Origin of the sequence: Halochromatium roseum, from assembly GCF_016653315.1 — a bacterium.
GTDB classification, from domain to species: Bacteria; Pseudomonadota; Gammaproteobacteria; order Chromatiales; family Chromatiaceae; genus Lamprobacter; species Lamprobacter roseus.
The window spans coordinates 68,472-124,326 of the sequence record NZ_NHSH01000070.1 but is presented as its reverse complement, the minus strand read 5'-3'; the positions used below and the strand labels follow the sequence as shown (position 1 = coordinate 124,326).

Here is a 55,855-nt window from a genome sequence, read left to right as displayed (position 1 = left end):
CCGATACGACCTCCTTCAGCAGGCTCAGCAGTTGCCGTTGGCGCCAGAGTCGACGCCAACGCGGAAGCGGCCATTCGATGATCTGATCGAGGTCAGGGTGATGCGCCAACAGCGAGGCACACTCCGGCTGCACCAGCCAGGCCATCCGCGCCGCCGGATAGGCGCGTCGCAGACTGGCGATCAGTGGCGAGGCAAAGACGATGTCGCCGATCGCACTCAAGCGTACGAGCAAGATGCGCCGCGGCGAGATCTGCCCGCTTGAACTGCGAGTCGCCATTAGCCGCCGGTGTCTCTCATACCATGATCCCGCATGCTGCCGTCTCTGATGCCGTCATCGCTGATGCCATTGCCACTCACAGGCTCAACCTCTCACTCCCTCACCCGTCATGCCGTCGCGCCGGTAAAGCGACATGCTCAACGCAGCGCCGGCGAGCAATGCCCAGTAGCCGCGGAAGTCCTGATGCACCATGCGGAAGTTGAACAGGCTCCAGACCGCCAAATAAACCAACGAGAGAACCAGAAACAGACCCAAATCCCGACTCAGCCTTCCACCCCGAACCCCGTCATAGACCGTCCAAACCATCAGCATGGCGATCAGCATCCAGAGCCCAAAGCCGACCAGACCCAATTGCGTTAGTAGCTCCAAGTAGCTGTTGTGGAGATGCTTGAGCACACCATCCTCGAAATGCCAAATGCCTTCCGCGGCGGCCGCCAGCCTCTCGTCGACAGCAGTCTGCATGCCACCACGAATGGCCTCCATGAGTTCGCCCTCAGCCAATGCCGCCGCATAGAATCCATCCGTTTCGTTCTCAACAGCCCTCGCTGCCACACTGGCGAGCATCAGCGGATAGCTGGTACCAGCCCCCCAGCCGAACCAGGGCCGTTCACGCCAAAGCTCTAGGCCAAAACGCTGGGCATGCCAACGCAATGTCAACGAGGTGATCTGATCAGCGGGAGTCTCGCCCCGCAGCAGTTGCTCGGCAACCGCCTGCTCCTCATGCAGACGCTCGCCGATCTTGCTCGCGTTCAATCCAATCAGCAACAGGATCGCAGCCGCCACGACCAGCAAGTGCATAGGTGGAATCCGACCGTCATAGCGCCATGGCCCGCGCAGCCATAACCCCAGCCCGAGCAACGCCACCAGGATCAATCCAAGCCAGCTACCACGGGCTTGTGTCAGTACCACGGCTTCAGCCAGCATGACCAGGGCCATGAACCATAACGCCAAGGCCCACCAACGTCGCCGGCCATCAGTGCGATACCAGCAGCGCCGGCGCAGCACCAACAGCCCGATCAAGGCCGTTCCTGCGTAGAGGGCATAAGCGAGCGCCGGAAAACCGAAGCCTGGTCGCGAATCGAAGAAGGCCTCGGCATCGCCGAGAAACAGCGCCCAATCGAGTCGCCATAGCGTGCCGAGCACCAGCCCGATCAGGGCCAGCAACAACAAACGCAGCACGAGCTGCTCATCGCCGCGCAGTGCATAGGCGATCGGCACCACAACAACGAGCTGTGACCAACTAAACGCCGCCGCCCAACCTGAAGCGAGGTCAGCACTCGCAACGCGCGGTAAAAGCGGCTGCAGCAGAGGCTGCAGCAGCACATAAAGCGCAAACGCGAGCATCAGCCAAACCAGTAAATGGCGCGGCAGCAGGGGCTGAGGGCGATGCAGCAGCAGCACCAGGAACCAAACCCAGATCAGTAACAGCCCAGCCGAGACGCCCGCCGGCACCATAAAGAGGCTCAGGGAGAGTCCATAGAGGCTAAATAAGCGCAGGCCCTCTAGCCAGCTGTTCCAGGACGAGGCATTCGCAGTGATCACTTGGACAAACAACAGCGGCTGAAAGGTTCAACACTGTACTATAACCGACCTGCAGCACTGACCATCTCTTCAGGAAGATGCGTCCAAGCCCGGAAAGAAACGCAGGATTCCAGGCAGCTCGCGCCTCCCTTTGAAGGAGGATATTTCTCGTGCAAGACTGAAAAAGGCACAGAGCATGACCGATAACAGGGCATTCCCGTCTCCGAGTGCGAGCGCAAGCGAACCTCGACCGCGACTGGCCATGATTGGTTTCCTCAAGGGAAGTGGCGGTATCGGACGCGTGATGACAACGCTGATGGAGGCGCTGCTCGAGCGGGGCATCGAGATCGACCTGTTGCTACCGAGTCCCAGGCATCCAGACCTGAGCGAGCTTAGAGGTGAGGTCGAGTGTTTTACCATCGATCTCGAGCAACTCAAGCAGGCCGAGGTCCAGCTGCTCGACTATCTGCACCAGCGCCAGCCAGACGCCATCCTCAGCAATCGCGACCGAAGTCATCGCCTCCTGATGCAACCCAAGCTGACCGGAGAGCGACCCTTCACTGCTTTTCGCATCGGTACCAATGTTCCGGAACGGCTCAAGCGCAACAGTCCCTGGACAGCGGCCTGGAATGGCTGGCGACTCACCCGGCTCTATCGCCAAGCCGATCTGCTGATCGGCAACTCTTCCGGGGTCAGTGCCGCCTTGCACCGCATGCTAAGCCGGGGGTCGATACAGCACCACCCATCGCCGCGCATCGAAACCATCCTGAATCCGGTCGACACCGAGACGATCGACCGCCTGGCCAGCGAGCCGATTTTGCACCCTTGGCTCAAACAAAAGCCCGGGCCGATCATCGTCAGTGTCGGGCGCCTAGTGCGAGCCAAGCATTTCGGCCTCTTGCTGCGCGCCTTCGCGTTACTACCGACGGCACTCGATGCACGCCTGATGATCTGCGGTCAGGGCGGCCAGCATGACCGGCTGCAGGCGCTGGCAACACGGCTCGGGATTGCGGATCGGATCGAATTGCTGGGTTATCAGCCAAACCCGTTTCGCTATGTTGCCGCTGCCGATCTGTTCGTCTGCTCATCGCTGTTCGAGGGCTCCAGCAACGCCCTAATCGAGGCCCTCGCACTCGGCACGCCCTGTGTTTCGACCGACTGCCCAAGCGGCGCGCGCGATATTCTCGACGATGGCCGGCTCGGCCCCTTGGTGCCGGTTGATGATCCGGTTGCCCTGGCTGAAGCGATGCGTTCGGTGCTCGAGAAGCCGCTACCGGCAGAGCTGCTGCGCGCCGGTGCCGGGCGCTTCGACCCGAAACGGAGCGCCGCGCGTTATGCGCAGGTGCTCGGGCTCAGCGATCCAAGGCCGGAGATGAGCGCTCCCGAGTTAGGGATCGGCGAGCCTGGGACGGCGAACTAAGGACGATGTGCGGCATCGCCGGATTGATCCTGAAAGACGGCCGCAAGCCAGAACGAGCGCTGCTCGACGCCATGGCCGCGCAGTTGGCGCATCGCGGTCCGGATGACCAGGGCGTGCATATCCAGGGCGCCGTCGGGCTGGCGCAGACGCGACTGTCCATCATCGGGCTCAGCAGTGGACATCAGCCAATGGTCTCCAGCGACGGCCGGCTCAGCCTTGCGGCCAATGGCGAGATCTACAACTACCTCGAGCTGAACGATGCGTTGCGACGGCTCGGTCACCATCCCTCCTCGAGTTCAGACTCCGAATCCATCCTGCTCGCCTACGCGGCATACGGCGACGGCTACCTCGAGCGCCTGCGCGGCATGTATGCCTTTGCCCTGTACGACGACGCCCAGCGGCGCCTGCTGCTGGTGCGCGACCGCTTGGGCATCAAGCCCCTGTTCTACCTGCAACTCCCTGATCGCATCGCCTTTGCCTCCGAGATCAAGGCGCTGTTGCCACTGCTTGGCCACCAACCCCAGGTCCAGCCTCAGGCGCTCGCACAATTTCTCTTGCAGCAGTTCAGCAGTGGCGAGGAGACCCTTGTCGCTGGGATTCGCCGCGTGCTGCCCGGCGAGATGCTGGTGATCGACGCCGATCTGGGGATTCGCCGGCATCGGTATTGGTCGCCGTTGCAGATCGCCCCAAGCAGCCTGAACGAAGACGAGGCCCTGCAACAGCTGGACGGTCTCCTCACCGAAGGGATGCGAGAGCACATGCGCGCCGATGTGCCCTTCGGACTCTTTCTCTCCGGGGGGCTCGACTCGGCGGTGCTCGCCTGTCAGCTGCAGGCGCTTGGGGCCGGACGCATCCAGAGCTTTTCGGTCGGTTATCGCGGCACGGCGATGGCGCACGAGCTCGACGAGGCGCAACGGGTTGCCGACTGGTTCGGCTTCGAGCACAGCGCCCTCGAGCTGGAGCTGGATCAGGTGTTTGCCCGCATCCCCCACAGTGTCTGGGCGGCAGACGAGTTGATGCGTGACTACGCCTGTCTGCCCACATCGATCCTGGCCGAGACGGCCGCACAGGATCTCAAGGTGGTGTTCTCCGGCGAGGGCGGCGATGAGGCCTTCGCCGGCTACCGTCGCTACCGCCCAACGCGGCTGGAGCGCTGGGGGAAATCCCTGCTCCACCCCGGCAGCGGCGGCTTTCGCAGCCGCCCGCAATGGTCGCGGACCTGGATGCAACGCCTGTTCGGGCCGAGGCTGAGCCATGCCGCAGCACGCGCCCGCCAGCCGTTCATCGATGCCTGGCAGTCGACCCCGCGGAACTGGTCCGACCTACAACGTCGACAACAGACCGACCTGGTGACCGCGCTGCCGGACAACCTACTGGTGAAGACCGATCGCATGCTGATGGCCTTTGGGGTTGAGGGGCGCGTGCCCTTCCTCGACCATCGCCTGGTCGAGTTTGGGCTAGCATTGCCAGATCATCTCAAGGTGCTCGGGCGAACCGGCAAAGTGCTGCTGCGCCAATGGGCTGAGCCCCGTTTGCCACCGGGTCATCTCGAGCGGCCGAAACGCGGCTTCCATGTCCCGGTTGGCGACTGGCTCAGTGGCCCGATGGCGGCGCGCATTGGTGACCTGCTGATGCGCAACCAGGGCGTTCGTGAGTGGTTTCGGAGCGAAACCATCCCGGATCTGGTGGCGGCGCGACAAGCCCATCGTGGCGGCAGTCGGGAGCTGTTCGGCCTGCTGCAGTTCGCGATCTGGCACCGACTGTTCATCGACCAGCCGGGCCAAGTTCCGCAGCCCAATGAAGACCCGTTGGACTGGATCGCCTCTGATGGCTGAGCCTCGCGTTGCCTTCTTTTTGTCCACCTCCGGCCACAGCGGCGTCGACCGGGTGGCCAAGAACCTGCTGCCGGCGATCGCCCGACGCGGCTATCCGGTCGATCTGCTCAAGGTGCGTGGGCACGGGCCAGAACTGAACACGGCTGATCCTGGAACAGCCGCCCCCGGTATCCGCATCCTCGATCTCGGTCATCGGCAAACCTACGCCTGCCTGCCAAGTCTGGTGCGCTACCTGCGTCGCGAGCGACCTGCCGCGCTCTTATCGGACAAGGACCGTGTCAACCGAACCGCCTTACTGGCGCGTGCCCTGGCCGGCGTCGAGACCCGTTTGTTGCTGCGCTTGGGGACTACGCTTTCGGTTGATCTTGCCAGTCGTGGTTGGTGGGAACGCTGGTTGCAGCGGACCTCGATCGGCAAGCTGTACCCCTTTGCTGACCAAGTCATCACTCCTAGTCAGGGTGCCGCGGACGATATCGCGCGTTACACCGGCCTGGCACGATCGCTGATCCAGGTGGCGCCTTCGCCGGTGGTGCCAGCGTTGCTGTTCGACACCAAACTGCCCGCGCCGACGCATCCCTGGTTCCAGGATGCGGACTGGCCCCTGATCCTCGGCGCCGGCGAACTCTGCGGGCGCAAAGACTTCGAGACGCTGTTGCGGGGCTTTGCCCTGCTGCGCGCCCAACGTCAATGCCGACTGATGATCATTGGCCGCGGCCGTCGTCGTGAGCGCCTGCTCAGGCTCGCACGGGAGCTGGGTGTTGCCGAGGATGTCACCCTGCCGGGCTTCATCCCTGAGCCCTATGCCTACCTGGCTAACGCGGATCTCTTTGCCTTTACATCGCGCTGGGAGGGGTTGGGCTTTGTGCTCATCGAGGCGCTCGCGCTTGGCACGCCCGTGGTGTCGACGGACTGTCCGAGCGGTCCGAGCGAGATCCTGCAAGCAGGTCGCTATGGGCCGCTGGTTCCAGTTGGGGACCACCAAGCCTTGGCCGCGGCCATGGCAAGCACCCTCGCTGCACCCTTACCCGCCGCGACACTCCAACAAGCAGCCCGCGGTTACGGCATCGAAGCCGCCACTGATGCCTACTTGTCCGCCATGAGGCTACCGCTCTGCCGAGCTGGCCTCGGCAAGCTCGGCTAGCGCCCCGGCCTCGAGACAGCGCTCGATCGCCGCACACAACAGCTGATGGCCACGCGGGGTGTAGTGCACGCTGTCTCGAACCAGGAACAGCGCCTCCAGGTCTGGCTGGCGGGCGAAGTCATCGTATGGATCGCAGTAGTCCAGGTCGCGGGCCTCGAGCAGGGCTCGCACCTGCTGACGCGGGCCATCGAAGGTCTCGGGATCGCTGAGCGCATTCAACTCGGGGAACAGAACGATGCCGAGCGGCAGACCACGCTGTTCGATGAGGTCGGTGAATTGATCCAGACGGGTCGCGAAACGCTCGCGGTTCTCGTCCTGCCGCCAGGCCTCGACCACGGTGCGCATCCAGGTGGTGTGATAGGCCTCGCGCTCATCGGCACTAAGCAACGCATAGCGAAGTCGGGTATCGAGTTCGTCGAGGAAACGCGCCGCATAGGTGCGGCCAATGCGCGCTTGGATGCGCGCGATCCACTCCGGCTTATGCCAACCTTCGACCTGCCGGCGAGCGCGTCGCGCTGGGCCGACGCTCTGCATCGGCGCGAAGTCGTTGAGCGTGATCCCAAGCAGCACCGCATCGGGCTCGGCACCGAGGAAATCCAGCTCGGCGAGCTTGACGTAATGGCCGAAGCTGTACGCATGCACGCCGAGATTGAGCACCCGCCAGTCCTGTGATTGCACTGAAGAGGCCGCTGGCTGCCCGGCAGGGGCTGCTCGCGCGATCGCCGGCTTATCGAGGCAGCTCGTGAAACGCTCCTCGGCCTCGACACCAGGGCCGAGTACCACGGAATCCCCAAGCACGGCGACCCGCAGGCCCTCGCCCGACCGCGGTGCGAAATCGGCGTCGCGAAAGCCCTGAGGATTGGTCTCGATCAGGATGTGGTGATAGGCCGTGCCCTTGAAATGCGCGGAGAAATTGGGCTGATAATGGTAGCCGAGTTCAGCATGCGGCTGCTCGAGCCCGGTTGGATAGCCATAGCCGCTGATCGGCCGGCTGACCACGAACTGATAGAACACAAAGCCGGCCAGCTGCAAAAGCAGAAAGACGAACAGCAGCCAAACGAACCCCAGCAATAGACGACGCACCATGCCCCTTCCTCGGCGCGAAACAGCCGCGCTGCGTTCCGCGTCCTACGTTCATCGCATTCGTTCTACAAGCGACCGACCCAAGGCGCGCGCCGATCAGCGGTCAGCTAGGTCAGCCAATCTAAATAGGTCAGCCGATCCGATAGGTCAGACCATCAGAACTTCGTTATACTCCGGCGGCTGACGCGGCACCCGCCGCGCGAACCTTAGTGCAGACGCGTTTGCGGTTCTCATGGCGGTCAACATCCTCGGCATCTCGGCATTTTATCACGACAGCGCGGCCGCTCTGGTGCGCGACGGCGAGGTGCTGGCGGCTGCCCAGCAGGAACGCTTCTCGCGCAAGAAGCATGATGCCGCCTTCCCGGCCGAGGCGATCCGCTATTGCCTCGACGAGGCCGGCATCGCGCTGGCCGAGCTGGATCAGATCGTCTTCTACGACAAGCCGCTGATCAAGTTCGAGCGGCTACTCGAGACCTACCTCGCCTATGCGCCGCGCGGGCTGCGCTCGTTCATCACCGCGATGCCGATCTGGCTCAAGGAGAAGCTATTCCTTAAGGAGCTGCTCAAGCGGGAGCTGGCCAAGCTCGGTGCGCTGCCGATTGCGCAACTGCCGCCGCTGCTGTTCACCCAGCACCATCAATCGCACGCCGCCTCGGCCTTCTTCCCGAGTCCGTTCGAGCGCGCGGCGGTGCTCTGCCTGGATGGCGTCGGCGAGTGGGCGACCACCAGTGCCTGGCTCGGCGAGGGCAACCGGCTGAGCCCATTGTGGGAGATCCAGTTTCCGCACTCGCTCGGCCTGCTCTATTCAGCCTTTACCTACTTTGCCGGCTTCAAGGTCAACTCCGGTGAGTACAAGCTGATGGGGCTCGCGCCCTATGGCGAGCCGCGCTATGTCGAGCTGATCCTTAAGCATCTCATCGCGCTCAAGGACGACGGCAGCTTCCGCATGGACATGCGCTATTTCAACTATGCCAACGGCCTGACCATGACCAGCCGCGCCTTCACGCGGCTGTTCGGCGGCCCACCGCGCCAGCCGGAGTCGCCGGTGACCCAGCGCGAGATGGATCTAGCTGCTTCGATCCAGGTCGTTACCGAGGAGGTGGTGCTGCGGCTTGCGCGCACGCTGCATCGCGAGCTTGGGGTTGATCGGCTCTGCCTGGCCGGCGGCGTGGCGCTGAACTGCGTTGCCAATGGCCGCCTGCAGCGTGAAGGCCCATTCGAGCAGATCTGGATTCAGCCCGCCGCGGGCGATGCCGGTGGTGCGCTCGGGGCGGCGCTCTCGGTCTGGTATGAGTATCTGGATCAGCCACGCACCAGCTCGACTGATTCGACGACGGACCGGATGCAAGGCGCCTATCTTGGCCCGCGCTTCCCGAATACGCAGATCCAGACCTTTCTGGATGACGCTGAAATCCCCTATCAGCGCCTCGATGACGAGGTGTTGATGGCCAAACTGGCCGAACTGCTCGACGCCGGCCAGATCATCGGCTGGTTCCAGGGGCGGATGGAGTTCGGCCCGCGCGCGCTTGGCGGGCGCTCGATCATTGGCGACCCGCGCAATCCGCGCATGCAGTCGGTGATGAACCTGAAGATCAAGTACCGCGAGTCATTTCGCCCATTCGCGCCAGCGGTGCTCGCCGAGCAGGTCAGCGACTGGTTCGAGCAGTCGCGGCCCAGCCCGTATATGCTGATCGTCGCACCGGTGGCCGCGTCGAAGCGGATCAAGATGACCGAGGCCGAGCAACAGTTGTTCGGGATCGATAAGCTGCATATCGCCCGCTCCGAGGTCCCGGCCATCACCCATGTCGATTACTCGGCACGGCTGCAGACGGTGCACCGCGAGACCAACCCCCGCTTCCATCGGCTGATCTCGGCCTTTGCCGAGCGTACCGGCTGTCCGCTGCTGGTCAACACCTCATTCAATGTCCGTGGCGAGCCCATCGTCGGTTCACCCGAGGATGCCTATCGCTGCTTCATGCGCACTGAGATGGACGCCCTGGTGCTCGAGAACTGCCTGCTGACCAAGTCCGAACAACCCACTCAGGAGCAAGACCTGAGTTGGCAGCAGACCTTCGAGCTGGACTAGAGTACCGAGCCTATCGCCACCCCATGCACCCGATCCCCGAACTCGACCGCGCCGGACTGCGCAGCTTCGCGCTGACCACGGCGACGATCATCGTCCTGCTGTTTGGGCTGTTGCTGCCCTGGCTGCTCAGCCTTGGCTGGCCGCTCTGGCCTTGGCCGCTGGCTGCGGTGCTAGCGCTCTGGGGCTGGATAGCGCCGCGCAGTCTGCGCCCGGTCTATCGCGGCTGGATGCGTTTTGGCCTGATGATGAGTCGGATCACGACGCCGCTGATCTTGGGCCTGGTGTTCTTTCTGCTGTTCGTGCCGGTCGGCGCGGTGATGCGCTTGTTCCGTCATGACCCGATGCGTCGCCGGCTGCGGCCTGAGGCCGAGAGCTACCGCGAACCGAGCCGGCCGATTGCGCCCGATTCGTTCGAACGACCCTACTGACGCACGACCTGCGCACAACCTGACCGACGAGAGACTGCTACCGATGCTCGACCTGCTCAAAGACCTCTGGGGCTTCATGCGTGAGCGCAAGAAGTTCTGGCTCGCGCCGATTATCGTCGTCATGCTGCTGCTCGGGGCACTGATCGTGCTCGCCCAAGGCTCGGCAGTCGCGCCGTTCATCTATACCCTTTTCTGAAAGCAAACCCCATCGCATCCATGAGTGCCCCGCCGCTGCTTGCCGTCTCGATTCTGTTCTTCGCGCTGGCCGATCTTTGGCTCGCGTTTCCGCAGATCGATCTCGTCGTCGCGGGTCTGTTCTGGACCCCGGAGGGCGGCTTCGCCGCGCGCGGTGCCTTCTGGGAACAATTCATGTATGGCTCGATCGATGAGGCCTTGGTGATCGCCAGCCTTGGCCTGACCGGTGCTTGGGCGATTGGGCGCCGGCATGCATCGGCGGCAAGCAGCGCCCTAGGCGGCATTGACGCGCCCGAGGCCAAGGCCATGCGTGTTGTCCTCACGCGACGTGGAGATCTACGCCTCGCCAAACCCAGCAAAGTCAGCGCCGCACGGCTCGTCAGCGGGCGCCAACTGGGCTTCCTGCTGCTGTTACTCGCGCTCGTGCCAGGGCTGATCGTCAATCAAGTCTTCAAGGAGCATTGGGGACGAGCACGCCCAATCCAGCTCGAGCCGTTCGGCGGCCACCGGACCTTCACGCCGGCCTTCGTCGTCTCCGATCAGAACGGCGGTAGCTTTTCCTCTGGTCATGTCGCGGCCGCCGCATGGCTGGTCGCGGTACCGGTGGTGCTGTTCGGGGTCAGCTCCATCTGGACCGGCGTGGCCCTGCTCTATCTGCTGGCCATGGTGCTCGCACGGATGGCCGCGGGCGCCCATTTCCTCAGCGATACGTTGACCTCGATCTTGCTGGTCTGGCTGGGTTTTCTCATTCTGCAACGCCTGTTCCCGTTGGAGCCGCCAGGCACGTCAGTCCTCGGCTCAGACCCAGGCTCAAGCTCAGACTCAGACTCAGGCTCAGTCTCAGACCGCAACGCCCGAGCAGAGCCCCTGCTTCAGCGTCAGGCCAAGGCGCCCGCGAAGCAGGCACGCCGATGAACCCATGCGCAGAGTGCCAAGGTCGCCGTCAGCAGAGACCCCAATCAGGTCGGGGCCTTGCGACGCGGCTCCTGATTGGCCTGATTGGCCTGTCCGCTCTGCTGGTGGGCTGTCAGACCCAAACCGTCACCGAGTCTGGGCCGGGTCTTAACCCGAGCCAACTGCAAGCGCTGGTTGCCGCTAGCAACTGGGAAGGCATCGCCGCTGCCCGCATCCAGTGCACCGAGGCCAGCGACCTCTGCGCCGAAGCGCACGCCATCCATGCCGATGCCTGCTTACGCCTCGCCATTCAACTCCCGGCGGATGCATCCGCGACCGGAGGACGGACGCGCAAGCTCCTCGACAAGGCCGAGTCCGGCTATCGCCAGGCCCTCGACCTGCAACCTTCAAGCGCATCGCCGAGAATCGCCTCCTATCATGGTGGACTCTTACTCACACTCAGCGAGCGGCGCAATCGGCTCGACGCCTCGGTGCGCGAGAACAAGCTCGATCGCGAGAACCAAAAGCTGATAACGGCCGCCGAAGAGGCGCGCGCGCAGGTACCAGACAGTGCTCTGGGCTTCATTTACGGCGCCTCGGCGTTGGTCTACCACGCGCTGTTGAAAGAGTCCGGCAGCGACCGTTGCCAAGGACTCGCGCAGGCCGCGACGATGCTCAAGCGCTCACCCAAGCCACCGGACGAACTGGTCGACGAGCAGCAACGGCTGCAGGCGCTGATCCAACGCAGCCAGCGCGAGAGCGATTGCGTGCCGTCTCGGCAGCGCTCATGAGGCGCTTATGAGCCGCTCTAGCGGAGCACAGCAGCGTCCGAGTCCTAGTCCTCCTAGTCCTGGTCCTAGTCCGAGGAAAAATCCTAGCTCGAGTCAAACGCCTAGCCCAAGCCCTAGCCCGAACTCAAGCACGGGCGGAAGCCGGATTCAGATCGATCCCTCTCAACGGGGTATGGGCATGGGTACAGGCATCGCTTGGGTGCTGCTGCTGATCCTCGGCGTCACGGCTTGGCGGCTGCTGGTGGCCGACTCACTGCCGGTCACGCGCGATGAGGCCTACTATTTCGACTGGGCGCGCCAACTGGCCTGGGGCTACTTTGATCATCCACCGGGGGTCGCCCTGGTCGGCGTCGGCACCTGGCTCGCCCCTGGCTCAACCTTGGCCGCTCGGCTCGGCGCGGTCGCCTTGGGCGGCTTGTCGCTGTTGGTACTCTGGCGACTCTATCACGCCAGTGGCCTGAGTTCAGGCAACGGCTTGCTCCTAGCGCTCATCCTCTCGGTCGCCAGCATCCCAGGGCTTGTCGCAGGGATCATCACCACGCCGGACACGGTGCTGATGCTGTGCTGGCCTCTAGCCTTACACGAAGCCCTCCGTGCGCTCCAAGGCCAGCGCAAGCGCTGGCTCACAGCGGGTCTCGCGACCGGGCTCGGGCTGCTCGGCAAATACAGCATGGTCATGATCGGCCCGGTCTTCCTCTGGGCGCTGCTGCGCGCTGACCCACGCGCGCTGCGCACACCTTGGCCCTATCTCGGTGGGCTAGTCGCGCTACTAGTATTCGCGCCAAACCTGGTTTGGAACGCGCAGAACGACTGGCTGACCCTCAGGTTCCAGTTCGGGCACGGCTTTTCGACCGATAGCGGACCGATCCAGCTAGCAGCAGACGCCCTGCCCGCAGTCACTGGCGCGCATGCGTATACGCCAGACCTGTCGGAACCGATAGACTGGGGCGAGCGGCTCTCCAGCCTCGGTGGCTATCTCGGCGAGCAACTGCTGTTCTGGGGGCTACTGCTGGTGCCGATCGGTATCGCTCTTTGGCGCGTTGGTCGACGCTCTTACCTGCTCGCTGGCCAGCGCCCAGTTGGTCAGCACTCAACTGGTCAGCACTCAGATAAATACTCAGGGCGGCATCCTTTGTGGCGCCTTGAGCGGAACCTTGGTGGACGCTTTGCGCGCAACCTTGGTCGGCGCTTTGCGGGTATCACACCCGAGTGCAATCAAACGATCAGCGTGCGAGCGACCAACATGCTCGACCCGGCCGCTGTTTCGCTGCTGGGCGCAGCGGCTTTGGTGCCCTTGGGACTGTTCGCGCTGGTCGCGCTCGGCAGCGAGGTCGAGGCGAACTGGGCGGCGCCCTATCTGATCGGCGCCGCACCTTTCGTCGCGCTGCTGCTGCGACGCTCGGCTGGTCGCGGATTGGGTATTGACGGCTGGGCGCTCCTCGCCGCCGCCGGCAACCTGGTGCTGATCAGCATTTATGTGCTGCACGCAGTCACCGCCTTCCCGCCCTTGCCCGATGCGCCCGGGCGGGCAATGCGCGAGACCCGCGGCTTCGAGAAATTGGCTGGCTACAGCGCACGCTTAACCGAACCCGTGGTCGCGGATCGCTACCAGTTCGCGGCGATGCTGAACTTCTATCAGCCCCAACTCGCAGTCAGCCAATGGCCCGGCATCACCCGACCATCGGAGTATGGACGCGGACGGATCGCGCCGTTGCCAGACCCGCAAGTCCTACAGCAGACCGGCTTCTGGCTGCTAGCACGCAAGTTCTCCGCGCCCGAGATCGCAGGCTTCGAAGCGGTCGAGATCCGCAGTCTCTACAGTTGCCCCGATGGCCGCTTCACCGCCGTCGATGGTGCCGCAGCTTGGGAGGCCGGGGGTTGTGATGATCCGGCCAATGTTTGGCGGCTGTATCGCTATCGTTCTGAAGCGGCGCCCGGATTGGAAGCGCCATGAACGGCAAGCACAGCAAGACACCGACGGCACTCTTCGCCACCCTGGTCACTGGATAACCCGTGACTGATGCTAGTCAAACTGGAAGCAACAGTGTTCACACACTCCTAATCTTGTCAGGGCTTCGGCAAGGTTACACCGCGCTGTCCCTGATACTTTCCACCGCGATCCTTATACGAGGTCTCGCAGACCTCGTCCGACTCCAGGAACAGGATCTGCGCCACACCCTCATTGGCGTAAACCTTGGCCGGCAGAGGCGTCGTATTCGAGAACTCGAGCGTCACATGTCCCTCCCACTCGGGCTCCAACGGGGTCACATTCACGATGATGCCGCAATTGCTGACGAAAACACCGGCGGCGAGCGCAAAATTGCCTGCCTCCGGAACTGTCAAGCAGTAAACGTCGTGGTCGCCCTTGACGGCCCGAATGGCCTGTATCTTGTGGTTGTACACGGCCGCTGACTCTCTTATCGCTGGTGCTCCTTTCCCACGAAAGGCGGCGATGACTTCCGGAAAACGGCGAAATACCGAACGATCGCAGTCGAGGAGCCGAGCCGCGCCTCGGATTGAACCTGTCACATCCAAAGCCTCGCGTACGACCTTGGCGTCGATCTCATCGCGCCGGTTAATGCGTGCTGCGATCTCAGCCTGTTGCATTCGACGCGCCCCTGTATCGGTCGCCCAGGCCTGTCGAGATGCCGCTGCACTGGCAAGACGTGCAGCCGGGTCTTGATAGTGCCGGCGCATCGCCTCGCTTTGCTGCCGCCGCCGTTCATCGTCTTTCCAGCGATCCAAATGTGTCTGGATCAAGCGTTCACGTGCCTCTCGATAGGCCTCGTCATGCCAGAAGCGCTCTGCACGCTCGCGTTGAACAGAGGAATAGTGCTCCCGCCATTTCGGGTCTTCTCGGAGCCGGCTCAGGACCTCACGAATGGATTGACTGTGCTCATCAGGATCGAAATCTTCACCGTAGGTCTCGGCGTTGTGCAGTCGGATATGCTCAGACGCTGCTAGGCGCTCGATATTCCAAGGCAGATTGTTAAGGCGGTCGAAGTCCTTATGATGCCGGTGCGTCCCGGGCACATCTTCGTAAAGTCCATTGCGCAGGTTCCATTCGTCAGCAAGCCGATGCGTTGGATACAGATGGCCATTGGACGGCTGATAGACCATCTCGTATCCACGAGCGAGATGCCGATAGAGCGGCATCAGAGAATCGTTCGGACGCAGTTCGTTGGCTGGGAGCATGCGCCCGTCGCGAAGCACGAATTCATGGTCCGGCGTGCAATGAATCTGCTCGCCGTTATCCAGCGTCAACTCGAGCAGTGAGTCGCGGCCGATATAGCGCGGGGCCTCGAGCAAAGCAGCGATGACGCGACCATATTGGCCAATGCTGTAACCCCAAAAGAGTTCACCCTGCTCGGCTCGCAGCGCCATCTCCTCTAAGGTGGGTGTAGAACCGTCGAGCAGCGCAACGCGGGTGTCAGCGCGAAAGCAACGGGCATAGGTGCTCTTGCCAAGACAGATCGTTAGCACATTGCGTGGGATACGAAAGTATTCGACGGTCCTGGCAAGCGCGAATGAATTCGGCGGAATGATGCAAACATCGGCTTTGAGATCAACGAAGCTCGAGGAGTCGAAGTTCTTCGGATCGACGATGGCCGAGTTGATGTTGGTGAAGATCTTGAACTCATCGGCACAGCGGATATCGTAGCCATAGCTTGAGGTGCCGTAGGAGATGACGCGGCCGCCGCCTTCCGACTCCCGCACTTGGCCGGGGATGTAGGGTTCGATCATGCCCTGCTCGCTCGCCATCCGGCGAATCCAGCGGTCGGATTTAATACTCATAGTGTCGACGTTGTACCGAAACAGATTGGGATCTTAACCGAGCAGACCATCCTCGAACGAGTCGTCACCGGCAGCCAGTGGCTGATCAGAGCGCTCGGCGCCGGCCAAGAACAGCTCGGTCATCAGCGCCTGGAAGCGCTTGCTGCTCGCAGACATGAACTTGCCTCGCCGCAGCACCAGGCCATAGCTGCGCGCCGGGAAATAGGCATCCAACGGCCGGCGTGCCAGTGGGTCCTCGCCGGTGAGACAGACATCAGTGACGATCGAGATGCCGAGCCCGAGCGCGACGTATTTCTTGATCACCTCCCAACCGCCAGCCTCCAGGCGGACCTGGTAGCTTAGTCCCTGCTGCCGGAACACCAGATCAACCAAACGCCAGGTGCTCAGATGACGCGGCGGCAGGATCAGGCCATGCTCAGCGATATCCTGCAACGAGACCTGGGACTTCTCCGCCAGCGGGTGTCCGAGCGGCATGATCAATGTCGGCCGGTAGTCCACGATCGGGATATAGCGGATATCGTCCGGCACCTCGAGCATCGAGCCCACCGCCAGGTCGACCTCATCGGCCCGCACCATCGCCAGGCCATCGCGACCGGTGACATTGTGGAGCTGCAGCTCGATGCCTGGATACTGCTCGGCAAAGCGCTGCACCGGCGCTGGCAAGATATAGAGGATGGTTGACTCGCCCGCGGCGATATCGAGCCGACCGCGATCGAGCCGACCACACTGCGCCGCGAAGGTCTCCTGGAGGCCGTCGATACCTTGCACCAGCGGCTGCGCCAGCTCGAACAGCAGCGCCCCCTCGGGGGTGAGCTGGATCTTCGGTCCGCGGCGTTCAAAGAGGATGGTATCGAGCTCGCGCTCGAGCGATTGGATCTGCAACGAGACCGTGGGTTGACTCAGTGAGACCATCTCCGCTGCCACGCTAATACTGCCGACGCGCGCCGCGTGGCAAAAAGCGCGTAACTGCTTGAGGCGATTTTGACTGCCCCAACCCGACGGCCCCGCCGCCGCGCGTGCTGTTTCTCGAGGACGCGACTGGGGCGCAGCAGGCAGGTCTGGGTCGGTTGACGCGTCGTGATTCATGGCACTAGCACTCGCACTCTCCCTGTCCCAACGCGGATTGCCGATGTTGCCGCTGAGTACCCAGCTAGATCGAACGCCAGCGGATCGCTCACCGATCCAAATCGACCAGGATATTGCGAGCAACCGCGCGCTGATCCGCGTTGCCTTCCTCGAGCACGCGGTACAAGAGCTGTTTTGCATGGGCAACCTCACCCGATGCCCGCAGCTCGTTCGCCTTGCGGATCAGTGTTTCGATCAGCTCGAGCTGCGACGAATCATCCGTTGAGCTTGCCAACGGGTTAGGCGCCAAGGTCTCGAGTTCCTCGGCCTCGATAGCATCCAGCTCAGCCTCCATCTCGTCATCGGTCATCGGCCGATAGCGACCAGGCTCGTTGCGATCGCCACCGTCGATCTCATCACCCACCATGGTACTGAGGTCGTTGTCTGGCGACGGATGCGGGGTCGGCGACCAATCCGTATCACCGGCAAACAAGGGGCTGTTGGGAGCATCCTCGGGACCATCGGGCGTACCCGCCCCTTCATCTTCGCTCTCCTTGGGCTGGACGAAACGCGAGAAGAAGATCCCTGCTTCGAACAGCAGCCACATCGGCAATGCCAGCATCGTCTGACTGATCACATCTGGCGGTGTCAGCAGCATGCCGGCAACGAAGACGCCGACGATCACGTAAGGACGTTTCTGCTTCAGCGCTGCGGGCGTCGTCGCACCGATCGCCACGAGCAGAATGGTCGCGATCGGGATCTCGAACGCGATGCCGAAGGCAAAGAAGAGCTTGAGTACGAACTCGAGATAGAAGGCGATATCGGGCATCTGCGCGACGCCCTCGGGCGTCACCGCCGAGAAGAAGCCAAACACCAGCGGAAAGACCGCGTAGTACGCAAACAGCATGCCGAGATAGAACAGCAGGATGCTGGAGGTCACCAGCGGCACCGCCAACCGCTTCTCATGCGTGTACAGCCCGGGTGCGATGAAGGCCCAGAACTGATAGAGCAGATAAGGCATGGCAACGAAGATCGCGACCACCAATGCCAGTTTGAAGGGCGCCAAGAACGGGGACGCAACCTGGGTCGCGATCATCTGCGAGCCGGCCGGCAACTGCGCGCGGATCGGCTCAGCGATGAAGGTGTAGATGTCGTTCGCGAACGGGAACAGGACCAAGAACACCAGTAGGATGGCGATCAGCATCCGAATCAGGCGGTCGCGCAGCTCAACCAGATGGGAGATGAACGGCTGCTCGCCGCCCAAGCCATCTGGCCCGAGCGCATCGGCCCCCGAGGAGCCCTGCTGTTTAGTGCTTTCGCGGGAGGCTAAGCTCATCCGAGGCGACTCATGCGCGGTCCTTGGGGGAATCAGTTGTTGCCGAGCCCGAGCCTGAGGCGTTATCGAGATCAGCGTCTGACGCGCTTTTCGCACCAGGACTCGAGACAGAAGGCTGAGCAGCGGGCTGTCCGCTCGACTTGGCGCTTGGCTGGCCGCTCACGGCCTCTTCCAGGATGGTATCCAATGGCCGGCTTTGGGATTGCTTGCGCAGGATCTCTTTGAGCTCGTCTGCCTTGATCTCGCGATCGATCTCCTCCTTCACCGAAGAGAAGGCACGCCGCGCTCGACCGACCCAGAGCCCAGCGGCGCGCGCCAGCTTAGGCAGCCGCTCAGGACCGACTACGATCAGCGCAACCACGCTGATCACCAGCAGTTCTAAGGCACCCACATCGAACATCTGATCCGCCCTAATCCAATCTGTTCAAGCGTCTGTTCAAGCATCTGCTCAAGCGTCTGTTCAAGCACGCTCGATGATGCAGACTGCCGCCGGCATCTCAGACCTTGGTCTTATCTGCTGACTTATCCGAGCCCGAATCGCTCATCGAGCCGGTTGCATCAGCCGCCTGCTCAGACTTCGCTGCGTCCAAACGCTTTGGGTCTTTATCGTCCTCATCCGCTTTGTCGCCATCCGACATCGCCGAGCGAAACCCTTTCACGGCGTTGCCGAGATCTGAGCCAATGCTCTTTAATCGCTTGGTGCCGAACAGCAGCACAACGATCAAGAGGATGATTAAAAGTTGCCAAATACCGATTCCACCGACACCCATCGAAACCTCCCGGGACCAAGCCTTGAGGTCGCCCTGCACGGACAACCGAACTGTTCATTGAGTACAACTCGAGGCGGCGATCGCCGCTCGCCTCTGACATGTTCTCGCCACGACCGGCGACTATACCGCATGGCCATGCCGCAGTGCATATCTCTGGGCAACAAACGACGCATTCGACTGATGCATCCGACCGACGCCCGCAGGCCAACCTCTATCCTTCAGCCGGATCTCCAGCGGCTCTCAGGCTGATGGCGCACCGCAGCACCCGGGCTGATGAATTGCGTGCGATTCAGGTTAATCCGACCTTGAGGCCTTCTCGGTCAGTCCGGAGAGCCCGAAGCGCCGATCCAGCTCAGCGAGCACGGCATCCGGATGCAGCCCCTGATCCGCCATCAGCACCAGCGAATGGAACCAGAGGTCGGCCAGTTCGTAGACGAGCTTATCCGGATCACCATCCTTTGCCGCCATCACGGTCTCGGTGGCCTCCTCGCCAATCTTCTTCAGGATGGCATCCAGCCCCTTCTCGTAGAGCTTGGCGACATAGGAGGAGCAAGGGTCAGCGCCCTTGCGTTCTTCCAACACCGCGGAGAGTCGACTCAGGATATCGGACACGATTTCAGCCTCTCTTGAAGTACATGGCGCGTCACCACTCCGGAATATGAAGCGTCTGTTTCAGGCTAGATACATGGCGCGTCGCCTTCCCAGACGCCAAAGCGATGCTGCCATAGGCTGGACGCTGGCTTCAGGCCTCACCAGCTCCAGCCGCTACTCGCTGTCCCTCAGCAAAGTCGAGCGTGCCCTCATAGATAGCGCGACCGGTGATCGCGCCAATGATGCCAGGCTCGGCGACCGCCACTAACGCCTTGAGATCGTCCAGGTTGGTGACGCCACCCGAGGCGATCACTGGGATACGAATCGCGTCAGCCAGGGCGCGGGTGGCCTCGATATTGGGTCCGGTCAGCATACCGTCACGGCCGATATCGGTGTAAACGATGGCTTCGACGCCGTCGTTCTCAAAGCGTTGCGACAGGGCCTCAACGCGGTGCTCGGTGACCTCGGCCCAGCCATTGATCGCGACCTGACCGTCTTTGGCATCGAGCCCGACGATGAGATGACCGGGAAAGGCCGCGCAGGCTCGAGCCACCAACTCGGGCTCCTTGACCGCCTGAGTGCCGATGATGCACCACTGCACCCCCGCCTCGAGATAGGCGCCAATCGTTTGCTCGTCACGAATGCCACCGCCGACCTGGATCGGCAGATCGGGAAAGGCGGCAGCGATGGCGCGAATCGCATCACCGTTGACCGGCTCGCCAGCAAAAGCCCCATTCAGATCGACCAGATGCAGCCGCTTCGCGCCTTCAGCAACCCAGCGACCGGCAACCTCAACCGGGTCATCCGAGAACACCGTTTCGTCGTCCATGCGGCCTTGTCGTAGACGCACACAGCGGCCGTCCTTCAGGTCAATAGCGGGAATCAGCAACATCGAGGGCCCTCCGGCGGGCGATTGAAGTGAATACGAGTGTGCGCCAGATCGCGCGCTTGATCAGCTCCGCCAGCGCCTCTGCCCGAGCGACCACTGAGTCGACCTTCAGCGATTTTCTTGGGCGATTTTCTTGGGCGATGTCTGTCAAAACGCATCGCACCTTAGACGCTGCAAGACAAGAGACCGTCAAACAGGGCCGCAGCCAACTGGAGCCCGACGAGCGGCGGCGCGGCCAGGGAAGTTCGGAACTCGGCGAGCTGGTCGATCGAGGCGAGAGGCTCACAGCCGCTGTTCAGAGGCTGCCCTTGGTGGAAGGCATCACCCCTGCCATGCGCGGATCGGGCTCGACAGCCATGCGCAGCGCGCGGCCAAACGCCTTGAACAGGGTCTCGGCCTGATGATGGGCGTTGATGCCGCGCAGATTATCGATCTGCAATGTCATCGCGGCGTGGTTGACCAGGCCTTGGAAGAACTCGCGCAGTAGATCAACATCGAAGCCGCCAATCAAGGCCCGAGTATAGGGCACCTCGTAGGTCAGCATCGGCCGCCCCGAGAGATCGACCACCACCCGCGAGAGTGCCTCGTCGAGGGGCACATAGGCATGGCCATAACGGCGGATGCCGGCTTTGTCGCCTAAGGCCGCGGCGAGTGCTTGGCCGAGGGTGATGCCAACGTCCTCAACCGTATGATGCGCGTCGATCTGCAGATCCCCTTCCGCCTGCACCTCAAGATCGATCAGACCATGGCGGGCGATCTGATCCAGCATGTGCTCGAGAAAGGGCACGCCAGTATCGAACCGCGCACGGCCGACCCCGTCGAGATCGAGCTTCACGCGCACCTGGGTCTCGAGGGTCTTGCGCTCGATCTCAGCGATGCGATGGACGAGGGGTTCTGCACTCATGATCAGATGGCGGGCTCCCGGTCAGCGGCAAAAAGTCAGCGGCAAAAAGTCGGCGACAAAGTCAGCGACAAGCGCGGTGGCAACTGCACAGTATAGACAGCACTCAAGACTCGAGCCAGAAGGTCACTGGCCCATCATTGGTCAGCGTCACCTGCATATCGGCACCGAAACGCCCACTGGCGACCGGGCGATGACAGGCACACGCCTGCTCGAGCAACAGATGGAAGAGCCGCTCTCCCTCCGCAGGAGCGGCGGCACGGGTGAAACTCGCGCGGGTGCCCTTTTTGGTCTCGGCAGCCAGCGTGAACTGGGGCACCAACAGCAAGCCACCACCGACATCGACCAGGCTCAGGTTCATGCGGCCGGTTTCATCGGCAAACACCCGATAGCTCAGCAGCCGTTCCAGCAACCGAGTCGCGCGCGGTTCGGTGTCACCCCTCTGTACTCCGACCAACACCAACAGACCGCTGCCGATGGCACCGATCGTTTCCCCCTCAACCTCAACTTGGGCCGCGCGAACCCGCTGTAATAAGCCGATCATGCTATCGACTCAACGCTTGGCGGCATCGAACTCACCAGGAGTCGGCTCCAGATCGAGCTCAGCTGCCATCCGGTCGGTCGCCGCCACTAGCGCACGGGCGATCCCAGGCTCGAAGGCGGCATGGCCGGCATCAGCGATCACCTCGAGCGAGGCGCGCGGCCAAGCCTCAGCCAGCTCCCAAGCGGAGCGTAAAGGACAGATCAAATCATAGCGACCATGGACGATGACACCGGGGATCTCACTGAGCCTGGGCGCATCCTCCAACAACTGATTTGGCCGCAAGAATGCCTGATGGACGAAATAGTGGCATTCGATGCGCGCCAAGCTGAGCGCCAGACACTCGTCGCTGAAACTGCGGCGGATGTTAGGGTCCGGCAACAGGGTTGCACAGCGGCCCTCCCATATCGACCAGGCCTTAGCCGCAGCCAACCGCATCTCCGCATCCGAGCCGGTCAAACGGCGATGATAGGCATGGAGCAGATCGCCATGCTCGGACGCTGGGATCGGCGCCAAAAAATCACGCCAGTGGTCCGGGAAGACCCAGCTCGCGCCCTGCTGATAAAACCAGGCGATCTCCTCCGGACGGCAGAGAAAGATCCCACGCAGCACCAAGGCGCTGACCCGCTCCGGATAGGTTTCGGCGTAGGCCAAGGCCAGTGTCGAACCCCAGGAGCCGCCAAAAACCAACCAGCGATCGATGCCGAGATGCGCGCGAATCCGCTCCATATCGGCGACCAGATCCCAGGTGCTATTGTGCTCGATGCTCGCGTGCGGTCGGGAGCGGCCGCAACCGCGTTGGTCGAAGAGGATGATTCGGTAGCGTTCAGGATCAAAGAAGCGACGATGCGAGGGTCCGCAACCAGCGCCTGGTCCACCGTGCAAGAACACCGCTGCGATGCCGTCGCGGTTTCCGCATTGCTCGAGGTAGAGCTCATGCCCCTCGCCAACGGCAAGGCGGTCAACAGCAAAGGGCTCGATCGGTGGATACAAGGCGCTGCTAATCTCTTGCACGTTTAGGCACTCTTCGTTGATCTCATAAGCTAGATGAGGGCATGACGGCGAATCCAAGGTTCCGGGCCCCGTTAAACCAGCTCCACGGAGTCACCGAGGCCTAGCCCTAGGCGAGCATCAGCCCGCCCTTGGTTCACTGCGAGTTCAACCAGACCGAAGGCGTTGCGATACCAAAAAGCCTCCCCGACGGCGACATCGGCGAAGGTCCGCGCCGCCTTCAGCCGTTGACCAGCGGCTAGCAGCTCGGCATCCGCTGCCAGACCGTCTGCTTGGAGACCCGTCATGAGATTGCCAAACGCATCGACGTAGCAGATGCAGGCGCGCTCCCCTGGCCAATCGGCGCCAACGAGCTGAGTGAATGTGATGCGCTTTGCCGTCGGCAGTTCGCCGAGCACCAAGCGCGCCGCAACCGGAACGAACAGATCCCGTCCGTGAAAACTCGCTGAGAGTTGTGCGGGGCGCCAGCTGAGGCGATACAGATCTATGTCTGCTTGACCTTGCAACAAGGGTATGAGGAGTCCGTTATCTGGCCCCAGCCACCAATCAGCACCACGCCGCGCGATGATCACCTCTCGGCTCGTGCCAACCCCAGGATCAACCACACAGCAATAGACCGTCTCCAATGGCATTCCAGACTGCAGACCGGGTAGCAGGTAGGCAGCCAGGTCCGGTCGGAACGGCGGGAGGTCTGAAATGAGCGTGACGACCGGGACGTTTGGCGCAAGCTCGGTCAGCCGAAGCTGCATTTGCCCAACATAGGGTCCAACGCCAAAGTCGCTCAGGAGGGCGATTCGAGCACAGCGCTGCATCATGGTTCTGGGTTTAACACTCGACTGAGTTCGAAACCGATACTGGGCTTGAAACGCAAACGGCCGGGTCAAGCCCGGCCGTCGCGTCGCAAAACTGGCGCATCACCGCACCATTGATGAGGTCGTGCGTCAATCCTCGTCGGCCTCAATGATGGCCTCTTCAGCCGGGCGATCAACTAGCTCGACATAGGCCATCGGTGCCGCATCGCCGGCGCGAAAACCACACTTGAGGATGCGCAGATAGCCTCCCGGACGCTCGCTATAGCGAGGTCCCAGCTCGGTAAAGAGCTTGCCGACGATCTCTTTATCCCGCAGCCGCGCAAACGCGAGGCGGCGATGATGCACCGAGTCTTCCTTTGCTAAGGTAATCAAGGGCTCTGCGACACGGCGCAGTTCCTTGGCCTTCGGCAGCGTCGTCTTAATCAGCTCGTGCCGAAATAGCGAACCCGCCATGTTGCGAAACATCGCCTCGCGGTGGGCGCTATTTCGATTGAGTTTTCTTCCAGTTTTTTGATGTCGCATTGTTCTGTTCCGATCGGTACTGTTCCGGTCGCCACTAGCCCGGTCCCTATTGTTTCGGTCTTTATTTGACCATCAACTCTTCAATGTTATCGGGTGGCCAGTTCTCGAGACGCATTCCGAGTGATAAGCCCCGCGTCGCCAGCACATCCTTGATCTCGGTGAGCGACTTCTTGCCAAGATTGGGCGTTTTCAACAGCTCAACCTCGGTACGCTGAATCAGATCACCGATAAGGTAGATGTTTTCTGCTTTCAAGCAGTTCGCGGAGCGCACTGTCAATTCAAGCTCGTCGACGGGCCGCACCAAGATCGGATCATAGGCTGGCTCACTCGGACGCTCATCGCTGACCCCGTCGGTTGGGCCGGACTGGTCGAGATCGACAAAGCTACTGAGCTGATCGCGCAAGATGGTCGCTGCGCGCTGCACCGCACCCTTGACATCGAGCGTACCATCGGTCTCGATGTCGATCACGAGCCGATCAAGATCGGTTCGCTGCTCAACACGTGCCGCCTCGACATCGATCGCAACGCGCAACACCGGACTGAAGGTTGCATCGAGCGGCAGCTTGCCGATCGGCCGCTCCTCACCACTCGCTGCCTCGCGCAAGCTCGCCGGCTCATAGCCGCGGCCACGACGTACGGTCAGCGACATGCTGAGTTCACTCTTGCCGGTCAGGTTCGCGATCACCAGCTCAGGGTTCGCAACCTCTGCGGTATGGTCGATTTTGATATCGCCGGCGGTGACCGCTCCTGGCCCGACCTTGCTCAAGGTGAAGGTTGCCTCATCACGACCATGGAGTCGGATGGCAAGCTGCTTCAGATTGAGCAGAATCTCGAGCACATCCTGCTGCACGCCCTCAATCGTCGTGTACTCATGTAGGATGCCTTGGATCTCGACCTCGGTGACGGCAAACCCGTCCATCGACGACAATAAGATCCGCCGTAGCGCATTGCCGAGCGTGTGGCCAAAACCACGTTCGAAGGGCTCTAGCGAGACCTTAGCGCGATTCGGATTACCGGCGACGGGGTCGACCTTGACGATGCGCGGCTTTAGAAAGCCGCCTGCGACGTCTGACATAGAAAACTCCCTCGACGGCGTTATTTCGAGTACAACTCAACGATGAGCGACTCATTGATGTCGGATGGCAGATCGACCCGGTCTGGAATCCGCTTGAAGACCCCTTTCGCTGACTTACTATCGACTTCGACCCATTCAGCGAAACCGTTCGCCTCGGCGAGTGCCAGGGCGTTCTGTACGCGCACCTGCTTTTTCGCCTTCTCGCGGACCTCGATCTCGTCTTCGACCGTCACTTGATAGGAGGGTATCGAAACCACTTTGCCGTTGACCAGCACACCCTTGTGACCGATCAGCTGCCTTGCCTCAGCGCGCGTCGCGCCAAAGCCCATCCGATACACCACATTATCAAGCCGGCGTTCCAGCAGTTGCAGCAGGTTTTCGCCGGTTGCACCCTTGCGGCGCGCAGCCTCGGCGTAATAGTTGCGGAACTGCTTTTCCATCACACCGTAGGTACGCCGAACCTTCTGCTTCTCTCGCAGCTGCAGACCATAATCGGAGAGCCGACGCCGCCGATCAGCCGCCTGACCAGGCTGCTTCTCCAGGTTGCACTTGGTCTCGAGCGCGCGTGCCCTGCTTTTGAGCCCAAGATCAACGCCTTCACGGCGTGCAAGCTTGCAGGTGGGACCAATGTATCTCGCCATGTTCTCTGCCCCGTTATACGCGCCGCTTCTTCGGCGGTCGGCAACCATTGTGTGGGATCGGCGTCACGTCGGTGATGCTCGCAACCTTGAAACCGGCATTATTCAACGCTCTGACCGCGGATTCGCGGCCCGGGCCGGGGCCCTTGACATGAACGTCAAGATTCACGACACCGAATTCTTTTGCGGCCTGACCAGCCCGCGTTGCAGCGACCTGAGCGGCAAAGGGTGTACTCTTACGCGAGCCGCGAAAACCGGAGCCACCGGAGGTTGCCCAAGTCAAGGCATTACCCTGTCGATCGGTAATCGTGATGATGGTGTTGTTGAAGGAGGCGTGGATGTGTGCGACCCCATCCGCCACCTGCTTCTTTACTTTTTTGCGCGTGCGCAGCTGTTTAGCCACTGTAATCTGTCTCCGAGCGGAAAAGGCGATCCCTGCCGCCAGCACGATCCCGCGCCGGTCGGACAGAGCCCTTGAACGGTGTTAACGACGAACTGGGCGCCGCGGTCCTTTACGCGTCCGCGCATTGGTGCGCGTGCGTTGGCCGCGCAGCGGCAGGCCGCGACGATGCCGAATCCCACGATTACAGCCAAGGTCCATCAAGCGCTTGATATTCATCGATACCTCACGCCGGAGGTCGCCTTCGACCGAAAATTTGCTGACCTCGTTACGCAGACGATCGATCTCGTCTTCGCTCAATGTACGGATGGGCGCGGTGGTCGGCACCTGTGCGGCCTCGCAAATGGAGACCGCCCGAGTCCGCCCGATCCCGTAGATCGATGTCAAGGCAATGACCGCATGTTTGCGGTCTGGAATATTGACTCCGGCGATTCGAGCCATGCGCGTTGCGCTCCTAAGCGTTCAGTTCTGTCAGAAGAAAAAGTGTAAACAGAGCAGTTTAGCACCGTGCGCCTTCCGTTGGAAGCGGCAGCATGCTTCCGCTCGCTAGCCCTGGCGCTGTTTGTGACGCGGGTCTTTGCAGATCACACGAATCGTGCCGTTGCGACGAATCGTCTTGCAGTGGCGACACATCTTTTTGACAGATGCTCTTACCTTCATGATTGTCTCCGTTTTCGATGTAAAGGGTTGAAGGCTGAGCCGCTCGCGCCAATTGCGCGTCGCGTTGCTTCAGCCAACAGCGAGTGGATTGTGACAACGCCTCGTCAGCGTGTTAGGCCAGCGCCTGGTGCTTTCAGGTTGGCCTTCTTCATGAGGCCTTCGTACTGGTGCGACATCAGGTGCGCCTGCACCTGGGCCATGAAGTCCATCACCACCACAACGACGATCAGCAACGAAGTACCGCCGAAGTAGAACGGCACATTCCAGCCGACGATTAAGAACTCCGGCAACAGACAGACCGCAGTGATGTAGAGCGCACCCGCGGCTGTAAGCCGAGTCATCACTGAATCGATGTATCGTGCCGTCTGCTCTCCAGGCCGAATACCAGGGATAAAGGCCCCCGAGCGCTTGAGGTTGTCCGCTGTATCCTTAGCGTTGAACACCAAGGCGGTATAGAAAAAGCAGAAAAAGATGATCGCGGTCGCATAAAAGATAACGTAAACCGGCTCACCCGGCGATAGCTTGCTGGTCAAATCAGCGAGCCAACGCATGTTCTCGGACTGACCAAACCATTGGCCAAGGGTGCCCGGGAACAGAATGATACTGGAAGCAAAGATCGGTGGAATCACACCCGCCATATTCAGCTTCAAGGGCAAATGCGTACTTTGTGCAGCTAACATTCGACGCCCTTGTTGGCGTCGAGCATAATTGACCGTGATTCGCCTCTGGCCGCGTTCGACGAAGACCACAAATGCAGTCACCGCGAGCGCCAGGGCAAACAAGACCAGCACCGCCAGTGCATTCATCTCGCCCGTGCGAACCAGCTCAAGGGTTCCACCAACCGCCGCCGGCAGGCCGGCCACAATACCGGCAAAGATGATCAGCGAGATACCATTGCCGATTCCGCGCTCGGTGATCTGCTCGCCTAGCCACATCAGAAACATCGTTCCAGTGACCAACGACACGGCAGCGGTGAAGACGAAGCCAAATCCCTGCTGCACCACCAACGACGAGCCACCAGCCGTCTGCCCCTGCAACGCAATCGAAATGCCGATCGCTTGAAAGGTCGCCAGCACCACAGTGCCATAACGGGTGTACTGGGTGATCTTGCGTCGCCCGGCCTCACCCTCTTTCTTCAATTGTTCGAGCTGGGGGATCACGGCCGACATCAGCTGCATGATGATGCTAGCGGAAATGTACGGCATGATCCCGAGCGCCAGGATGCTCGCGCGCTCTAGCGCACCACCCGAGAACATGTTGAACATGTCAAGGATTGAGCCCTGGTTTTGATCGAAGAGCACAGCCAGGGCTGCGGGATTCACCCCGGGAACCGGGATGAAGGTGCCGATCCGGTAGACGAGCAGCGCGCCGAGCACGAACAGCAGACGCTGCCGCAGCTCTGTCAGCCGGCCCATGCCGCCGAGTGACTGCATCATTGAGGCCGTGTTCTTCGCCATTTGGATCGCCCCTGGTTCGCTCTTGCTGGTTTAGCTGTCGCTGTCGGCGACCGATCCGCCGGCCGCTTCGATTGCGGCACGCGCACCGGCTGTCACACCCAGCCCTTTGACTTGGTAGGCGCGATCAACGTCACCGGACTTGATCAGCTTCACGCTTGACACCGCACCCGTGATCAAGCCTGCAGCGCGGAGGCTGGCCAGATCAACCTCGGTGCTCTCGAGCCGCTTCAGCTCACTGAGCCGAATCTCATCTTTGCTTGCCGCCTTGCGCGAACGAAAGCCCACCTTTGGCAGACGCCGCTGCAACGGCATCTGGCCACCCTCGAAACCGGTCTTGTGGAAGCCGCCAGTCCGTGACTTTTGGCCCTTGTGACCACGCCCCGCGGTCTTGCCGAGCCCGCTACCGATGCCGCGGCCGACGCGCTTGGCATCGGGCCGACTGCCTAAGTCGGGCGAAAGAGTGTTCAGACGCATCTCAACCGTCCCCCAAAACGCGAACCATGTATTGCACCTTGTTGACCATGCCACGGGTCGCCGGCGTATCTTCCACCTCGACGATCTGGTGCATGCGCCGCAAGCCTAGACCGCGGACACAAGCTTGGTGCGTCTTCAAGCGCCCGTGCATGCTCCGTACGAGCTGCACCTTCATCCTGTTCTCCGCCATTGCTCGCTCCTACCCTAGGATCTCGTCGACCGTCTTACCGCGTTTCGCGGCAACCACCTCGGCATCGACCATGTTGGAGAGGCCGTTGATCGTTGCCTGCACCACGTTAATGGCGTTGTTCGTGCCAATGCACTTCGCTAGAACGTCTTGCACGCCAACGACCTCGAACACGGCACGCATGGCACCACCAGCAATGATCCCGGTACCTTCGGAGGCGGGCTGCATATAGACATGCGCGGCACCGTGCCGACCATTGACCGGATATTGTAGGGTGCTGCCCTTGAGCTTGATGTCGACCATGTTCTTACGTGCGCTCTCCATCGCCTTCTGGATCGCGACCGGTACCTCACGTGCCTTGCCGGTCCCATAACCGACACGGCCTTTTCCATCGCCAACTACGGTTAAGGCGCCGAAGCCAAAGACGCGGCCACCCTTCACGACTTTCGCCACGCGATTGACGGAAATCAGCTTCTCGAGCAGATCGTCGCCTTCGGGCTTGGGGTTGTAATTCGACATCTGCGTCTCCTCAGAACTGAAGCCCGTGCTCACGCGCGGAGTCGGCGAGCGCCTTGACGCGGCCGTGATATTTAAAGCCAGAGCGATCGAAGCTCACCTTTTCGACCCCAGCAGAGCGAGCCCGCTCGGCAATCGCATGGCCGATCCTAGCGGCCGCGCTGACGTTACCGGTATGCCCCTCGCAGGCAGCCTTCAGCTCTTTTTCAACGGTCGAGGCACAGGCGATCACGCGATCACCGCCTTCGCCGATGACCTGGGCGTAAATGTGTCGTGGCGTGCGATAGACGCAGAGCCGATAGCCACCGATCTCGCGAATCTTGGCCCGAGCGCGCGTCGCACGCCGAAGCCGGGCATGTTTCTTATCCATCCGCATCACCTATTTCTTCTTGGCTTCTTTACGCAGAACCTGCTCATCCGCGTAACGAACACCCTTGCCCTTGTAAGGTTCCGGCGGACGGAACCCGCGAATCACGGCAGACACCTGACCGACTTTCTGCTTGTCGATCCCGCGCACGACGATCTCCGTCGGCGTGGGTGTCTCGATCTCGATCCCGTCCGGAACTGGGAAGTCGATGGGATGCGAGAATCCAAGGGCCAGATTGAGCACCTTGCCCTTAGCCTGTGCGCGATAGCCAACGCCAACCAGGCTGAGCTTACGCTCGAAGCCGCTGCTGACGCCTTGAACCATGTTGTTCAGGAGAGCACGCGTGGTGCCGACCATCGCCCACTGTGAATCGCTGTCGTTCGCCGGGCGCGTGGTCAGGACAGCGCCATCGATATCGACCTCAACGTACGGATGTATCGACCACGAGAGCGAGCCTTTCGGCCCTTTCACAGTGACCTCACGGCCCGCCATCTTGATGTCAACACCCTTCGGCACCTGGACCGGCGCCTTACCTATTCTAGACATGACATCCTCCCCTAGGCGACGTAGGCCAGGATCTCGCCACCGTGGCCGGCCTTACGCGCGGCACGATCGGACATCAAGCCCTGCGAGGTCGATATGATCACGACGCCGAGCCCACCCCAGACGCTGGGAAGCTCGTCTTTGCCGCGATAGATACGCAAGCCTGGCCGTGAGACCCGCTTCAGGTACTCGATAACCGGCTTGCCGCGGTAATATTTCAGTTTGAGGACCAGCTGTGGCTTGACGCTGTCATCGTCTTCGACGGAGACGTCGGCGATGTAGCCCTCATCCCTAAGGAGGTTGGCGACGGCCAGCTTTTTCTTCGACAGCGGCATCGAGATCGTGATCTTGCCGCGCGCTTGGCCGTTACGGATACGCGTTAGCATATCCGCAATGGGATCGGTCATACTCATTGTTTTACTCCGGGGTCAGACCGCTGATGAGAGCGCGATACCCGCTCGGGTTTCTCGATCCTGCTCGACACTGAGCGAACAGGTTGATCGGACATTCCGATCGATTTTTTAGCAGATCGGCTTCAGCAGATCGGCTTCTTTACCAGCTAGCCTTCACAACGCCCGGTACATCACCGCGCATGACGGCTTCCCGCAGCTTGTTGCGACCAAGCCCGAACTTGCGGTAGACAGAGTGCGGCCGTCCGCTGATCTTGCAACGACGCTGATAACGCGTCGGGCTGGCATCACGCGGCAGCTTCTGCAGCGCCACGACTGCCGCTTCAACCTGCTCTGGCTCAGCGCTTCGATCGTTGATCACTGCCTTCAACTGCGCGCGGCGCTCTGCGTAACGCTTCGCGATCTTTGCGCGTTTGACGTCGCGCGCAATCATGCTCTTTTTCGCCAACCTTTGCCTCCGAAAATTAGGTACGGAATGGGAACTGGAAGGCCTCGAGCAACGCGCGCCCTTCCTCGTCATTGCGCGCCGTCGTCGTGATGACGACATCGAGCCCGCGCACCGAGTCGATCTTGTCGTAGTCGATCTCTGGGAAGATGATCTGCTCGCGGACACCCAGCGAATAATTGCCGCGGCCGTCGAATGCCTTCGGACTGAGGCCGCGGAAGTCCCGCACGCGCGGCATCGCGACGTTGATCAGCCGGTCGAGGAATTCATACATCCGTTCGCGACGAAGTGTCACCTTGCAACCGACTGGCCAGCCCTCGCGGATCTTGAACCCGGCGACGGACTTGCGCGCGTTGGTCACAACTGGCTTTTGGCCTGCGATCTTGGTCAGATCGCCCACCGCAAAGTCCATGACCTTTTTATCAGTCACGGCTTCACCCACACCCATGTTGAGGGTGATCTTCGTCAGCCGCGGAACCTGCATCACGCTCTTGAAGCCAAAGCGCTCTTTCAGCTCACCGACATACTTCTCGTTGTAGAGTGTCTGCAACCTAGACATATGCTTACCCAACGTCCACGACTTCGCCGTCAGACTTGAAAATCCGAACCTTGTTTCCGTCTTCAAGCGTCTTGAAGCCAATCCGGTCTGCACGCCCGAGCGCCGGGTTATAGAGACCCACGTTCGAGCGATGCAGAGGCATCTCCTTGTCGACGATGCCGCCGGGGACGCCTTTTTGCGGGTTCGGCTTCTGGTGCTTCTTCGCCATATTGACGTTTTCCACCACGACCCGGTCACCGTCCATCTTGAGAATGGTGCCGCGCTTGCCTTTGTCTTTACCAGCAATGACCATTACGTCATCGCCTACCTTGATCTTATTCATGTTTAGAGGACCTCGGGCGCCAGCGAGATGATCTTCATGAAGCGCTCACCGCGGAGCTCACGCGTAACCGGGCCAAAGATGCGGGTGCCGATCGGCTGCAACTGGTTGTTGAGCAGCACGGCGGCATTGCCGTCGAACCGAATCCGCGAGCCATCCGGGCGGCGAACACCCTGGCGCGTCCGCACGACAACCGCGTTGAACACGTCGCCCTTCTTGACCTTGCCACGCGGGATCGCATCCTTCACCGTGACCTTGACCACATCGCCAATGCCCGCGTACCGTCGATGCGAGCCGCCAAGCACCTTGATGCACTGCACCGAGCGCGCTCCGCTGTTGTCGGCCACGCTGAGGCGGGTCTGCATTTGAATCATTGGTTGAACCTACCTTTGCAACTGCTGAGCGGGTGCCGACCGAAGCCTGGTCTGCACGTCTGGTCTGCATATCTAAAGCGAGAGAAGACCTGCCGAGACGCTGCCTAGCGGGCGCGCTCAATGACCTCGACCAACCGCCAGCTCTTGGTTTTCGACAGCGGGCGGCATTGCTCGACACGCACTAAATCGCCCTTATTGCACTCGTTCGCGTCATCATGCGCATGGATCTTGGTCGAGCGACGCATAAACTTACCGTAGAGCGGATGCTTCACCCGACGATCGATGACCACGGTAATGGTCTTGTCCATTGCGTTGCTAATCACCTGCCCGGTGAGTACGCGATTGCTCTCAGTCTTCTCACTCATTGACCGGTCCCCGCCGCCGCCTTGGTTTGCTCTGTCATCAGGGTCTTCACCCGAGAGATGTCACGGCGCACGGCCTTGACTTGGGAAGGCATCGAAAGCTGACCGGTGCGTTGCTGCATGCGCAGATTGAACTGCTCCCTGAGCAATTCGTGCAGTCGCTTCTCGAGTTCAGCGGTGCCGAGTGCGCGTAATTCTTGAGCTTTCATCAGAGCACTGTCCTCTTCTCGAATCGAGTCTGCACTGGCAGCTTGGCCGCAGCGAGTTGAAAGGCGTCGCGCGCCAATTCCTCGGTGACCCCCTCGATCTCGTAGAGCATCCGACCCGGCTGGATCAGCGCGACCCAATACTCGACGTTGCCCTTGCCTTTACCCATGCGAACCTCGAGCGGTTTCTTCGAGACTGGCTTATCAGGGAAGACACGAATCCATAGCTTGCCGCCGCGTTTCACCTTACGGGTGATGGCACGTCGAGCGGCCTCGATCTGACGGGCAGTTAACCGTCCTCGACCGACAGCCTTCAGGCCGTATTCACCAAAGGATACCTGGCTACCACTCTGCGCCAAGCCCCGGTTGCGGCCCTTATGCTGCTTTCGGAATTTTGTACGTTTTGGTTGCAGCATGGCTCAACCCTTCTTATCGGTCTTGTCTTTGACGCCGGTACCGGGGAAATCGGACAGGATCTCGCCGCGGAAGACCCATACTTTCACCCCGAGGATGCCGTACGTGGTCCGCGCTTCGGCAAAGCCGTAGTCGATATCAGCCCGTAGCGTATGCAGCGGCACCCGGCCCTCACGATACCATTCGGAGCGCGCGATCTCGGCACCATTGAGGCGACCTGCGATATTCACTCGAACACCACCCGCACCAGCCCGCATCGTGCCTTGGACGGCCCGCTTCATCGCACGCCGGAACATGATGCGCCGCTCGAGCTGCTGGGCGATCCCCTCGGCAACCAACTGCGCATCGAGCTCAGGTTTACGGATCTCCTCAATGCTGATGTGCACCGGAATGCCCATCCGCTCCGAGACCTCAGCGCGCAGCTTGTCGATATCGCCACCCTTTTTACCGATCACGACGCCGGGTCGTGCGGTATGGATGGTGATATGCGCATTACGCGCTGGGCGATTGATCTGAATACGACTGACCGAGGCATTCGACAGCTTCTTCTTCAGAAACTCCCGCACCTCGAGATCGTTGTTCAACAGATCAGGATAATCTTTTGTGCTTGCGTACCAGGTCGAATTCCAATCCTTGACGATACCAAGCCGAATACCAACTGGATGTACTTTCTGTCCCATGCCTCAACCCCGACCGTCGCGTTCTGCTACCCGGACACTAATGTGGCTGGTGCGTTTTAAGATCCGCGACGCCCGGCCTTTGGCCCGAGCCCGCAGGCGCTTCATCGTCGGACCCTCGCCCACCTGCACCTCGACGACGTGCAGCTGATCGATGTCGGCACCGGCGTTATTCTCTGCATTGGCGATCGCCGACTCCAAGAGCTTGCGCAGCATGCGCGCGCCTTTCTTGGTGCTAAATGCCAGGTCATTCAGGGCCTGCTCAACGTGCTGTCCGCGGATCTGATCCGCGACCAAACGCGCTTTCTGCGCCGAGATGCGCGCGTACTTCAGTGTCGCTGCTGCTTGCATGCCAAATCCCCTAGCGCTTCTTCGCTTTGCGATCCGCCGCATGACCGCGGAAGGTCCGGGTCAGCGCGAACTCGCCGAGCTTGTGGCCGATCATGTTTTCATTGATCAACACCGGCACGTGCTGGCGACCGTTATAGACGGCGATGGTCAACCCAACCATCTCCGGCAAAATCATTGACCGGCGAGACCATGTCTTGATCGGCCGCTTACTATTCTGGGCCACCGCATCCTCGACCTTTTTGGCCAAGTGATGATCGATAAATGGACCCTTGTGGATCGAACGTGCCACGTGATCGCTCCTCGCGTTGTCTTACTTGCGCCGACGACGACGTACGATCATGCCGTCCGTACGCTTGTTGTTTCGAGTCTTGTGACCCTTGGTGGGAACACCCCAAGGACTCACCGGGTGACGACCACCCGAGGTCCGGCCTTCACCACCGCCGTGCGGGTGATCGACCGGGTTCATCACGACACCGCGTACGGTCGGACGCACTCCGCGCCAACGCGATGCTCCGGCCTTACCGAGCTTACGCAGGCTGTGCTCGCCGTTGCCGACGACGCCAATCACCGCGCGGCAGTCAGCCTGCACCTTGCGCATTTCTCCGGAGCGAAGCCGCAGGGTTGCGAAGTTGCCCTCGCGAGCCACCAACTGGACCGAGGCACCAGCGGCACGAGCAATCTGAGCGCCCTTGCCTGGCCGCATCTCAATGCAGTGCACCTCGGTACCCACCGGGATATTGCGTAGCGGCAAGCAGTTACCGGCAGCGATCGGTGCCGCTTCTCCGGCCATCACTGCGGCCCCTTCGGTCAGCCCCTTGGGCGCGATGATGTAGGCGCGCTCACCATCGGCGTACTTCAGCAAGGCGATGTTTGCGCTGCGGTTAGGATCGTACTCAATCCGCTCAACAATCGCGGGAATGCCCTGCTTGCGACGCTTGAAATCAATGATGCGATAACGCTGCTTATGGCCACCACCGCGATGGCGTACCGAGATACGGCCCTGATTATTGCGGCCGCCAGTCTTCGACTTCTTGGTGACCAAGGCCTCGTGTGGCGCACCCTTGTGCAGCCCGGCGCCAGTGATCTTGACGACGAAACGCCGGCCTGGCGACGTCGGTTTTGTTTTTACGATAGCCATTGTCTGTGATCCGTATCTTTGGTGGGCCTTAGCCTAAGCTCCGCCGATCAGGCCCCGCCCCCGAAGTCGATGTCGTTGCCAGGTGCGAGGCGCACGTAGGCCTTACGCCAACCCGGACGCTTGCCCAGCCGACCGCCGAAGCGCTTCGCTTTGCCTTTGACGTTAAGTACCTGCACGGCATCGACCTTGACCTCGAACAATAGCTCAACGGCCTGCCCGATCTCACGCTTGGTCGCTGTCGGCTCGACCCGGAATGCATATTGCGCGGACTGATCCGCAACGATAGAGGCCTTCTCGGAAATGATCGGTCCGAGCAATACCTTCATCAGTCGCTCTTGATTGACGCCGGCATTCATGACAAACGCTCCTCTAGACGGCGCAGCGCGGCCTCTGTGATCAGAACCTGCTCCGCAGCAACAAGGCTCACCGGATCAACACCGGCAGCCGTATCTACCCAAACCCCAGGCAGATTGCGCGCGCCCAACGCGAGGTTGTCATCCACCTCGTCGACCAGCACCAACGCACGCTCGAGGTTCAGCTCGGCGAGCTTCGCGAGCACCGCTTTGGTCTTGGGCGCTTCAATCGTGAACTCGGAGACCACCAGCAGGCGATCGGCGCGGACCAACTCAGAGACGATCGAGCGCAATGCGCCACGGTACATCTTGCGATTGACCTTCTGCTCATAGTTGCGCGGCTGCGCGGCGAAGGTCACACCACCACTGCGCCACAGTGGGCTGCGACTGGTACCTGCGCGCGCCCGACCCGTCCCCTTCTGGCGATAAGGCTTAGCGCCACCACCACTGACGGCAGAACGATTCTTTTGCGCCTTGGTCCCGGCCCGCCCGCCGGCCATATAGGCCGTTACGACCTGATGGACCAGGCCCGGCTTATAGTCCGCGCCAAAGACCAGGTCGGCGACCTGGACCGAGGACGACTCGGCGTTGCGAATAGCCAGTTCCATGATTAACCCTTTCGATTCTTCTGTTTCACAGACGGCACAACCACGAGGCGACCGCCCGCCGGCCCAGGCACACCGCCACGGATCAGCAGCAGATTGCGCTCGGCATCAACGCGGATGACCTCGAGATTCTGCTGACAACGATTGACATTGCCCATCTGCCCGGCCATTTTCTTTCCCTTGACGACGCGGCCTGGGGTCTGACATTGGCCAATCGAACCCGGAGCCCGATGCGACAGCGAGTTGCCGTGCGTACTGTCTTGACCGCGGAAGTGGTGCCGACGAATGGTGCCAGTGAAACCACGCCCGATGGTGACACCCCGCACGTCTACCTTCTGCCCTACCTCGAACAGTGAGACGTTCAGCTCGGCGCCATCGGTGAGGTCTTCGCCCTCGCCCGGCTCTAGCCGAAACTCCCGCAATACCGTACCCGGCTCAACACCGACCTTCGCATAATGTCCGGCGAGTGGCTGCGTCACACGTGTTTTACGACGGCGGCCAGTGGTGACTTGCACCGCACGGTAACCGTCACGTTCTTCAGTCTTAGCCTGGGTCACACGGTTGGGCTGCACCTCAATGACGGTGACCGGGATCGATTGTCCATCGTCATTAAAGATGCGGGTCATACCGGCTTTGCGGCCGATTACGCCAATGGCCATCGTCTTAACCTCAGCTCAGTTTGATCTGTACGTCGACGCCGGCAGCCAGGTCGAGCTTCATTAGGGCGTCGACCGTCTTGTCCGTCGGATCAACGATATCCATCAGCCGCTTATGGGTGCGGAGTTCGTACTGGTCGCGTGCGTCTTTGTTGACGTGCGGCGAGATCAGCACGGTGTAGCGCTCGTGGCGCGAGGGCAGCGGTACCGGGCCGCGCACCTGTGCGCCTGTGCGCTTGGCCGTATCGACGATCTCGCGGGCGGACTGATCGATCAGTCGATGATCGAATGCCTTCAGTCGAATGCGTATGCGTTGACTTGCCATGCGATTTACTCGATCACCTTCGCGACGACGCCGGCGCCGACGGTGCGGCCACCTTCGCGGACGGCAAAGCGCAGTCCTTCCTCCATCGCGATCGGCGCGATGAGCTTGATCGTCATCTTGACGTTGTCTCCGGGCATGACCATCTCGATGCCTTCGGGCAGTTCACAGGCTCCGGTGACGTCGGTGGTGCGGAAGTAGAACTGCGGGCGGTAGCCGTTGAAGAACGGGGTGTGGCGGCCGCCTTCTTCTTTGCTCAGCACGTAGACTTCGGCTTCGAAGTGGGTGTGCGGGGTGATCGAGCCGGGCTTGGCCAGTACTTGACCGCGCTCGACGTCGTCGCGCTTGGTGCCGCGCAGCAGGGCACCGATGTTGTCGCCGGCTTGACCTTGGTCGAGCAGCTTGCGGAACATCTCAACCCCGGTGCAGGTGGTCTTGGTGGTGTCCTTGATGCCGACGATCTCGACTTCTTCGCCAACCTTGATGATGCCGCGCTCAACGCGTCCGGTGACCACGGTGCCACGCCCGGAGATCGAGAAGACGTCTTCGATCGGCATCAGGAAGGCGCCGTCAACGGCGCGCTCGGGCTCGGGAATGTAGTTGTCGAGGGCGTCCATGAGTTTGTCGATGGAGGGGCCGCCGATCTCGCTTTCGTCGCCTTCGAGCGCTTTGAGCGCGGAGCCGGTGATGATGGGGGTGTCGTCGCCGGGGAATTCGTAGCTGTCGAGCAACTCGCGCACTTCCATCTCGACGAGTTCGAGCAGTTCGGCGTCGTCGACCATGTCGGCTTTGTTCAGATAGACGACGATGTAGGGCACGCCAACCTGACGCGAGAGCAGGATGTGCTCGCGCGTCTGCGGCATGGGACCATCGGCGGCGGAGACCACGAGGATGGCGCCATCCATCTGCGCCGCACCAGTGATCATGTTCTTGACATAGTCGGCGTGGCCGGGGCAGTCAACGTGGGCGTAATGGCGCGTATCGGTTTCGTATTCGACGTGGGCGGTGGCAATGGTGATGCCGCGCTCGCGCTCTTCTGGGGCGTTGTCAATCTGGTCGTAGGCGCGTGCCTCACCTCCAAATTTCTTCGCCTGATGCACCGTGATCGCTGCCGTCAGCGTGGTCTTGCCATGGTCAACGTGACCAATCGTGCCAACGTTGACGTGCGCCTTGTTTCTCTCGAACTTTGTTTTGGACATGCCCGTATCCCCTCAAAGATCCACTGCAATCGTTAGCGGGCGTCGACCTGCTGCGGTCAACGCTATCGTTTTTTGGCGACGGTCTCGGCGATACTCGCCGGAACCTCGTTGTACTTGGAGAACTCCATGCTGTAGCTCGCACGCCCCTGCGTTGCCGAACGCAAGTCCGTCGCATAGCCAAACATCGACGACAACGGCACTTCGGCACGGATGATCTTCCCAGAGGGTGTGTCTTCCATCCCCTGAATCATGCCGCGGCGGCTGTTCAGATCGCCCATGACATCACCCATGTTCTCCTCGGGTGTCACCACCTCGACCTTCATGATCGGCTCGAGCAACACCGGCTTGGCCTTCGATGCCGCTTCCTTGAAGGCCATTGAGCCCGCGATCTTGAATGCCATCTCGCTCGAGTCAACCTCGTGATACGAGCCGTCATAGAGCGTTGCCTTCACATCGACCACCGGGAAACCGGCGATCACACCGTTGGTCATCGCCTCTTGGATGCCTTTATCAACAGCTGGGATGTATTCCTTCGGGACCGCACCGCCGACAATCGCATTGGTAAACTCGTAACCAGCGCCCGGCTCCTGTGGCTCGAGCCGGATATAGACGTGACCGTATTGGCCGCGACCACCAGACTGGCGAGCAAACTTGGTCTCCTGCTCGACCGTCGCCCGCAAGGTCTCACGGTAGCTGACCTGCGGCGCACCGACGTTGGCTTCGACGTTGAACTCACGTCGCATGCGGTCGACGATGATCTCCAGATGCAGCTCGCCCATACCGGAGATGATGGTTTGGCCGGATTCTTCGTCGGAGCGCACACGGAACGACGGGTCTTCTTGCGCCAGCTTCTGCAACGCGACACCCATCTTTTCCTGATCGCTCTTGGTCTTCGGCTCGACCGCAACTGAGATCACCGGCTCCGGGAACTCCATCCGTTCGAGTGTGATCGGCTTATCGAGCGCGCAAAGGGTGTCACCGGTCGTAACATCCTTGAGACCAACCGCGGCAGCGATGTCACCCGCCCGAACCTCTTTGATCTCCTTGCGATCGTTCGAGTGCATCTGCAGGATACGCCCGACCCGCTCCTTTTTACTCTTGACCGGATTGAGCACGCTGTCGCCCGCATTCAGCACGCCGGAATAGACGCGGAAGAAGGTCAGTGTGCCGACATAGGGGTCGGTCGCGATCTTGAAGGCCAAGGCAGCAAAGGGAGCATCGTCCTTCGATGGACGTTCTTCGACGGTCTCAGCGGCGTCATCCAGTACACCCTTGATCGCCGGCACTTCAGGTGGCGATGGCAAATATCTGACCACCGCATCAAGCATCGCTTGAACACCCTTGTTCTTAAACGCCGAGCCGCACAGCATCGGCACGATCTCGTTATTGATCGTGCGCTTGCGAATGCCCACCTGGATCTCATCCTCGGTCAGCTCGCCGCCTTCGAGGTACTTCTCCATCAGCTCTTCATTTGCTTCCGCAGCAGCCTCGACCAGCTTCTCGCGCCATTCAGCGCAGGCGTCAGCCATGTCTGTCGGTATAGCGCGAGCGTCGTAGGTCAGCCCCTTATCTTCTTCGTTCCAGTAGATCGCAGTCATTCGAACAAGATCGACGACGCCGGCAAAACCCTCTTCAGCACCGATCGGCAGCTGGAGCGGAACCGCAACAGCGCCTAAGCGATCTTGGACTTGACCGACGACACGCAAGAAATTCGCGCCCATCCGGTCCATCTTATTGACGAAAGCAATGCGCGGTACACCGTACTTATCCGCCTGACGCCAGACGGTTTCAGACTGTGGCTCTACGCCGCCAACGGCACAGAAAACAGTGCAAGCGCCATCGAGTACGCGCAGCGAGCGCTCCACCTCAATGGTGAAGTCAACGTGCCCTGGAGTATCGATGATATTGATTCGATGTTCCGGGAACTGCTGATCCATCCCAGACCAGAAGCAGGTCGTTGCAGCCGAGGTGATGGTGATCCCCCGCTCTTGTTCCTGCTCCATCCAGTCCATGGTCGCGGCGCCGTCATGCACCTCACCGATCTTATGCGACAGCCCGGTGTAAAACAGGATGCGCTCAGTCGTCGTCGTCTTGCCGGCATCGATATGCGCCATGATGCCGAGGTTTCGGTACCGATCGATTGGTGTGCTACGTGCCACGACTGCGTTGCCTATTGCCTGAGGTGAGTACCGGGAGCTGCGCGCGTATGACTGCGCTACCAGCGATAATGCGAGAAGGCCTTGTTTGCCTCCGCCATGCGATGCGTATCTTCCTTCTTCTTTACCGCGGTTCCACGGGCGTCAGCCGCGTCCATGAGTTCGCCCGCGAGTCGCAACGCCATCGACTTCTCAGAGCGCTTGCGCGATGCATCGATCAGCCAGCGCATGGCGAGCGTATTGCGACGTGATGGCCGCACCTCGACCGGAACCTGGTAGGTCGCCCCACCGACGCGGCGGGATTTGACCTCAACCACTGGCCGAACGTTTTCCATCGCCTGATCAAGCAGTTCGAGGGGCTCAGCGCCCTTTTTCTCGACCACGCGATCGAGCGCGCCGTAGATGATTCGCTCGGCAACAGCCTTCTTGCCGTCTTCCATGAGCATATTGATGAACTTCGTCAGCAGCTCACTGCCATGCTTAGGGTCCGGCAGGATCTGGCGACGACCTACGATGCGTCTTCTCGGCATTGCGTTTCAGGCTCCGACGACCTAATTGAGAGGTTAGCGCGTTCGACGAGTAAGGCGTTGGACGCGGCAATGGGTGAAGAGCGGCTTAGCTCTTCGGGCGCTTAGCGCCATACTTGGAACGACCTTGGCGGCGCTTCTCAACACCGGATGCGTCGAGTGTGCCGCGCACCGTGTGGTAGCGCACACCAGGAAGGTCCTTGACGCGACCACCACGGATGAGCACGACCGAATGTTCTTGCAGATTATGGCCCTCACCGCCGATATAGGAGGCGACCTCAAAGCCATTGGTGAGCCGAACGCGCGCGACCTTTCGGAGTGCGGAATTTGGCTTTTTCGGTGTCGTGGTGTACACACGAGTGCAGACGCCGCGCTTCTGAGGGCAAGCCTCGAGTGCTGGCACCGTACTTTTCACAACACGGCGCTTGCGAGGATTGCGCACCAATTGGTTGACTGTCGCCATGACTGACTCCGACGGCTTGGATGCAATGTGTATGCACTAAAAGTCTGAGCCCGCAGCCTCTAGCTGGCGATGCCCGAACTTGGAATTTCAGATTGAGGGGTCACTGAGGCCTTTGGGAGAGTCTCAGTCGCACCGCCCTAATTAGGCAGGGCAGTAACGCAACGCCAGCACATACCGCAGCCCACCTCAGCACCCAGGAAATACCGGGGCGAGGAACTCGCTAGCGAACAGCGAGATCAAAGAAAGACGGCGGATGAGTCGACGAGAAGGGCGTACCGCAGCAACCGTGCCACTCAAACAGCGAGCCGACAAAACAAATGTCGGCGAGCTAAGACGAGAAGTATATGCAGCAGCACAGGCCCTGTCAACGGGCCATTGCGGTTCGATGACCGAGCCCCCGCGACCGGGGGCTCCCAGACAGTATCCCTATTCGGCCTCTGACTCCTGCGTGTTGAGGGCCTGCTTCAGCGCAGCGGTCAACTCTTCGTTAGCAAGCTCCATGCGCTCAGCTGCATCCCCAGGACCATCGGCTTGACGCCGCCGACGCCGCTCGTTGTGATGAGCAAGCCCAGTCCCCGCCGGAATCAGGCGCCCGACGATGACGTTCTCTTTCAGACCGTTGAGACCATCCACAGAGCCACGCACAGCCGCCTCAGTCAGCACCCGCGTCGTCTCCTGGAACGATGCTGCCGAGATGAACGACTCGGTCGCCAGAGAGGCCTTAGTGATTCCGAGCAACAGGGGCTCATACAGCGCAGGATGTCTATCCTCAGCCTTGACCCGCTCGTTTTCGGCCATGAGCGTCGCCTGATCAACCTGCTCACCGCGCAGTAGGTTGGTATCGCCGGCGTTAGTGATCTCGACCTTGCGCAGCATTTGGCGAACGATCACCTCAATGTGCTTATCGTTGATCTTCACGCCCTGCAGCCGGTAGACATCCTGGATCTCCTTGACCAGATACTCGGCCAGGGCCGCAACCCCTTTCAGACGCAAGATATCATGCGAACTCAGCTCACCTTCGGAGATGATCTCGCCCCGCTCAACACGCTCGCCCTCGAACACGTTCACGTGCCGCCACTTCGGAATCAATTCTTCGATGGTCTCGCCGTCATCGGTCGTGATCACCAAGCGCTGCTTGCCCTTGGTCTCCTTACCGAAGCTGATGGTACCCGTGGCCTGGGCCAGCAACGCCGGGTCTTTCGGCTTGCGCGCCTCGAACAGATCGGCAACACGCGGCAGGCCGCCGGTGATGTCGCGCGTTTTCGATGACTCCTGCGGGATGCGCGCCAAGATGTCACCGACGCCGACATCGGCACCGTCAGACACGGTGACGATCGCGCCTGAGGTCAGATAGTAGCGCGCCGGCAGGTCGGTGCCAGCGATATTCAGCTCCTCACCATCGCCATCGAGCAGCTTGACCATAGGGCGCAGATCCTTGCCGGCAGCCGGTCGCTGCTTCGGGTCCATGACCTCGAGCGAGGCCAAGCCCGTCACATCATCGGTCTTGCTTTGCACGGTGACGCCGTCGATGAAGTCTTCGAAGCGCAAGACACCCGCCACCTCGGTCACGACCGGGTGAGTATGCGGGTCCCAGGTCGCAACGATGGCGCCAGCCTCGACCTTATCGCCATCGTTGATCGCGACAGTCGCGCCGTAGGGGATCTTGTAACGCTCCTTCTCTAAGCCTTTCTCATCGCTGACGGTCAACTCACCAGAGCGAGAGACCGCAACCAGGTTGCCGCTGTGGTGCTGCACGGTCTTGATATTGTGCAGCTTGATGGTGCCAGCACCCTTGACCTGAACGTTACTCACGGCCGCCGCTCTGGATGCCGCACCACCGATGTGGAAGGTACGCATGGTCAGCTGGGTGCCGGGTTCACCGATCGACTGTGCGGCGATGACCCCAACCGCCTCGCCCATGTTGACGCGATGACCGCGAGCCAGATCGCGTCCGTAGCACTGGGCGCAGACGCCAAGGCGCGACTCGCAGGTGATCGGTGAGCGCACCAGCACCTGGTCGATACCTTCCAGCTCGAGCTGCTTGACCCAAGCCTCGTCGAGCAGGGTGCCAGATTCGCAGACGATGTCGTCAGTGCCGGGACGATACAGATCCTCGGCCGTGACCCGGCCAAGGATGCGCTCGCGCAGTGGCTCGACCACGTCGCCACCCTCGATGATCGGCGTCATCAGCAGCCCATGCTCGGTCCCACAGTCCACCTCGAGCACCACCATATCCTGCGCCACATCGACCAGGCGCCGGGTCAGATATCCCGAGTTGGCGGTCTTCAGCGCGGTATCGGCGAGGCCCTTACGCGCACCGTGCGTCGAGATGAAGTACTGGATGACGTTCAGCCCCTCGCGGAAGTTCGCCGTGATCGGGGTCTCGATGATCGAGCCATCCGGCTTCGCCATCAGACCGCGCATGCCAGCGAGCTGCCGGATCTGTGCGGCCGAGCCACGGGCACCGGAGTCGGCCATCATGTAGATCGAGTTGAACGAGTCTTGCTCGAGCGGATTGCCGTCGCTGTCGGTCACCGGATTGCCGTCGCTATCGGCGACCTTATCCTTACCGAGCTTGCGCATCATCGACTTGGCCACCTGGTCGTTGGTCCGCGACCAGATGTCGACCACCTTGTTGTAGCGCTCGCCGTTGGTGACCAAACCCTGGGTGTACTGATCCTCGATCTCCTTCACCTCGTCTTCGGCATGGCTGATGATGCGCGCTTTCTCTTCCGGCACCTCCATATCCTCAAGGCCGATCGAGACGCCAGCGCGGGTCGCCATGCGGAAACCCATATACATGATCTGATCAGCAAAGACCACGGTATCCTTGAGGCCTAGCACGCGATAGCAGGTATTGATGAGACCTGAGATCTGCTTCTTGCCGAGCGCACGATCGACCAACTCGAATGGCAGCCCATCCGGCACAATCTCCCAGACCAAGGCGCGACCCAGGGTCGTTTCTTTGATGCCGACACGCTCCTCGATGCTGCCATCTTCCTCACGCACGACCTCACGGATCAGCACCTTGACGCGCGCCTGCAGTGCCGCCTGGCCGGTCTCGTAGGCGCGTCGGGCCTCGTCGATCCCAGACAGGACCAAGCCCTCGCCCTTCGCGTTGAAGCGCTCGCGCGTCATGTAATAGAGTCCGAGCACCACGTCTTGCGAGGGCACGATGATCGGCTCGCCATTGGCCGGCGAGAGGATATTGTTCGACGACATCATCAGCGCCCGCGCCTCGAGCTGCGCTTCGAGCGACAGCGGCACATGCACGGCCATCTGGTCGCCGTCGAAGTCGGCATTGAACGCGGTGCAGACCAGCGGATGCAGCTGGATCGCCTTGCCCTCGATCAACACCGGCTCGAAGGCCTGGATGCCGAGACGGTGCAGGGTTGGCGCGCGGTTGAGCATGACCGGGTGCTCGCGGATCACCTCCTCGAGGATGTCCCAGACCTCGGCGGTGCCGCGCTCGACCATCTTCTTTGCCGCCTTGATGGTCGGCGCCAGCCCGCGCAACTGCAACTTGCTGAAGATGAATGGCTTGAACAGCTCGAGCGCCATCAGCTTGGGCAGACCACACTGATGCAGCTTCAGCGTTGGGCCGACGACGATGACCGAGCGGCCGGAGTAGTCGACGCGCTTACCGAGCAGGTTCTGCCGGAAGCGGCCCTGCTTGCCCTTGATCATGTCTGCCAGCGACTTCAGCGGGCGCTTGTTGGTGCCGGTGATCGCACGGCCACGTCGACCATTATCGAGCAGCGCATCGACCGATTCCTGCAGCATGCGCTTCTCATTACGCACGATGATGTCCGGCGCGATCAGATCGAGCAGCCTTTTGAGCCGATTATTGCGATTGATCACCCGACGATACAGATCGTTCAGGTCCGAGGTCGCGAAGCGGCCGCCATCGAGCGGCACCAGCGGGCGCAGTTCCGGCGGCAGCACCGGCAACACGGTCAGGATCATCCACTCAGGACGGTTGCCCGAGGCCTGCAGCGACTCAATGAGCTTCAAGCGCTTGGTCAACTTCTTCAGCTTGGTCTCGGAGTTGGTCGCTTCCATGTCCTCACGCATCTGGCGGATCTCGGCATCCAGATCCAAGCTGCGCAGTAGCTCGAACACCGCCTCAGCACCCATGCGGGCATCAAACTCGTCGCCATGCGTCTCCAAGGCCTCGAGGTACTGATCGTCGGTCAGCAGTTGATTGCGCTCGAGATCGGTCATCGCCGGATCAATGACGACAAAGGACTCGAAGTAGAGCACGCGCTCGATATCGCGCAGGGTCATGTCGAGCAACAGACCGATGCGCGACGGCAATGACTTCAAGAACCAGATGTGCGCAACGGGACTGGCCAGATCGATATGCCCCATGCGCTCACGTCGGACCTTGGCCAGCGTCACCTCGACACCGCACTTCTCGCAGACCACGCCGCGATGCTTGAGCCGCTTGTACTTACCGCACAGGCACTCATAGTCGCTGACTGGGCCGAAGACCTTGGCGCAAAACAGTCCATCGCGCTCTGGCTTGAAGGTCCGATAGTTGATGGTCTCCGGCTTCTTGACCTCGCCGTACGACCAGGAACGGATCATCTCGGGCGACGCCAGGCCGATGCGGATGGCGTCGAACTCCAGGGCTTGACCCTGTTGCTTAATGATTCTGAGAAGATCTTTCACGACCTAGCCTCCTGAAGAAAGAGTGAGCCGACGGCCAGCGGCCAACAGCCAGTATTCGATTGCAGCGCGACTGCCATCCAGCCTTGACATTCAAGCGTCCCGGGGCAAAACCGCAGCCACTGCGCCTCGCCCCGGGAGCCCAGATCAATCCTGCTCGAGCTCGATATTGATGCCAAGCGAGCGGATCTCCTTGACCAGAACGTTAAACGACTCCGGCATCCCGGCCTCCATGCGGTGGTCGCCATCGACGATGTTCTTGTACATCTTGGTCCGACCCGTGACGTCATCCGACTTCACGGTGAGCATCTCCTGCAAGGTGTGCGCAGCACCGTAGGCCTCGAGTGCCCAGACCTCCATCTCGCCGAAGCGTTGACCACCAAACTGGGCCTTACCGCCGAGTGGCTGCTGGGTCACCAGGCTGTAGGGGCCGGTTGAACGCGCATGCATCTTGTCATCGACCAGATGGTTGAGCTTGAGCATGTACATATAGCCGACGGTCACCGGACGCTCGAAGGGCTCACCGGTACGGCCGTCGTAGAGCGTCGTTTGGCCCGTCGTCGAGAGCCCGGCGAGCTCGAGCATGTACTTGATCTCTTCCTCGCTGGCACCGTCGAAGACCGGGGTTGCCAGTGGCACGCCACCGCGCAGGTTGGCCGCCAACTCCAGCACCTCGTCATTGCTCAGACTATCGAGGTCCTCTTGCTTGCCGCTGGTGTTGTAAACCTTGGCCAGAAAGCCGCGCAGCTCCTCGACATCGGCCTGCGCCCGCAGCATCGCATCGATGCGCTGCCCGAGCCCCTTTGCGGCCCAGCCGAGGTGAGTCTCGAGCACCTGACCAACATTCATCCGCGAGGGCACGCCAAGCGGGTTGAGCACGATATCCACCGGCTCACCGTCGGCACTAAATGGCATGTCCTCCTGCGGGACAACGCGCGAGATCACGCCCTTGTTGCCATGACGGCCAGCCATTTTGTCGCCCGGCTGGATACGCCGCTTCACCGCGACATAGGTCTTCACCATCTTCAGCACGCCGGGCGGCAGCTCGTCGCCCTGGGTGATCTTGCGCTTCTTGACCTCGAAGCGCTCGCGGAACACCTCGCGCTGCTCCTTGATCTGCGCCGCCACCGCCTCGAGCTGCGCTGCCGCCTCTTCGCTGCGGATACGGATCTCGAGCCACTTGTCCTTGCCCTGCCCCTCGCCCAGCTCGTGCAGATACTTCTTGGTGATCTTCTCGCCGGCCTTGAGCCCGCCCGGACCACCATCAGCGACCTTGCCGATGAGCATCTTCTCGACACGCTGGAAGGTGTCCTGCTCCATGATGCGCAGCTGGTCGGCCAAGTCCTTACGCACCCGCTCGAGCTCAATCTCCTCGATCTGGGTCGCGCGCTTGTCCTTCTCGACGCCATCGCGGGTAAAGACCTGCACGTCGACAACGGTCCCGGACATTCCGGACGGCAGCCGCAGCGAGGTATCCTTCACATCCGAGGCCTTCTCGCCGAAGATCGCGCGCAACAGCTTCTCCTCCGGGGTCAGCTGGGTCTCGCCCTTCGGCGTGACCTTGCCAACCAAGATATCGCCGTCGCGCACCTCAGCACCGATATAGACGACGCCGGATTCGTCCAGCTTGCCAAGCGCGGCCTCGCCGACGTTCGGGATGTCGCTGGTGATCTCCTCCGGTCCAAGCTTGGTATCGCGCGCCAGGCAGGTCAGCTCTTCGATGTGGATGCTGGTGAAGCGGTCTTGCTGCACCAGACGCTCCGAGATCAGGATCGAATCCTCGAAGTTGTAACCGTTCCAAGGCATGAAGGCGACGCGCAGGTTCTGCCCCAAGGCCAGCTCGCCCAGGTCGGTCGACGGACCGTCAGCGAGGACATCGTTGCGCACCACCAGATCACCCGGGGCAACCAGCGGACGTTGGTTGATACAGGTGTTCTGATTCGAGCGCGTGTACTTAGTCAGGGTATAGATGTCGACACCGGCCTCACCGGCCTCGGTCTCATCATCATTGACCCGCACCACGATGCGTGCTGCATCCACCGCCTCGATGACACCGCCGCGCCGCGCCCAGACCACGACGCCCGAGTCCTTGGCCACCACACGCTCCATGCCGGTGCCGACCAGCGGCTTCTCGGCACGCAAGGTCGGAACCGCCTGGCGTTGCATGTTCGAGCCCATCAATGCGCGGTTAGCATCGTCATGCTCGAGGAACGGCACCAGCGAGGCCGCGACCGAAACGATCTGCCGCGGCGAGACGTCCATGAACTGGACCTCATCGGGCGCCTTCATAGTGAACTCGTTCATGTGCCGGCAGGAGACTAAGGCGTCGGTCAGCCGGTTGTCCTCATCTAAGGTGGCATTGGCCTGGGCGATGACATAGCCGCCCTCCTCGATGGCCGACAGGTGCACGATCTCCTGGGTCGCCTGACCACCCTCGACGCGCCGATAAGGAGTCTCGAGGAAGCCGTACTTGTTGGTCCGGGCATAGACCGCGAGCGAGTTGATCAGACCGATGTTCGGCCCCTCCGGGGTCTCGATCGGGCAAACGCGGCCGTAGTGGGTCGGATGCACGTCGCGCACCTCGAAACCGGCGCGCTCGCGCGCCAAACCGCCTGGCCCAAGTGCCGACACGCGCCGCTTGTGCGTGACCTCCGACAAGGGGTTGTTCTGATCCATGAACTGCGACAGCTGACTGGAGCCGAAGAACTCCTTGATCGCCGCCGAGACCGGCTTGGCGTTGATCAGTTCCTGCGGCATCAGCCCTTCGGACTCGGCCAGCGAGAGACGCTCCTTGACCGCCCGCTCGACACGCACTAGGCCGACACGAAACTGGTTCTCTGCCATCTCACCGACGCAACGGATGCGGCGGTTGCCCAGGTGATCGATGTCATCGACGGTGCCGCGGCCGTTGCGCAGCTCGACCAGCACCTTTAGCGCATCAACGATATCGGAACTTTCACCGTTCGCCTCGACCAGCTTGGTCGAGAACGCATCGTTACGCTGCGAGAAATAACGTCCATCGTAGAGGATGCCTGGACCCTCGGTCTCCTCGCGCAGCAGACGGCGATTGAACTTCATGCGACCGACCGCCGAGAGGTCATAGCGCTCTGGCGCAAAGAACAGATTGTGGAACAGATTCTGCGCCGCCTCTTTGGTCGGCGGCTCGCCGGGACGCATCATCCGGTAGATCTCGACCTGCGCCTCGAGTTCATTCGTGGTCTGGTCGATACGCAGGGTCTCGGACAGATAGGGACCATGATCGAGATCGTTGACGAACAGGGTCTCGATGCAATCGATGCCTTTTTCGCGCAACGCCGCGAGTAGTTCCTCGGTGATCTCGCTGTTGGCCTCGGCGATGATCTCACCGGTCTCGGTATCGATCTGCGTTCGCGCAAGAGTGCGCCCGATCAAGAATTCATCGGGCACCTCGAGCCGCTCGACACCCGCCTTTTGCAGTGCGCGGATGTGCTTCGCCGTCACGCGACGGCCGGCCTCGACCAAGATCTCGTCATCGAGCTTGATCTCAAAGTTGACGGTCTCGCCGCGCAGCCGCTCGGGCACTAGTTCGAGCTCCGGCGTCTCGGCGAGATGGAAGGTATCGGTCTCGAAGAACATCGCCAGGATGTCATCGACACCATAGCCGAGGGCGCGCAGCAGTACCGTCGCCGGCAGCTTGCGGCGGCGGTCGATACGCACGAAGACGTTGTCCTTAGGATCGAACTCAAAATCAAGCCAGGAGCCGCGGTACGGAATCACCCGCGCCGAGAACAGAAGCTTGCCCGAGGAGTGCGTCTTGCCCTTGTCGTGATCAAAGAAGACGCCCGGCGAGCGGTGTAATTGGGAGACGATGACCCGCTCGGTGCCGTTGATGATGAAGGTACCGGTCTCGGTCATCAGCGGCAGGTCACCCATGTAGACCTCTTGCTCGCGCACGTCCTTGACCACCTTGGCGCTGGCCGGTGCATCCTTGTCGTAGATGACCAGGCGCAATAACACGCGCAGCGGCGCAGCGTAGGTAGCGCCACGCAGATGACACTCGCGCACGTCGAAGGCGGGCTCGCCGAGTCGATAGCTGACGTACTCGAGATGGGCATTGCCGGAATAGCTCTCGATAGGCAGCACGGTCCGGAACGCGGCGTGCAAGCCGACCTCGTCACGCTCTTTCGGCCCCTTTTCCAACTGCAGGAAGTCGCGGTAGGAATCGATCTGGGTCGCCAGCAGGAACGGGACCTCCATGATCGTCGGGCGCTTGCCGAAGTTCTTGCGGATACGCTTCTTTTCGGTAAACGAATAGGGCATGCTGCCTTCCCTCGTAATAGGTCTTTGAGTAGCCTTGAACGTCCGCCCCAGGAGCGGATGCTGACCGGGCGTGATCTCCCCTGGCATCATCCGACGCCCATCACGGGGAGTGAAACCGACACCATCGGTCAGCTATGCGAGCCGGGCCCGATCGAGGCCCGCCCGACGAAATTGCGTGCCTGCATCCTAGTCAGGCACCGGCCTTATCAGCGGAAACGGCAAAAGGCCGGCGGCCCGAGGGCGCCAGCCTTTGTTGATCCCGGCTTTAAGGCAGGGTACAAGGATGGCTTTACTTGATCTCGACAGCTGCGCCAGCCTCTTCCAATGCCTTCTTGGCGGCTTCGGCATCGTCCTTGGAGACCGCTTCTTTCAGCGTTGCCGGAGCACCTTCGACCGCGTCCTTCGCTTCCTTCAGGCCCAAGCCCGTCAGGGCACGCACCGCCTTGATGACCGCGACCTTGTTGGCGCCAAACGAGGTCAGCACCACGTCGAATTCGGTCTGCTCTTCGGCCGGAGCCGCATCGGCACCGCCAGCAGCGGCCGGGGCTGCAGCAACTGCGGCTGCCGCGGTCACACCAAACTTCTCTTCCATTGCGCTGATGAGATCAACGACCTCCATCACCGTCATATTGGCAATGGCTTCCAGGATTTCGTCTTTAGAAACAGCCATGGGCTTATCTCCGCATTAATGATTCGGTTGCAATGAATAATCGCTATCGCAGGGCTCAAGGCCCAGGCGAGGATCAGGCTGCCTCTTTGGCGTCGCGCACCGCGCTGAGTGTGCGTGCGAGCTTGCTCGGCACCTCGTTGAGCGTAGTCGCCAGCTTCTGTACCGGTGCTTTCATCACCGCCATCAACTGACTGATGGCCTCGTCGTAAGTTGGCATTTTTGCCAGCTTACTCAGCTCAGAACCGTCTAGCAGCTGGCCCCCGACCGCGATCATGCGGACCTGGAACTCTTTGTGCTCTTTGGCAAAGCTCTCAGCGACACGGCCAACGGAGCCCGGGTCTGACTGTCCGAATGCGAGCACGAGCGGGCCGGTAAGGGCTTCGTCCATGCAAGCAAAGTCAGTACCGGCCAATGCACGCTTCGCGAGCGTGTTCTTGACCACCCGAACGTAGACTCCGGCTTTACGCGCCTCGACGCGAAGCTTGGTCATCGCTTCGACGGTCAGTCCGCGATACTCGGCGCCAACCGCCGAGTGTGCGGTCTGAGCGACCTCCGCGACCTCGGCGACGATGCGCTCTTTCTGGGCAAAGGTCAGTGCCACAGACGTCACCTCCTAATCGGATTGGAGTTAGACGAGCGTCCAACCCAGTGAACCAGGACACCGAATCCGTAGTGAGTACCTGATCATGGAATGTGTTCCGTCGCCAGCAAACCGGTTCCGGGACACCATCTACGCAGGCAGTCATTAAGCCAGGCCGCGCACCCTTCCTAGAACGTCGCCTGACACCTGCGATCTTTGACGGACGACGGCCATGAAGGCCGCTGCCCCAAAGATCATCGAAGCACGCGGCAATCCACCCCCATTGAGGAGCGCGGTGTGCCGCGTTTGCGATCAGAACGCTAGCGCGCTGTGATCGATCGTCAGCCCCGGCCCCATCGTCGATGAGACCGTGACCTTCTTCATATAGATACCCTTGGCTGCACTCGGCTTGGCCTTCGCCAGATTGGCGAGGAGTGCTTCGAGATTCTCGCGCAGCTTGTCAGCGTCGAAGTCCATCTTGCCGAGCGGGCAGTGAATGATGCCGGCCTTGTCAGTCCGGTAGCGGACCTGACCCGCCTTCGCATTTTGAACCGCCTCGGCCACGTTCGGTGTCACGGTTCCTACCTTCGGGTTTGGCATCAAGCCACGTGGGCCAAGCAGCTTACCGAGCTGACCAACCACGCGCATCGCATCTGGTGAGGCGATGACGACATCGAAATCGAGATTGCCCCCCTTCATCTCTTCAGCCAGGTCTTCCATACCCACGCGATCAGCACCGGCTTCAGTTGCCGCGTCAACGTTGGCGCCCTGCGTAAAGACCGCAACCCGGACCTGTTTGCCAATACCATGCGGCAGCACAGTCGAGCCACGGACAACCTGATCCGACTTACGCGGATCAACGCCGAGGTTGACGGAAACATCAATGTTCTCAACAAACTTGACGCTTGAGACTGCTTTCAACAGCTCAAATGCCTCTTCAGCTGCGTAGGTGCGCCCGCGCTCGACGCGCTCGCGAATCGCCGCGGCACGCTTTGATAGTTTTGCCATTATGCAACCCCCTCAACCTTTAGACCCATCGCGCGTGCGCTGCCAGCAATCGTGCGCACGGCTCCCTCGAGGTCTGCTGCGTTCAGATCGGGCATCTTGGTATTCGCGATCTCTTCGATCTGCGCGCGGGTCACCGTGCCAATGATGGCTGAATTCGGTGTCGGGCTGCCCTTGGCGACACCAGCGGCCTTCTTCAGCAGGATCGAGGCTGGCGGCGTCTTGGTAATGAAGGTAAAGCTACGATCTGAATAGACGGTGATCACCACCGGCGTCGGCAGACCTTTCTCGAGATCCTGGGTCTTCGCATTGAAGGCCTTACAGAACTCCATGATATTGACGCCGTGCTGACCCAGTGCTGGACCGACGGGCGGACTCGGGTTGGCCTCACCGGCCTTGACCTGTAGCTTGATGTAGGCGTTTACTTTCTTCGCCATCCTGTGACGCTCCTATGGGTGCAAGCGCTGACCAAAGGCCAGCTCCCCAACGCATGGACCGCGCAAGGCGCGGACGTGGACGAAACCGGCGGACGATCGATAGGGATCAGCCCACCAAGGGATTCAACGTCAGATCAGCCTTTCTCGACCTGACTGAATTCAAGATCAACCGGCGTTGAGCGGCCGAAGATCGAGACTGAGACCTTGACGCGGCTCTTTTCGTAATCGACCTCTTCGACGACACCGTTGAAGTCGGTGAATGGACCATCGGTGACGCGAACCACCTCGCCCGGCTCGTAGAGCACCTTTGGCCGCGGCTTTTCGACGCCATCCTGCACACGTTGCCGGATCGCCTCAGCCTGCGAGTCAGGGATCGGCGCCGGACGATCACCCTTGCCACCGATAAAACCCATCACTCGCGGCACGTCCTTCACCAGGTGCCAGCTCTCGTCGGTCATCTCCATGTGGACGAAAACATAACCGGGAAAGAATTTGCGCTCACTCTTGCGCTGCTGACCATTGCGGATCTCGACGACCTCCTCTGTCGGCACCAAGATCTCCCCGAAGGCATCCTCCATTCCGGCACGCGCGGCACGCTCACGGAGCGACTTGGCAACCTGACTCTCAAAACCTGAGAAGGCGTGAATCACATACCAGCGCATGGCCATATCAGCCGCCACTCCCGACGAGGAGGTTAAAGATCGTGCGCAGGATCGTATCAAACAGCCACAGAATGAGGCCGAGAACAAAGACCATGACAATGACGATGAGCGTTGTCTGGATGGTCTCTTGCCGGGTCGGCCAAACGACCTTCCGGACCTCCATCCGCGAATCGAGCGCAAAGCGCCAGAGTTGACGACCTTGAGCGGAGGTCAAGGCCAAGGCGGCGGCGCCGCTCGCAATGACGAGCAAGCCCAAGGTGCGCAACAGCACCGAGTACGCAGCAAAGAAGTAGAACGCCCAAATGCCGCCTGCCAACAAGAGGACCGCGACGGCGAGTTTGGCCGTATCTAGGCCGGTCGAAGCGGCCTCGGCTCGTGCATTCATGGGTTACCGGGCACCTTGACGGTGCGTGTTTGGCAGGCCAGGAGGGACTCGAACCCCCAACCTGCGGTTTTGGAGACCGCTGCTCTGCCAATTGAGCTACTGGCCTAGAAAAATCGATTCCTGTCGATCACTTCCCTGTGCCGAGCGGATTTTGGAGCTTACCTCAAGGCAGTCTATCGCCTCGAAGCACCCAACCTGCTCGATCCTATTGCCGCAACGAGCGGCTATTCAATCACCTTCGCGACGACACCGGCGCCGACGGTGCGGCCACCTTCGCGGACGGCAAAGCGCAGTCCTTCCTCCATCGCGATCGGCGCGATGAGCTTGATCGTCATCTTGACGTTGTCTCCGGGCATGACCATCTCGATGCCTTCGGGCAGTTCACAGGCTCCGGTGACGTCGGTGGTGCGGAAGTAGAACTGCGGGCGGTAGCCGTTGAAGAACGGGGTGTGGCGGCCGCCTTCTTCTTTGCTCAGCACGTAGACTTCGGCTTCGAAGTGGGTGTGCGGGGTGATCGAGCCGGGCTTGGCCAGTACTTGACCGCGCTCGACGTCGTCGCGCTTGGTGCCGCGCAGCAGGGCACCGATGTTGTCGCCGGCTTGACCTTGGTCGAGCAGCTTGCGGAACATCTCAACCCCGGTGCAGGTGGTCTTGGTGGTGTCCTTGATGCCGACGATCTCGACTTCTTCGCCAACCTTGATGATGCCGCGCTCAACGCGTCCGGTGACCACGGTGCCACGCCCGGAGATCGAGAAGACGTCTTCGATCGGCATCAGGAAGGCGCCGTCAACGGCGCGCTCGGGCTCGGGAATGTAGTTGTCGAGGGCGTCCATGAGTTTGTCGATGGAGGGGCCGCCGATCTCGCTTTCGTCGCCTTCGAGCGCTTTGAGCGCGGAGCCGGTGATGATGGGGGTGTCGTCGCCGGGGAATTCGTAGCTGTCGAGCAACTCGCGCACTTCCATCTCGACGAGTTCGAGCAGTTCGGCGTCGTCGACCATGTCGGCTTTGTTCAGATAGACGACGATGTAGGGCACGCCAACCTGACGCGAGAGCAGGATGTGCTCGCGCGTCTGCGGCATGGGACCATCGGCGGCGGAGACCACGAGGATGGCGCCATCCATCTGCGCCGCACCAGTGATCATGTTCTTGACATAGTCGGCGTGGCCGGGGCAGTCAACGTGGGCGTAATGGCGCGTATCGGTTTCGTATTCGACGTGGGCGGTGGCAATGGTGATGCCGCGCTCGCGCTCTTCTGGGGCGTTGTCAATCTGGTCGTAGGCGCGTGCCTCACCTCCAAATTTCTTCGCCTGATGCACCGTGATCGCTGCCGTCAGCGTGGTCTTGCCATGGTCAACGTGACCAATCGTGCCAACGTTGACGTGCGCCTTA

General features: G+C 61.1%; 63 protein-coding genes, 1 tRNA gene and 3 pseudogenes (1 of these 67 running past the window's edge). 9 read left to right on the top strand and 58 right to left on the bottom strand.

Annotated features, from left to right (window positions below):
- Positions 1-277, bottom strand: partial view of a glycosyltransferase family 9 protein gene (locus CCR96_RS19330; RefSeq protein WP_201222391.1) — the beginning only. The gene continues 920 nt to the left of window position 1, outside the view; only the first 277 of its 1,197 coding nucleotides appear in the window; its start codon is at positions 275-277; its stop codon lies off the left edge, out of view.
- Positions 278-361: 84 nt separating this feature from the next.
- Positions 362-1,831 carry an O-antigen ligase family protein gene (locus CCR96_RS19325; protein ID WP_201222385.1) on the bottom strand — a complete coding sequence of 490 codons (1,470 nt, stop codon included), beginning with the start codon at positions 1,829-1,831 and terminating at the stop codon, positions 362-364.
- A 229-nt stretch (positions 1,832-2,060) separates the two neighbouring features.
- On the opposite strand from CCR96_RS19325, the gene CCR96_RS19320 reads away from it, so the two are divergent.
- Genes CCR96_RS19320 through CCR96_RS19310 form a run of 3 tightly spaced genes read left to right on the top strand, consistent with a single transcriptional unit; the run spans position 2,061 to position 6,194 of the window.
- Positions 2,061-3,218, top strand: coding sequence for a glycosyltransferase (locus CCR96_RS19320; RefSeq protein ID WP_201222383.1), 1,158 nt, complete (start codon positions 2,061-2,063; stop codon positions 3,216-3,218).
- Between the two features lie 5 nt (positions 3,219-3,223).
- Positions 3,224-5,053, top strand: a complete 1,830-nt coding sequence (gene asnB / locus CCR96_RS19315; RefSeq protein ID WP_201222381.1) for an asparagine synthase (glutamine-hydrolyzing) — start codon at positions 3,224-3,226, stop codon at positions 5,051-5,053.
- The gene (locus CCR96_RS19310; RefSeq protein ID WP_201222379.1) at positions 5,046-6,194 is read left to right on the top strand and encodes a glycosyltransferase; all 1,149 of its coding nucleotides are present in this window, start codon (positions 5,046-5,048) and stop codon (positions 6,192-6,194) included. The genes asnB and CCR96_RS19310 overlap by 8 nt, the downstream gene beginning before the upstream one ends.
- Here CCR96_RS19310 and CCR96_RS19305 read toward each other — a convergent pair.
- Positions 6,156-7,280, bottom strand: coding sequence for an SGNH/GDSL hydrolase family protein (locus CCR96_RS19305; protein ID WP_201222377.1), 1,125 nt, complete (start codon positions 7,278-7,280; stop codon positions 6,156-6,158). The genes CCR96_RS19310 and CCR96_RS19305 overlap by 39 nt on opposite strands.
- Before the next feature lie 229 nt (positions 7,281-7,509).
- Here CCR96_RS19305 and CCR96_RS19300 point away from each other — a divergent pair, with 229 nt between their 5' ends.
- The 6 genes from CCR96_RS19300 (at position 7,510) to CCR96_RS19275 (ending at position 13,625) form a co-directional block, all read left to right on the top strand.
- Positions 7,510-9,363, top strand: coding sequence for a carbamoyltransferase family protein (locus CCR96_RS19300; protein WP_201222375.1), 1,854 nt, complete (start codon positions 7,510-7,512; stop codon positions 9,361-9,363).
- Positions 9,364-9,386: 23 nt separating this feature from the next.
- Positions 9,387-9,791: an SxtJ family membrane protein gene (locus CCR96_RS19295; RefSeq protein ID WP_201222373.1), complete on the top strand. Its 405-nt coding sequence runs from the start codon at positions 9,387-9,389 to the stop codon at positions 9,789-9,791.
- A gap of 43 nt (positions 9,792-9,834) precedes the next feature.
- Positions 9,835-9,987: a DUF5989 family protein gene (locus tag CCR96_RS19290; protein WP_200240908.1), complete on the top strand. Its 153-nt coding sequence runs from the start codon at positions 9,835-9,837 to the stop codon at positions 9,985-9,987.
- 20 nt (positions 9,988-10,007) lie between these two features.
- The gene (locus CCR96_RS19285) at positions 10,008-10,901 is read left to right on the top strand and encodes a phosphatase PAP2 family protein (protein ID WP_201222371.1); all 894 of its coding nucleotides are present in this window, start codon (positions 10,008-10,010) and stop codon (positions 10,899-10,901) included.
- Positions 10,898-11,671 carry a hypothetical protein gene (locus tag CCR96_RS19280; RefSeq protein WP_201222363.1) on the top strand — a complete coding sequence of 258 codons (774 nt, stop codon included), beginning with the start codon at positions 10,898-10,900 and terminating at the stop codon, positions 11,669-11,671. The genes CCR96_RS19285 and CCR96_RS19280 overlap by 4 nt, the downstream gene beginning before the upstream one ends.
- Before the next feature lie 178 nt (positions 11,672-11,849).
- The gene (locus tag CCR96_RS19275; protein ID WP_242519218.1) at positions 11,850-13,625 is read left to right on the top strand and encodes a glycosyltransferase family 39 protein; all 1,776 of its coding nucleotides are present in this window, start codon (positions 11,850-11,852) and stop codon (positions 13,623-13,625) included.
- Positions 13,626-13,738: 113 nt separating this feature from the next.
- Here CCR96_RS19275 and CCR96_RS24770 read toward each other — a convergent pair.
- The 55 genes and pseudogenes from CCR96_RS24770 to tuf (CCR96_RS19010) all read right to left on the bottom strand — a co-directional run.
- A pseudogene (locus CCR96_RS24770) lies at positions 13,739-13,963 on the bottom strand (dCTP deaminase); the annotation flags it as partial.
- Positions 13,964-15,103: pseudogene (locus CCR96_RS24765) on the bottom strand (dCTP deaminase domain-containing protein); the annotation flags it as partial.
- Between the two features lie 9 nt (positions 15,104-15,112).
- Positions 15,113-15,466, bottom strand: a pseudogene (locus CCR96_RS24760) (dCTP deaminase); the annotation flags it as partial.
- Between the two features lie 33 nt (positions 15,467-15,499).
- The gene (locus CCR96_RS19265) at positions 15,500-16,522 is read right to left on the bottom strand and encodes a LysR family transcriptional regulator (protein WP_242519227.1); all 1,023 of its coding nucleotides are present in this window, start codon (positions 16,520-16,522) and stop codon (positions 15,500-15,502) included.
- Positions 16,523-16,640: 118 nt separating this feature from the next.
- Positions 16,641-17,867, bottom strand: coding sequence for a twin-arginine translocase subunit TatC (gene tatC, locus CCR96_RS19260; RefSeq protein WP_201222350.1), 1,227 nt, complete (start codon positions 17,865-17,867; stop codon positions 16,641-16,643).
- 10 nt (positions 17,868-17,877) lie between these two features.
- On the bottom strand, positions 17,878-18,267 hold the full coding sequence (gene tatB, locus CCR96_RS19255; RefSeq protein ID WP_201222348.1) for a Sec-independent protein translocase protein TatB: 390 nt from the start codon (positions 18,265-18,267) through the stop codon (positions 17,878-17,880).
- Positions 18,268-18,364: 97 nt separating this feature from the next.
- Entirely contained in the window at positions 18,365-18,637 is a 273-nt protein-coding gene (gene tatA, locus CCR96_RS19250; protein WP_201222346.1) for a twin-arginine translocase TatA/TatE family subunit, read from the bottom strand.
- Positions 18,638-18,931: 294 nt separating this feature from the next.
- Complete coding sequence (locus tag CCR96_RS19245) at positions 18,932-19,249, bottom strand: phosphoribosyl-ATP diphosphatase (RefSeq protein WP_201222344.1); 318 nt, start codon at positions 19,247-19,249, stop codon at positions 18,932-18,934.
- 130 nt (positions 19,250-19,379) lie between these two features.
- Complete coding sequence (hisA, locus tag CCR96_RS19240; protein WP_201222342.1) at positions 19,380-20,120, bottom strand: 1-(5-phosphoribosyl)-5-[(5-phosphoribosylamino)methylideneamino]imidazole-4-carboxamide isomerase; 741 nt, start codon at positions 20,118-20,120, stop codon at positions 19,380-19,382.
- Positions 20,121-20,412: 292 nt separating this feature from the next.
- Positions 20,413-21,021: an imidazoleglycerol-phosphate dehydratase HisB gene (hisB, locus tag CCR96_RS19235; RefSeq protein WP_201222340.1), complete on the bottom strand. Its 609-nt coding sequence runs from the start codon at positions 21,019-21,021 to the stop codon at positions 20,413-20,415.
- Between the two features lie 103 nt (positions 21,022-21,124).
- On the bottom strand, positions 21,125-21,562 hold the full coding sequence (gene dtd / locus CCR96_RS19230; RefSeq protein WP_201222338.1) for a D-aminoacyl-tRNA deacylase: 438 nt from the start codon (positions 21,560-21,562) through the stop codon (positions 21,125-21,127).
- Positions 21,563-21,571: 9 nt separating this feature from the next.
- Positions 21,572-22,573 (bottom strand): prolyl aminopeptidase, encoded by a 1,002-nt coding sequence (gene pip / locus CCR96_RS19225; protein WP_201222336.1) that lies wholly within the window; start codon positions 22,571-22,573, stop codon positions 21,572-21,574.
- Between the two features lie 71 nt (positions 22,574-22,644).
- A complete protein-coding gene (locus CCR96_RS19220) occupies positions 22,645-23,382 on the bottom strand; it encodes an SAM hydrolase/SAM-dependent halogenase family protein (protein ID WP_338035915.1) in 738 nt (245 codons plus the stop codon).
- A gap of 129 nt (positions 23,383-23,511) precedes the next feature.
- Positions 23,512-23,904 carry a 50S ribosomal protein L17 gene (gene rplQ, locus CCR96_RS19215; protein WP_201222332.1) on the bottom strand — a complete coding sequence of 131 codons (393 nt, stop codon included), beginning with the start codon at positions 23,902-23,904 and terminating at the stop codon, positions 23,512-23,514.
- Between the two features lie 61 nt (positions 23,905-23,965).
- Entirely contained in the window at positions 23,966-24,979 is a 1,014-nt protein-coding gene (locus CCR96_RS19210) for a DNA-directed RNA polymerase subunit alpha (RefSeq protein ID WP_201222330.1), read from the bottom strand.
- Between the two features lie 20 nt (positions 24,980-24,999).
- Complete coding sequence (rpsD, locus tag CCR96_RS19205; protein WP_201222328.1) at positions 25,000-25,620, bottom strand: 30S ribosomal protein S4; 621 nt, start codon at positions 25,618-25,620, stop codon at positions 25,000-25,002.
- A 13-nt stretch (positions 25,621-25,633) separates the two neighbouring features.
- On the bottom strand, positions 25,634-26,020 hold the full coding sequence (gene rpsK, locus CCR96_RS19200) for a 30S ribosomal protein S11 (protein ID WP_200240865.1): 387 nt from the start codon (positions 26,018-26,020) through the stop codon (positions 25,634-25,636).
- Positions 26,021-26,101: 81 nt separating this feature from the next.
- Positions 26,102-26,458, bottom strand: a complete 357-nt coding sequence (gene rpsM / locus CCR96_RS19195; RefSeq protein WP_201222319.1) for a 30S ribosomal protein S13 — start codon at positions 26,456-26,458, stop codon at positions 26,102-26,104.
- 105 nt (positions 26,459-26,563) lie between these two features.
- Positions 26,564-26,677 (bottom strand): 50S ribosomal protein L36, encoded by a 114-nt coding sequence (rpmJ, locus tag CCR96_RS19190; protein ID WP_200240854.1) that lies wholly within the window; start codon positions 26,675-26,677, stop codon positions 26,564-26,566.
- A 104-nt stretch (positions 26,678-26,781) separates the two neighbouring features.
- Positions 26,782-28,134 carry a preprotein translocase subunit SecY gene (secY, locus tag CCR96_RS19185; RefSeq protein WP_201222317.1) on the bottom strand — a complete coding sequence of 451 codons (1,353 nt, stop codon included), beginning with the start codon at positions 28,132-28,134 and terminating at the stop codon, positions 26,782-26,784.
- 30 nt (positions 28,135-28,164) lie between these two features.
- Complete coding sequence (gene rplO, locus CCR96_RS19180) at positions 28,165-28,608, bottom strand: 50S ribosomal protein L15 (protein ID WP_201222315.1); 444 nt, start codon at positions 28,606-28,608, stop codon at positions 28,165-28,167.
- Between the two features lies 1 nt (position 28,609).
- Positions 28,610-28,798 (bottom strand): 50S ribosomal protein L30, encoded by a 189-nt coding sequence (gene rpmD, locus CCR96_RS19175; protein WP_200240847.1) that lies wholly within the window; start codon positions 28,796-28,798, stop codon positions 28,610-28,612.
- 9 nt (positions 28,799-28,807) lie between these two features.
- On the bottom strand, positions 28,808-29,314 hold the full coding sequence (gene rpsE, locus CCR96_RS19170; RefSeq protein WP_200240844.1) for a 30S ribosomal protein S5: 507 nt from the start codon (positions 29,312-29,314) through the stop codon (positions 28,808-28,810).
- A gap of 10 nt (positions 29,315-29,324) precedes the next feature.
- Positions 29,325-29,681 (bottom strand): 50S ribosomal protein L18, encoded by a 357-nt coding sequence (gene rplR, locus CCR96_RS19165; RefSeq protein ID WP_201222313.1) that lies wholly within the window; start codon positions 29,679-29,681, stop codon positions 29,325-29,327.
- 9 nt (positions 29,682-29,690) lie between these two features.
- Positions 29,691-30,224: a 50S ribosomal protein L6 gene (gene rplF / locus CCR96_RS19160; protein ID WP_201222311.1), complete on the bottom strand. Its 534-nt coding sequence runs from the start codon at positions 30,222-30,224 to the stop codon at positions 29,691-29,693.
- Between the two features lie 11 nt (positions 30,225-30,235).
- Positions 30,236-30,634 carry a 30S ribosomal protein S8 gene (rpsH, locus tag CCR96_RS19155; protein ID WP_201222309.1) on the bottom strand — a complete coding sequence of 133 codons (399 nt, stop codon included), beginning with the start codon at positions 30,632-30,634 and terminating at the stop codon, positions 30,236-30,238.
- 139 nt (positions 30,635-30,773) lie between these two features.
- Complete coding sequence (gene rpsN, locus CCR96_RS19150; protein ID WP_201222307.1) at positions 30,774-31,079, bottom strand: 30S ribosomal protein S14; 306 nt, start codon at positions 31,077-31,079, stop codon at positions 30,774-30,776.
- Positions 31,080-31,095: 16 nt separating this feature from the next.
- Positions 31,096-31,635 (bottom strand): 50S ribosomal protein L5, encoded by a 540-nt coding sequence (gene rplE, locus CCR96_RS19145; protein WP_201222572.1) that lies wholly within the window; start codon positions 31,633-31,635, stop codon positions 31,096-31,098.
- A 4-nt stretch (positions 31,636-31,639) separates the two neighbouring features.
- Positions 31,640-31,957 (bottom strand): 50S ribosomal protein L24, encoded by a 318-nt coding sequence (gene rplX, locus CCR96_RS19140; RefSeq protein WP_201222299.1) that lies wholly within the window; start codon positions 31,955-31,957, stop codon positions 31,640-31,642.
- Between the two features lie 2 nt (positions 31,958-31,959).
- The gene (rplN, locus tag CCR96_RS19135; protein WP_200240825.1) at positions 31,960-32,328 is read right to left on the bottom strand and encodes a 50S ribosomal protein L14; all 369 of its coding nucleotides are present in this window, start codon (positions 32,326-32,328) and stop codon (positions 31,960-31,962) included.
- A gap of 104 nt (positions 32,329-32,432) precedes the next feature.
- The gene (rpsQ, locus tag CCR96_RS19130; protein ID WP_201222297.1) at positions 32,433-32,693 is read right to left on the bottom strand and encodes a 30S ribosomal protein S17; all 261 of its coding nucleotides are present in this window, start codon (positions 32,691-32,693) and stop codon (positions 32,433-32,435) included.
- Positions 32,690-32,899 carry a 50S ribosomal protein L29 gene (gene rpmC / locus CCR96_RS19125; protein WP_201222295.1) on the bottom strand — a complete coding sequence of 70 codons (210 nt, stop codon included), beginning with the start codon at positions 32,897-32,899 and terminating at the stop codon, positions 32,690-32,692. The genes rpsQ and rpmC overlap by 4 nt, the downstream gene beginning before the upstream one ends.
- Positions 32,899-33,312, bottom strand: coding sequence for a 50S ribosomal protein L16 (rplP, locus tag CCR96_RS19120; RefSeq protein WP_200240818.1), 414 nt, complete (start codon positions 33,310-33,312; stop codon positions 32,899-32,901). Before rplP ends, rpmC begins: the two co-directional genes overlap by 1 nt.
- A 3-nt stretch (positions 33,313-33,315) precedes the next feature.
- Positions 33,316-33,990, bottom strand: coding sequence for a 30S ribosomal protein S3 (rpsC, locus tag CCR96_RS19115; protein ID WP_201222293.1), 675 nt, complete (start codon positions 33,988-33,990; stop codon positions 33,316-33,318).
- 3 nt (positions 33,991-33,993) lie between these two features.
- A complete protein-coding gene (rplV, locus tag CCR96_RS19110; protein ID WP_201222291.1) occupies positions 33,994-34,338 on the bottom strand; it encodes a 50S ribosomal protein L22 in 345 nt (114 codons plus the stop codon).
- 10 nt (positions 34,339-34,348) lie between these two features.
- Positions 34,349-34,627, bottom strand: coding sequence for a 30S ribosomal protein S19 (rpsS, locus tag CCR96_RS19105; RefSeq protein ID WP_200240803.1), 279 nt, complete (start codon positions 34,625-34,627; stop codon positions 34,349-34,351).
- Positions 34,628-34,648: 21 nt separating this feature from the next.
- Positions 34,649-35,476: a 50S ribosomal protein L2 gene (gene rplB, locus CCR96_RS19100; RefSeq protein ID WP_201222288.1), complete on the bottom strand. Its 828-nt coding sequence runs from the start codon at positions 35,474-35,476 to the stop codon at positions 34,649-34,651.
- A gap of 47 nt (positions 35,477-35,523) precedes the next feature.
- A complete protein-coding gene (gene rplW / locus CCR96_RS19095; RefSeq protein ID WP_200240799.1) occupies positions 35,524-35,832 on the bottom strand; it encodes a 50S ribosomal protein L23 in 309 nt (102 codons plus the stop codon).
- Entirely contained in the window at positions 35,829-36,437 is a 609-nt protein-coding gene (gene rplD / locus CCR96_RS19090) for a 50S ribosomal protein L4 (protein ID WP_201222286.1), read from the bottom strand. Before rplD ends, rplW begins: the two co-directional genes overlap by 4 nt.
- Positions 36,438-36,439: 2 nt before the next feature.
- A complete protein-coding gene (gene rplC / locus CCR96_RS19085; protein WP_201222284.1) occupies positions 36,440-37,093 on the bottom strand; it encodes a 50S ribosomal protein L3 in 654 nt (217 codons plus the stop codon).
- Between the two features lie 10 nt (positions 37,094-37,103).
- On the bottom strand, positions 37,104-37,415 hold the full coding sequence (gene rpsJ, locus CCR96_RS19080; protein ID WP_200343988.1) for a 30S ribosomal protein S10: 312 nt from the start codon (positions 37,413-37,415) through the stop codon (positions 37,104-37,106).
- Positions 37,416-37,420: 5 nt separating this feature from the next.
- Entirely contained in the window at positions 37,421-38,611 is a 1,191-nt protein-coding gene (gene tuf, locus CCR96_RS19075; protein ID WP_201222282.1) for an elongation factor Tu, read from the bottom strand.
- A gap of 62 nt (positions 38,612-38,673) precedes the next feature.
- Positions 38,674-40,770: an elongation factor G gene (fusA, locus tag CCR96_RS19070; RefSeq protein WP_201222280.1), complete on the bottom strand. Its 2,097-nt coding sequence runs from the start codon at positions 40,768-40,770 to the stop codon at positions 38,674-38,676.
- 56 nt (positions 40,771-40,826) lie between these two features.
- Positions 40,827-41,297, bottom strand: coding sequence for a 30S ribosomal protein S7 (gene rpsG, locus CCR96_RS19065; protein WP_201222278.1), 471 nt, complete (start codon positions 41,295-41,297; stop codon positions 40,827-40,829).
- Positions 41,298-41,382: 85 nt separating this feature from the next.
- Positions 41,383-41,757: a 30S ribosomal protein S12 gene (gene rpsL, locus CCR96_RS19060; protein WP_200240781.1), complete on the bottom strand. Its 375-nt coding sequence runs from the start codon at positions 41,755-41,757 to the stop codon at positions 41,383-41,385.
- Between the two features lie 426 nt (positions 41,758-42,183).
- Positions 42,184-46,431, bottom strand: coding sequence for a DNA-directed RNA polymerase subunit beta' (rpoC, locus tag CCR96_RS19055; RefSeq protein WP_201222276.1), 4,248 nt, complete (start codon positions 46,429-46,431; stop codon positions 42,184-42,186).
- A 144-nt stretch (positions 46,432-46,575) separates the two neighbouring features.
- On the bottom strand, positions 46,576-50,727 hold the full coding sequence (gene rpoB, locus CCR96_RS19050; RefSeq protein ID WP_201222274.1) for a DNA-directed RNA polymerase subunit beta: 4,152 nt from the start codon (positions 50,725-50,727) through the stop codon (positions 46,576-46,578).
- Positions 50,728-51,016: 289 nt separating this feature from the next.
- Positions 51,017-51,397, bottom strand: coding sequence for a 50S ribosomal protein L7/L12 (rplL, locus tag CCR96_RS19045; protein ID WP_201222272.1), 381 nt, complete (start codon positions 51,395-51,397; stop codon positions 51,017-51,019).
- Between the two features lie 73 nt (positions 51,398-51,470).
- Positions 51,471-51,998 (bottom strand): 50S ribosomal protein L10, encoded by a 528-nt coding sequence (gene rplJ / locus CCR96_RS19040; RefSeq protein ID WP_201222270.1) that lies wholly within the window; start codon positions 51,996-51,998, stop codon positions 51,471-51,473.
- Between the two features lie 291 nt (positions 51,999-52,289).
- Positions 52,290-52,985 (bottom strand): 50S ribosomal protein L1, encoded by a 696-nt coding sequence (rplA, locus tag CCR96_RS19035; RefSeq protein WP_201222268.1) that lies wholly within the window; start codon positions 52,983-52,985, stop codon positions 52,290-52,292.
- Entirely contained in the window at positions 52,985-53,419 is a 435-nt protein-coding gene (gene rplK, locus CCR96_RS19030) for a 50S ribosomal protein L11 (RefSeq protein ID WP_201222266.1), read from the bottom strand. The genes rplA and rplK overlap by 1 nt, the downstream gene beginning before the upstream one ends.
- 134 nt (positions 53,420-53,553) lie before the next feature.
- Entirely contained in the window at positions 53,554-54,087 is a 534-nt protein-coding gene (nusG, locus tag CCR96_RS19025; protein WP_201222264.1) for a transcription termination/antitermination protein NusG, read from the bottom strand.
- 1 nt (position 54,088) lies between these two features.
- Positions 54,089-54,466, bottom strand: a complete 378-nt coding sequence (gene secE, locus CCR96_RS19020; RefSeq protein WP_201222261.1) for a preprotein translocase subunit SecE — start codon at positions 54,464-54,466, stop codon at positions 54,089-54,091.
- A gap of 30 nt (positions 54,467-54,496) precedes the next feature.
- Positions 54,497-54,572 (bottom strand) — tRNA-Trp (locus tag CCR96_RS19015).
- Positions 54,573-54,690: 118 nt separating this feature from the next.
- A partial coding sequence (tuf, locus tag CCR96_RS19010; protein WP_201222259.1) for an elongation factor Tu occupies positions 54,691-55,855 on the bottom strand: 1,165 nt, incomplete at its 5' end.

Excerpts from the sequence above, each read along its gene's own strand:
- tatB (WP_201222348.1), bottom strand. The coding sequence starts at position 18,267 with ATGTTCGATGTGGGTGCCTTAGAACTGCTGGTGATCAGCGTGGTTGCG.
- CCR96_RS19300 (WP_201222375.1), top strand. The coding sequence starts at position 7,510 with ATGGCGGTCAACATCCTCGGCATCTCGGCATTTTATCACGACAGCGCG.
- nusG (WP_201222264.1), bottom strand. The coding sequence starts at position 54,087 with ATGGCCATGCGCTGGTATGTGATTCACGCCTTCTCAGGTTTTGAGAGT.
- CCR96_RS19275 (WP_242519218.1), top strand. The coding sequence starts at position 11,850 with ATGGGTACAGGCATCGCTTGGGTGCTGCTGCTGATCCTCGGCGTCACG.
- tatA (WP_201222346.1), bottom strand. The coding sequence starts at position 18,637 with ATGGGTGTCGGTGGAATCGGTATTTGGCAACTTTTAATCATCCTCTTG.
- rpsQ (WP_201222297.1), bottom strand. The coding sequence starts at position 32,693 with ATGAGTGAGAAGACTGAGAGCAATCGCGTACTCACCGGGCAGGTGATT.
- CCR96_RS19290 (WP_200240908.1), top strand. The coding sequence starts at position 9,835 with ATGCTCGACCTGCTCAAAGACCTCTGGGGCTTCATGCGTGAGCGCAAG.
- rpsJ (WP_200343988.1), bottom strand. The coding sequence starts at position 37,415 with ATGGCAAGTCAACGCATACGCATTCGACTGAAGGCATTCGATCATCGA.
- rpsL (WP_200240781.1), bottom strand. The coding sequence starts at position 41,757 with ATGGCGACAGTCAACCAATTGGTGCGCAATCCTCGCAAGCGCCGTGTT.
- rpmC (WP_201222295.1), bottom strand. The coding sequence starts at position 32,899 with ATGAAAGCTCAAGAATTACGCGCACTCGGCACCGCTGAACTCGAGAAG.
- tuf (WP_201222282.1), bottom strand. The coding sequence starts at position 38,611 with ATGTCCAAAACAAAGTTCGAGAGAAACAAGGCGCACGTCAACGTTGGC.
- rplD (WP_201222286.1), bottom strand. The coding sequence starts at position 36,437 with ATGGAACTGGCTATTCGCAACGCCGAGTCGTCCTCGGTCCAGGTCGCC.
- rplR (WP_201222313.1), bottom strand. The coding sequence starts at position 29,681 with ATGGATAAGAAACATGCCCGGCTTCGGCGTGCGACGCGCGCTCGGGCC.
- CCR96_RS19305 (WP_201222377.1), bottom strand. The coding sequence starts at position 7,280 with ATGGTGCGTCGTCTATTGCTGGGGTTCGTTTGGCTGCTGTTCGTCTTT.
- rpmD (WP_200240847.1), bottom strand. The coding sequence starts at position 28,798 with ATGGCGGAGAACAGGATGAAGGTGCAGCTCGTACGGAGCATGCACGGG.
- rplB (WP_201222288.1), bottom strand. The coding sequence starts at position 35,476 with ATGGCTATCGTAAAAACAAAACCGACGTCGCCAGGCCGGCGTTTCGTC.
- CCR96_RS19310 (WP_201222379.1), top strand. The coding sequence starts at position 5,046 with ATGGCTGAGCCTCGCGTTGCCTTCTTTTTGTCCACCTCCGGCCACAGC.
- rplW (WP_200240799.1), bottom strand. The coding sequence starts at position 35,832 with ATGAATGCCGGCGTCAATCAAGAGCGACTGATGAAGGTATTGCTCGGA.
- CCR96_RS19210 (WP_201222330.1), bottom strand. The coding sequence starts at position 24,979 with ATGTCAGACGTCGCAGGCGGCTTTCTAAAGCCGCGCATCGTCAAGGTC.
- rplV (WP_201222291.1), bottom strand. The coding sequence starts at position 34,338 with ATGCAAGCAGCAGCGACACTGAAGTACGCGCGCATCTCGGCGCAGAAA.
- rplA (WP_201222268.1), bottom strand. The coding sequence starts at position 52,985 with ATGGCAAAACTATCAAAGCGTGCCGCGGCGATTCGCGAGCGCGTCGAG.
- rpsC (WP_201222293.1), bottom strand. The coding sequence starts at position 33,990 with ATGGGACAGAAAGTACATCCAGTTGGTATTCGGCTTGGTATCGTCAAG.
- rpsE (WP_200240844.1), bottom strand. The coding sequence starts at position 29,314 with ATGTCGAATTACAACCCCAAGCCCGAAGGCGACGATCTGCTCGAGAAG.
- secE (WP_201222261.1), bottom strand. The coding sequence starts at position 54,466 with ATGAATGCACGAGCCGAGGCCGCTTCGACCGGCCTAGATACGGCCAAA.
- rplO (WP_201222315.1), bottom strand. The coding sequence starts at position 28,608 with ATGCGTCTGAACACTCTTTCGCCCGACTTAGGCAGTCGGCCCGATGCC.
- rplF (WP_201222311.1), bottom strand. The coding sequence starts at position 30,224 with ATGTCTAGAATAGGTAAGGCGCCGGTCCAGGTGCCGAAGGGTGTTGAC.
- rpoB (WP_201222274.1), bottom strand. The coding sequence starts at position 50,727 with ATGCCCTATTCGTTTACCGAAAAGAAGCGTATCCGCAAGAACTTCGGC.
- rplC (WP_201222284.1), bottom strand. The coding sequence starts at position 37,093 with ATGGCCATTGGCGTAATCGGCCGCAAAGCCGGTATGACCCGCATCTTT.
- hisA (WP_201222342.1), bottom strand. The coding sequence starts at position 20,120 with ATGTTGCTGATTCCCGCTATTGACCTGAAGGACGGCCGCTGTGTGCGT.
- rplQ (WP_201222332.1), bottom strand. The coding sequence starts at position 23,904 with ATGCGACATCAAAAAACTGGAAGAAAACTCAATCGAAATAGCGCCCAC.
- CCR96_RS19285 (WP_201222371.1), top strand. The coding sequence starts at position 10,008 with ATGAGTGCCCCGCCGCTGCTTGCCGTCTCGATTCTGTTCTTCGCGCTG.
- CCR96_RS19280 (WP_201222363.1), top strand. The coding sequence starts at position 10,898 with ATGAACCCATGCGCAGAGTGCCAAGGTCGCCGTCAGCAGAGACCCCAA.
- rplX (WP_201222299.1), bottom strand. The coding sequence starts at position 31,957 with ATGAATAAGATCAAGGTAGGCGATGACGTAATGGTCATTGCTGGTAAA.
- rpsM (WP_201222319.1), bottom strand. The coding sequence starts at position 26,458 with ATGGCTCGAATCGCCGGAGTCAATATTCCAGACCGCAAACATGCGGTC.
- rplE (WP_201222572.1), bottom strand. The coding sequence starts at position 31,635 with ATGTCTAGGTTGCAGACACTCTACAACGAGAAGTATGTCGGTGAGCTG.
- CCR96_RS19220 (WP_338035915.1), bottom strand. The coding sequence starts at position 23,382 with ATGCAGCGCTGTGCTCGAATCGCCCTCCTGAGCGACTTTGGCGTTGGA.
- asnB (WP_201222381.1), top strand. The coding sequence starts at position 3,224 with ATGTGCGGCATCGCCGGATTGATCCTGAAAGACGGCCGCAAGCCAGAA.
- secY (WP_201222317.1), bottom strand. The coding sequence starts at position 28,134 with ATGGCGAAGAACACGGCCTCAATGATGCAGTCACTCGGCGGCATGGGC.
- rpsD (WP_201222328.1), bottom strand. The coding sequence starts at position 25,620 with ATGGCGAGATACATTGGTCCCACCTGCAAGCTTGCACGCCGTGAAGGC.
- rplL (WP_201222272.1), bottom strand. The coding sequence starts at position 51,397 with ATGGCTGTTTCTAAAGACGAAATCCTGGAAGCCATTGCCAATATGACG.
- rplK (WP_201222266.1), bottom strand. The coding sequence starts at position 53,419 with ATGGCGAAGAAAGTAAACGCCTACATCAAGCTACAGGTCAAGGCCGGT.
- rplP (WP_200240818.1), bottom strand. The coding sequence starts at position 33,312 with ATGCTGCAACCAAAACGTACAAAATTCCGAAAGCAGCATAAGGGCCGC.
- rpsH (WP_201222309.1), bottom strand. The coding sequence starts at position 30,634 with ATGAGTATGACCGATCCCATTGCGGATATGCTAACGCGTATCCGTAAC.
- rplN (WP_200240825.1), bottom strand. The coding sequence starts at position 32,328 with ATGATTCAAATGCAGACCCGCCTCAGCGTGGCCGACAACAGCGGAGCG.
- CCR96_RS19320 (WP_201222383.1), top strand. The coding sequence starts at position 2,061 with ATGATTGGTTTCCTCAAGGGAAGTGGCGGTATCGGACGCGTGATGACA.
- rpsG (WP_201222278.1), bottom strand. The coding sequence starts at position 41,297 with ATGCCGAGAAGACGCATCGTAGGTCGTCGCCAGATCCTGCCGGACCCT.
- hisB (WP_201222340.1), bottom strand. The coding sequence starts at position 21,021 with ATGAGTGCAGAACCCCTCGTCCATCGCATCGCTGAGATCGAGCGCAAG.
- dtd (WP_201222338.1), bottom strand. The coding sequence starts at position 21,562 with ATGATCGGCTTATTACAGCGGGTTCGCGCGGCCCAAGTTGAGGTTGAG.
- tatC (WP_201222350.1), bottom strand. The coding sequence starts at position 17,867 with ATGAGCTTAGCCTCCCGCGAAAGCACTAAACAGCAGGGCTCCTCGGGG.
- rpmJ (WP_200240854.1), bottom strand. The coding sequence starts at position 26,677 with ATGAAGGTAAGAGCATCTGTCAAAAAGATGTGTCGCCACTGCAAGACG.
- CCR96_RS19295 (WP_201222373.1), top strand. The coding sequence starts at position 9,387 with ATGCACCCGATCCCCGAACTCGACCGCGCCGGACTGCGCAGCTTCGCG.